This is a genomic window from Xenorhabdus japonica, from assembly GCF_900115195.1.
Classification (GTDB): Bacteria; Pseudomonadota; Gammaproteobacteria; order Enterobacterales; family Enterobacteriaceae; genus Xenorhabdus; species Xenorhabdus japonica.
Window position 1 is genome coordinate 173,015 of sequence record NZ_FOVO01000001.1, and the last position, 47,567, is coordinate 220,581.

At 39.6% G+C, this 47,567-nt stretch carries 34 protein-coding genes, 1 tRNA gene and 3 pseudogenes (1 of these 38 cut by a window edge); 21 read left to right on the plus strand and 17 right to left on the minus strand.

What is annotated here, in order from left to right; translation table 11 throughout:
- The 6 genes from BM135_RS00810 to BM135_RS00835 form a co-directional block, all read left to right on the plus strand.
- Positions 1 to 1,231, plus strand: the 3' portion of a protein-coding gene (locus BM135_RS00810) for a beta-ketoacyl-[acyl-carrier-protein] synthase family protein (RefSeq protein WP_092516944.1). The gene continues 5 nt to the left of window position 1, outside the view; only the last 1,231 of its 1,236 coding nucleotides appear in the window; its start codon lies off the left edge, out of view; it ends in the stop codon at positions 1,229 to 1,231.
- Entirely contained in the window at positions 1,228 to 1,938 is a 711-nt protein-coding gene (locus tag BM135_RS00815; RefSeq protein WP_092516946.1) for a MaoC/PaaZ C-terminal domain-containing protein, read from the plus strand. Before BM135_RS00810 ends, BM135_RS00815 begins: the two co-directional genes overlap by 4 nt.
- Positions 1,939 to 1,940: 2 nt before the next feature.
- A complete protein-coding gene (locus BM135_RS00820) occupies positions 1,941 to 2,192 on the plus strand; it encodes an acyl carrier protein (RefSeq protein WP_092516948.1) in 252 nt (83 codons plus the stop codon).
- A gap of 60 nt (positions 2,193 to 2,252) precedes the next feature.
- Entirely contained in the window at positions 2,253 to 2,774 is a 522-nt protein-coding gene (locus BM135_RS00825) for a hypothetical protein (protein ID WP_092516950.1), read from the plus strand.
- Between the two features lie 14 nt (positions 2,775 to 2,788).
- Positions 2,789 to 3,760 (plus strand): hypothetical protein, encoded by a 972-nt coding sequence (locus tag BM135_RS00830; protein ID WP_092516952.1) that lies wholly within the window; start codon positions 2,789 to 2,791, stop codon positions 3,758 to 3,760.
- Between the two features lie 177 nt (positions 3,761 to 3,937).
- Positions 3,938 to 8,842: an RHS repeat-associated core domain-containing protein gene (locus BM135_RS00835; protein WP_092516954.1), complete on the plus strand. Its 4,905-nt coding sequence runs from the start codon at positions 3,938 to 3,940 to the stop codon at positions 8,840 to 8,842.
- A gap of 250 nt (positions 8,843 to 9,092) precedes the next feature.
- Here BM135_RS00835 and argF read toward each other — a convergent pair whose 3' ends face one another.
- Complete coding sequence (gene argF, locus BM135_RS00840; protein ID WP_092516955.1) at positions 9,093 to 10,106, minus strand: ornithine carbamoyltransferase; 1,014 nt, start codon at positions 10,104 to 10,106, stop codon at positions 9,093 to 9,095.
- Positions 10,107 to 10,339: 233 nt separating this feature from the next.
- On the opposite strand from argF, the gene rraB reads away from it, so the two are divergent.
- Positions 10,340 to 10,765, plus strand: coding sequence for a ribonuclease E inhibitor RraB (rraB, locus tag BM135_RS00845; protein WP_092516957.1), 426 nt, complete (start codon positions 10,340 to 10,342; stop codon positions 10,763 to 10,765).
- 484 nt (positions 10,766 to 11,249) lie between these two features.
- Complete coding sequence (locus BM135_RS00850; protein WP_092516959.1) at positions 11,250 to 12,020, plus strand: hypothetical protein; 771 nt, start codon at positions 11,250 to 11,252, stop codon at positions 12,018 to 12,020.
- Positions 12,021 to 12,172: 152 nt separating this feature from the next.
- On the opposite strand, the gene BM135_RS00855 is transcribed toward BM135_RS00850, so the two are convergent.
- The 4 genes from BM135_RS00855 to BM135_RS00870 all read right to left on the minus strand — a co-directional run bounded on the left by BM135_RS00855 (position 12,173) and on the right by BM135_RS00870 (position 15,505).
- Positions 12,173 to 12,946 carry an amino acid ABC transporter substrate-binding protein gene (locus tag BM135_RS00855; RefSeq protein WP_175485862.1) on the minus strand — a complete coding sequence of 258 codons (774 nt, stop codon included), beginning with the start codon at positions 12,944 to 12,946 and terminating at the stop codon, positions 12,173 to 12,175.
- 49 nt (positions 12,947 to 12,995) lie between these two features.
- Positions 12,996 to 13,760: an amino acid ABC transporter ATP-binding protein gene (locus tag BM135_RS00860; protein WP_092516962.1), complete on the minus strand. Its 765-nt coding sequence runs from the start codon at positions 13,758 to 13,760 to the stop codon at positions 12,996 to 12,998.
- Complete coding sequence (locus BM135_RS00865) at positions 13,738 to 14,457, minus strand: amino acid ABC transporter permease (protein WP_092516963.1); 720 nt, start codon at positions 14,455 to 14,457, stop codon at positions 13,738 to 13,740. The genes BM135_RS00860 and BM135_RS00865 overlap by 23 nt, the downstream gene beginning before the upstream one ends.
- A 274-nt stretch (positions 14,458 to 14,731) precedes the next feature.
- Positions 14,732 to 15,505 carry an amino acid ABC transporter substrate-binding protein gene (locus BM135_RS00870; RefSeq protein WP_092516964.1) on the minus strand — a complete coding sequence of 258 codons (774 nt, stop codon included), beginning with the start codon at positions 15,503 to 15,505 and terminating at the stop codon, positions 14,732 to 14,734.
- Between the two features lie 657 nt (positions 15,506 to 16,162).
- Between BM135_RS00870 and BM135_RS00875 the strand changes: the two genes are divergently transcribed.
- Entirely contained in the window at positions 16,163 to 16,843 is a 681-nt protein-coding gene (locus BM135_RS00875; protein WP_175485864.1) for an AzlC family ABC transporter permease, read from the plus strand.
- Positions 16,840 to 17,172: a hypothetical protein gene (locus tag BM135_RS00880; RefSeq protein WP_139204062.1), complete on the plus strand. Its 333-nt coding sequence runs from the start codon at positions 16,840 to 16,842 to the stop codon at positions 17,170 to 17,172. Before BM135_RS00875 ends, BM135_RS00880 begins: the two co-directional genes overlap by 4 nt.
- Before the next feature lie 142 nt (positions 17,173 to 17,314).
- On the opposite strand, the gene BM135_RS00885 is transcribed toward BM135_RS00880, so the two are convergent.
- The 5 genes from BM135_RS00885 to argS form a co-directional block, all read right to left on the minus strand.
- Positions 17,315 to 18,550, minus strand: a complete 1,236-nt coding sequence (locus tag BM135_RS00885) for an ATP-grasp domain-containing protein (protein WP_092516967.1) — start codon at positions 18,548 to 18,550, stop codon at positions 17,315 to 17,317.
- Positions 18,551 to 18,571: 21 nt separating this feature from the next.
- A complete protein-coding gene (locus BM135_RS00890; RefSeq protein WP_092516968.1) occupies positions 18,572 to 20,026 on the minus strand; it encodes an FAD/NAD(P)-binding protein in 1,455 nt (484 codons plus the stop codon).
- 29 nt (positions 20,027 to 20,055) lie between these two features.
- Entirely contained in the window at positions 20,056 to 21,279 is a 1,224-nt protein-coding gene (locus BM135_RS00895) for an aminotransferase class V-fold PLP-dependent enzyme (RefSeq protein WP_092516969.1), read from the minus strand.
- A 245-nt stretch (positions 21,280 to 21,524) separates the two neighbouring features.
- Positions 21,525 to 22,535 (minus strand): pyridoxal-phosphate dependent enzyme, encoded by a 1,011-nt coding sequence (locus BM135_RS00900; protein ID WP_092516970.1) that lies wholly within the window; start codon positions 22,533 to 22,535, stop codon positions 21,525 to 21,527.
- Positions 22,536 to 23,012: 477 nt separating this feature from the next.
- Positions 23,013 to 24,755: an arginine--tRNA ligase gene (argS, locus tag BM135_RS00905; RefSeq protein ID WP_092516971.1), complete on the minus strand. Its 1,743-nt coding sequence runs from the start codon at positions 24,753 to 24,755 to the stop codon at positions 23,013 to 23,015.
- Positions 24,756 to 25,251: 496 nt separating this feature from the next.
- Between argS and BM135_RS00910 the strand changes: the two genes are divergently transcribed.
- Positions 25,252 to 25,866: an O-methyltransferase gene (locus tag BM135_RS00910; protein ID WP_092516972.1), complete on the plus strand. Its 615-nt coding sequence runs from the start codon at positions 25,252 to 25,254 to the stop codon at positions 25,864 to 25,866.
- A gap of 136 nt (positions 25,867 to 26,002) precedes the next feature.
- On the opposite strand, the gene BM135_RS00915 is transcribed toward BM135_RS00910, so the two are convergent.
- From BM135_RS00915 to pepA, 3 genes are all read right to left on the minus strand, one after another.
- Positions 26,003 to 28,900 (minus strand): valine--tRNA ligase, encoded by a 2,898-nt coding sequence (locus tag BM135_RS00915; RefSeq protein ID WP_092516973.1) that lies wholly within the window; start codon positions 28,898 to 28,900, stop codon positions 26,003 to 26,005.
- A 13-nt stretch (positions 28,901 to 28,913) separates the two neighbouring features.
- Entirely contained in the window at positions 28,914 to 29,390 is a 477-nt protein-coding gene (locus BM135_RS00920; protein WP_092516974.1) for a DNA polymerase III subunit chi, read from the minus strand.
- 149 nt (positions 29,391 to 29,539) lie between these two features.
- Complete coding sequence (pepA, locus tag BM135_RS00925) at positions 29,540 to 31,048, minus strand: leucyl aminopeptidase (RefSeq protein ID WP_092516975.1); 1,509 nt, start codon at positions 31,046 to 31,048, stop codon at positions 29,540 to 29,542.
- A gap of 280 nt (positions 31,049 to 31,328) precedes the next feature.
- On the opposite strand from pepA, the gene lptF reads away from it, so the two are divergent.
- Complete coding sequence (lptF, locus tag BM135_RS00930; protein WP_092516981.1) at positions 31,329 to 32,429, plus strand: LPS export ABC transporter permease LptF; 1,101 nt, start codon at positions 31,329 to 31,331, stop codon at positions 32,427 to 32,429.
- Entirely contained in the window at positions 32,429 to 33,508 is a 1,080-nt protein-coding gene (lptG, locus tag BM135_RS00935) for an LPS export ABC transporter permease LptG (protein ID WP_092516987.1), read from the plus strand. The genes lptF and lptG overlap by 1 nt, the downstream gene beginning before the upstream one ends.
- A 103-nt stretch (positions 33,509 to 33,611) precedes the next feature.
- Here the strand turns inward: lptG and BM135_RS00940 are convergent, their stop codons facing one another.
- Positions 33,612 to 34,517, minus strand: coding sequence for a serine hydrolase (locus BM135_RS00940; protein WP_092516988.1), 906 nt, complete (start codon positions 34,515 to 34,517; stop codon positions 33,612 to 33,614).
- A gap of 385 nt (positions 34,518 to 34,902) precedes the next feature.
- Between BM135_RS00940 and BM135_RS00945 the strand changes: the two genes are divergently transcribed.
- The 3 genes and pseudogenes from BM135_RS00945 to BM135_RS00955 all read left to right on the plus strand — a co-directional run bounded on the left by BM135_RS00945 (position 34,903) and on the right by BM135_RS00955 (position 38,931).
- Positions 34,903 to 34,987 (plus strand) — tRNA-Leu (locus BM135_RS00945).
- 164 nt (positions 34,988 to 35,151) lie between these two features.
- Positions 35,152 to 36,423, plus strand: a pseudogene (locus tag BM135_RS00950) (tyrosine-type recombinase/integrase).
- A gap of 138 nt (positions 36,424 to 36,561) precedes the next feature.
- Positions 36,562 to 38,931, plus strand: a complete 2,370-nt coding sequence (locus BM135_RS00955) for a DUF5906 domain-containing protein (RefSeq protein ID WP_092516989.1) — start codon at positions 36,562 to 36,564, stop codon at positions 38,929 to 38,931.
- Positions 38,932 to 39,486: 555 nt separating this feature from the next.
- Here BM135_RS00955 and BM135_RS00960 read toward each other — a convergent pair.
- Together BM135_RS00960 and BM135_RS00965 are read right to left on the minus strand one after the other, a co-directional pair.
- Positions 39,487 to 41,682: a S8 family peptidase gene (locus tag BM135_RS00960; RefSeq protein ID WP_092516990.1), complete on the minus strand. Its 2,196-nt coding sequence runs from the start codon at positions 41,680 to 41,682 to the stop codon at positions 39,487 to 39,489.
- Complete coding sequence (locus BM135_RS00965; protein ID WP_092516991.1) at positions 41,675 to 42,757, minus strand: AAA family ATPase; 1,083 nt, start codon at positions 42,755 to 42,757, stop codon at positions 41,675 to 41,677. The genes BM135_RS00960 and BM135_RS00965 overlap by 8 nt, the downstream gene beginning before the upstream one ends.
- Before the next feature lie 788 nt (positions 42,758 to 43,545).
- Between BM135_RS00965 and BM135_RS16830 the strand changes: the two genes are divergently transcribed.
- From BM135_RS16830 to BM135_RS17255, 3 genes and pseudogenes are all read left to right on the plus strand, one after another.
- A complete protein-coding gene (locus tag BM135_RS16830; protein ID WP_175485866.1) occupies positions 43,546 to 43,686 on the plus strand; it encodes a hypothetical protein in 141 nt (46 codons plus the stop codon).
- A gap of 595 nt (positions 43,687 to 44,281) precedes the next feature.
- Positions 44,282 to 44,551, plus strand: a complete 270-nt coding sequence (locus BM135_RS00970; protein WP_139204063.1) for a helix-turn-helix domain-containing protein — start codon at positions 44,282 to 44,284, stop codon at positions 44,549 to 44,551.
- A 377-nt stretch (positions 44,552 to 44,928) separates the two neighbouring features.
- Positions 44,929 to 45,161 (plus strand): annotated as a pseudogene (locus tag BM135_RS17255) (tyrosine-type recombinase/integrase); the annotation flags it as partial.
- Here BM135_RS17255 and BM135_RS17850 read toward each other — a convergent pair.
- A pseudogene (locus tag BM135_RS17850) lies at positions 45,162 to 45,274 on the minus strand (IS5/IS1182 family transposase); the annotation flags it as partial.
- Between the two features lie 140 nt (positions 45,275 to 45,414).
- Here BM135_RS17850 and BM135_RS00975 point away from each other — a divergent pair.
- Both BM135_RS00975 and BM135_RS00980 read left to right on the plus strand, forming a co-directional pair.
- Positions 45,415 to 45,642, plus strand: coding sequence for an AMP-binding protein (locus BM135_RS00975; RefSeq protein ID WP_092516993.1), 228 nt, complete (start codon positions 45,415 to 45,417; stop codon positions 45,640 to 45,642).
- Between the two features lie 142 nt (positions 45,643 to 45,784).
- Positions 45,785 to 46,321 (plus strand): hypothetical protein, encoded by a 537-nt coding sequence (locus BM135_RS00980; protein WP_245737249.1) that lies wholly within the window; start codon positions 45,785 to 45,787, stop codon positions 46,319 to 46,321.
- Positions 46,322 to 47,567 lie beyond the last annotated feature (1,246 nt).

Here is a 47,567-nt window from a genome sequence, read left to right on the forward strand (position 1 = left end):
TAAGCGCAGAGTCGTAGTAACAGGATATGGTGCGATTTCTCCTTTAGGGGAAAATAGTCATGATATTTGGCATGAGATTATTGATAAATCAATTGGATATGAATATATCGATCTTACCAAATACAATATCAAATCAAAATATTTTGGCTTAGTAAAAAATATTCCATCTATAGCGAAAAGAGAGATAGATCGCTGTTTGGGGCGGGAAGGAAAATTGTCTGTACATGCGGCATCAGAAGCCATACAGCATGCTTTTCCTGAGGGAAACCTTTCCACATATTATTCTAGTGATAAGATGGGAGTCATACTCGGTGTAGGCTGGGGAGGCTCGGATGCTTATGTGGATCTGGCAGAAAAACATCAAAAAAATAGATATGCCTATCCTTTCAGTAACTTACTGACGATGGCCAGTACACCAGCCGGGGCTTGTGCTATCTTGTTTAATCTTCAAGGTTATCAGAATACTGTGGTTGCTGCCTGTGCATCGGGTTCGCTGTCAATTGGCCAGGCTTATAGGGAGATACAACGCGGTACTGTGGATATGATGCTGGCGGGGGGAATGGAGTCTATGCGTACCCCGGCTGCAATCTGGAGTATAGATGTACTGCAGGCATTATCTAAAGAGCAGCACGATATTACAAAAGCCAGCTGTCCTTTTAGTGCTGATCGTAATGGATTTGTCCTTTCAGAAGGTGCGGCAATGTTGGTGCTTGAAGAATATGAATCAGCCAGAAGGCGCGATGCTCCTATCTTGGGTGAAATATTGGGCTATGGTTATCGGTGTGATGCTGTTGGGTTTGTCAATCTAAGTGACGATATTTCTATCCGTGCAGATACAATTACGCAAGTAATACAAGAAGCGAGGATAAGCAGTGCGGAGATCCAATATATCAATGCTCACGGGACATCCACACTCGAAAATGATCTCCATGAAACCCTGTCTCTCAAACATGCCTTGGGCAAAATGGCTTATAACATCCCCATTTCCAGCACTAAATCTTATACAGGACATCTGATAGGAGCCGCAGGAGCACTGGAATCTATTATCTGTCTCAAGGCTATAGAGACCGGAATAATGCCTGCTACTTTGAATCTGCAAAATGTATGTTCTGAATGTGATTTGGATTATTTACCGAATGAGCATCGTTTCGGTTTGGTAGAGCGTTGCTTGAATTTGAGCGCTGGTTTTGGGGGGCATAATACCGCCTTATTATTCGGGAAATATTCATGATCGTGTTCACTAAAGAGTCTATCAATTCATGGTTAATGTTATCTGGTGATACAAATCCCATTCACTATGACAGTGAATCAGCAAATCGGGCTGGTTATTCCGCTGTGGTAGTACCGGGTATGTTACTGGCTATGCCAATTAAACAAACTTTGATTATGGATGGAAAACCGGGGAACTGTATTGAGGTTTATTTCAAACATATCGCTATATTGGGAAAATCATATGAAGTTATTCAAAAAGAAAATTATGTAAATTTTACCGACTGTGATTGTGGTTCCACTGTAGCATTTGGGAGAAAAACTGATCGGCAGAAAAATGAACCTAAAGGAATAATCAAATTTGGTGAACATATACTAAAAAAGGAAGAAATATATGCTAGATTGCAAACCAATGAAGGTAAATATCATCCTATTGTTACTTTGGAATCTATGTTTTTTGCCCAAATGCTTAATTGTTTTAAATATAGTAATATATGGGGGGTGACAGGAAACGATTGGTTGTTATCCGGTAATTTATTGCAGGCTAATAGTAAATTATATTACAAAACAATGGCAATTAACTGGATAAATCAAAATTTGAAAATAGATTTTTTTATGATGTCATTTTCTGATTATCAACCTGGGAATAATAATTACATTAGTGTTTTTTATGATGCAACTGAATTAGGTATAAGAAGTAACTTTTTATTCGTAATAAAGGAATGGTGAATATGAAAGAAGAACTGTTCTATTATTTGAGGGATTTTGTTCAGAAATTAAAACAAGATATTAAAATAGAGGATATTAATTTAGAGTCAACATTTAATCAATTGAGTCTGGATAGTATGGATTTTGTGGAGTTGCATGTTTCAATGATGGAGGATTTTCAGGTAGACATTTTCAAAAATCAACATGAGGATTTAAAAAATATGTCAATTGATAGTTTTATATCGTATATATTGAAAATAGGTAATATGAAGTAATTCTTATTTAAGAAAAAAATATTTTCAATTTATTTTCATTTGATATGAAAGGATATTTATATGCTACTTTTAGATGAATCTACAATTCACGCACTATTCCGAAACCAAAATGGGGACGATTGGATTGGTGGCGTACATATGGTAAGTAAATTCTATGAATACGTCCCTTTTACTCTGCATGGAAAGAAATATATTGTATCTTTACGCTTCCCAAATTATTTGAATGATATTGGGTTTTATGAGGATATGTTATTAAAAGCGGTAGATGGAGGTTATTTTATTCCTAAACGCGATCATCGTATAATCAGTCTGCTATCTATTGATGATAATTACTCTCTTTCTCCCATGAAAGAAATTCCATATGCAGATATAAATTCATTATTAAAAATATTATTTAATGCTATATTATCTTATAACAATAGTAACTCATATGTTAATCAATATTTCTTTGAGTCTGTCAGTAATCTTGGAAATTTGTTACAAGAGCAAATTCCGTTGATGATACCTAAAGGGAATAGTGTCATGTTTCATGATGAAATTTCCCCTCCCCTTTATGGTTTTACTATTGTACGCCCGATATAAACATGGAGATATTGATGATGAGTGTTTATTTATCAACATTTGATGCTTATTTTGTTGCCGGAGCGACTACTTCAACGAATAGACTTTATGCCAATGGTAATCAACAAGTTAAAGTCGCTATTAATATCAGAAAACAAGTCGATGGTGTGGATACACCTCTAACTTCCGCAGAGAAAGATAGTGTGACGATTACTGCGCGCAGCAGTAATCCGAGCGCATCTATCTATTCAGGTTGGTCATGTGATAAATCCAAGAATCAGTATGATGAAGGGGTTAGAGGAGAGAATAGTAGAAGTATGAATGGCGTCGCTGTTCTAATGGATACGGAGGATCAAGACGGCCAGGTAAAGGCAGGGGTGGAAACCGTTTATCGTTACTTACGTACGAGTGCTAATCCTAATGAGACAATGGAATTTATGGCTGTGATTACTATAAATGGAGAAAAATTCACAACCAATATGGACCCTCATGTGCAGACTCTGACAGTAACACCACGTACACCGTATAAGATTAGAAGTTATGAGCTTGTATTAAAACGCGAGGATGCTTATACCGACGAATATTCAAAAGGCAATTACGTGGATGTTGATGTTTATTATTGGACGTTGCCTTCTTCATTGGCAATAAAAAATCAGCAGATTAATGGTAATGCTAACGTATCCGGGGGAGCACTTGCCAGCATAACGGGGGCAAAAGTTTCCCCAATCCGCACGGGTATCGTATTACACACGAGTACACAAAACTTCACTGTCAATAATTCAATGGCGACATCAAATTTACCTGGAGGTAGTAATAAAGTACGTCTTATTTCTGGGGATTCATTTATAAGGGCTTCCCGTGGGGCTTGTGATAATTATTATTATGATAGTACATCAAAATATAATTCAGGTTGCGTTGTAACGATAATTGATAATTTTGGTTGTGTTTCTAAATTTTCAGTAAGAGCTTCTGATGATTTGAATATATTAGATATTTACGATGCCTAATTATATGTAAATTGAACCGTATTTATTAAAAGTAAGGCGAGCATCAATATAAAATTTTGATGAATGCAAATTATGCTCGCCTTTAGATTATTTCATTTATTTGGCTCACAGGTTATTTTCGGTATCGAAAACCAGAATGAAGTAAAACTACCCGAATATTCTTAGAGGAGTTGTTTTATGCCGAGTGGTATTTATTCTAATGCCTTTAATTTTTCGACTTACGTTAATGGTGGCGTGGATCTCCGTACTGGACAGTATGGTGTAAATATTAATCTTGCTACTTTGGTCAGCCAGTTTAATGATGAGGTATCACGAGATATCAGCCTGTCCTTTTCCATGATGAATAACGTGAATTCGGGATTTGGTATTGGTTGGTCATTGAATAATAGTGAATATTACGATAACAAGGTTAAACCACAACCGGAAGTTCATTTCTCAAGCGGAGAAACCTATCAAGTACAGCCATTTGTCAATGCGGATGGGCGTATTGATTTTAAGGATAAAAAACTTAAAGATGCCTATATTGGAAAAATTGATGAACGTAAAATTTGTATTGTTTATAAAAGTGGTATGGTTGAAACATTGTCACGTGTTGCTGATGGTAAACCATTCCTGCTGACTCGTCTGCAATTCGAAAATGGCGAAAAATTTGATTTTCAATACAATTCAGTGAATCCAGATTTACTGGCCAATATTGTTGATGGATATGGTAAGACAATATTGCGTTTAATCAGTAATGATAATAAAAATATTCATGTGGTTTATGTCCGCATGGCAGAAGATAAAGAAGCTAAAATAGAATTTGTCTATGTCAATAATAAATTAATAACGTTGAAACTACCTTCTGATGGAATAGAGAATCCTCCTCAAACGACATTTAGTTATAATGAATTGAATGACTTGCTTGTTATTACATCTGTCGATAATCCAACTGGAAGTCGGGATAATATTTACTATCAACAGAATGGACATCGGGTTGGTAAACTTTCTAAAACCAGTTATATCCCTTACGTTTTACAATGGGATAGGTTTCCTGGTGGTGGACAGCCAATGCTCAGGATGAAGTATACGTATTCACCGGATAAAAATTTCACTGGTTACCCATTCAATGGTAATCCATCCAGTGTGGCAGATAATCTTTATTTGATGCCAGGAAATTATGAATATTGGGCTAATGAAACGATTGTTGATGCTGAAGAAAATGATATTGCCCTTCGATCCCATAAGGTGACTTATAATAAATTCCATCTGACAAAAGAAGAAGTTTATCGGGAAAAAAATTGTGAAACTAAAAAAGTTACAATTTATAATGAAATTTCAAATACCGATTTCTTTTCTCAGCCTCCTAATTTACAAATACCTAAAAGTATTACCACAGAGTATACGAATGCTAATGGAAAACGCCGTTCTGAAACACTTACTCAGGAAAGTGATGAATACGGAAATATCACAGAAACAGTAGATATTAGTGGTGTTAAAACTGTATTTGATTATTACCCTGTGCAGGGGGATTTAGAAAAATGCCCGTCAGATCCATTCGGTCAATTCAAACGTTATATTCGAATGACAAATATAATACCGTCCGGGGATATGGGAGAAACGAAAACAGTCAATTACGAATATCAATCGGTCGCTGTAAAACAAGGAATAAGTTTTCTGTCAAATTATGTTGTTATACAGAGCAAAGCTATTACAAATGATATATTAGTGGAAGAGTATGCCTATCAGGAAGATGAAGATGTAAGTCTGAATGCTCTACTTTCATCTTCAACAAGAACTTATCTGGGCGATGCACCAAAAACGACGACCAAAAATTTCTCCTACACCTTAATTGGTGGCAGTTTAACTACGGTAGAGACAACGATTGGTTTTGATGGCAAACAGATGGAAGAGTCAGAAACTATCAATTTATATACCAGTCTGATGCAAAGTCATACAGATACAGATGGTATCACTGAAAAGTGTGAATACGATATTCTGGGAAGATTGATTAAGAAGATTTCTGCGGCTGGCTCTCTTTATGAAACAATTAATATATGTCGGTATATATTACCCAGTGCTTTTGGAAAAACTTCTGCGATTGAAGTCATCGATATTTGGGGAGTTATTGGGCGGACAGAATATGATGGTTTTGGGCGGGAAGTTTTCAATTGGGTTCAGGATGACGATGGTAAGTTTGATGCTGAAGGAAATTATGACGGATCATTGAGAAAAATGGCATCTTCGACGTACGACAAACTTGGTCGCCTTACGTCAGAAACGGATTTTGATTATATCGATGGCCAACAAGTGGCAATGAATCAAAAGAATTATGTTTATGATGGTTGGGAGCAGATTGCAGAAGTACATCACAATACAGGTTTAATCGAACTTAATATTATTGATCCTGTCGCGATGACACAAACGGAAAGTCAGCGTAATCAAAATGCGCAGCAATTAGCTTCTACACGTACAACTTTCAACCTCTTTGAGCAACCGATAAAGATAGAAGAGTTGGATGGGCAAACGTTGTATAGCACAACAACAATGCAATATGACGGCTTCGGACGGCTAGTCAAAACGATTAAACCTGATGGTTCAACATCTACTGTCGAACAATACGATATTTTTGACAGACCTCTTCTTCTGACACAATTTGATGGCACAGTGAATCAGATTGATTACTCTGATTTGACGGAAGATGTAGTTCCTACTGCCATTAATGTGAAGGTTGGCGGTAATTTCGTGAATATAGGGACTCAAGGATTTGATGGACTCGGACGTCTGATCAATTTGCAGGTTAATCGGGCTCATAAGCAATACCAATATTCTGCATCTACTTCATGGCCATCGTCCATTATCAATGGGCGTAATCAACAGGTTAATGTGAATACTCTGCCCGAATTAGGGTATGTCATGGCGGTGAACGCAGAAAAATCTGAACGTGCTTTAGGTAATTTTAACTACAGTGATGCAAAAACACCAAATATGCCGGCAGGTATTCCACTGTCAGCAATCAACGCTTTTTGTCGTTATGATTACACTTATGGCCAAACTGGAAGTCTTAAAACCGTCAGACAAACTGTGGGAGCAGTAGCAAAGAACACCGCATATAATTGTGTCACTTTAGGTGGAACCGCTCTGGATATTAATATGGGTGGACGAGTCCTGAAAAAAGGACTTGATAGCTTTGGCCGAGTTATTACGACGACTGATGGCAATATTACCACTCAGTGTACCTATGATACTTTTGAGCGGATAAACTCCATCACTACCTTACAAAATGGCGTTCAGGTGCAATCTGTCAAGATAGATTATGATGTGTACAATCGGGAAACTCACCGTACTATCACCTCCCAGAATGACCAGTTCGAACAAACATCTACCTATGATACACAAGACAGATTGATAGAAAGAACCACGTTAATTCAGTCTGATAAGAGATTAAGTGAAGTATTCGCATATGATGAACGCAGCCGTTTGGTCAGTTATGTTATACGGTCTGGTTATGATGTGGCGCTTTTGCCTTGTAATGAGTTAGGCCGTCCAATCACCGAACAGCTATTCCAATATGATGGGCTCAATAATCTTGTCCAAGTCACAACGACTTTTGTGAATGGTGAGTGTGATATTGCTGCCTTTATTTATGAGATTCAGCGTATCACGAGTATTAGTCATACATTGACGACGGGAGAAAATGCTTATCCTGCCACAGTATCGATAGAATACGATGATGACGGCAATATTACTTCTATAAATGCTGATGGTGGAACAGGTCCCAAATTGGCATATTCTGCGACTTCCCAACTGATTCAATACGGTGATACTGTTTATCGTTATGATGCTTACGGCAAGCTCATTAAGCAGGGCAGGAAGGCAAATTATTACTTAGATGGAAAGATTGTCAGTGAAAGCGGCGAAGCGGGTGAACTGAAATTTATACGTCATGGTGATGTTAACATTGCTGAAACAGATACAGAATCTCGTTTCCTGATGACAGATAATCAGGGTTCTACCATTGGTGTGAAAGATGCGTCAGGTACGAATTATTTTAGTTATACGCCGTTTGGTTCTTCTGCTGATAAAAATGTGAGGAGTGGATTTAAGGGAGAATTGTTAGACACGGAAAGCGGAGGTTACCCGATGGGAAATGGTGTCCGGCTGTATTTACCGTCCCTGGCGGGATTTACTTCAATGGATAGCCTCTCTCCCTTTATATCGGGAGGATTTAACCCTTATCGTTATTGCGATGGCGATCCCATCAATCTGTCAGATCCCAGTGGTTACATGAGTACAGGGAGCATTATTGGCAGTGTTCTGGGTATTATCGGCGCAATTATTGGCATTGCCTTGGCTATTCCAACGGGTGGCGCTTCATTGACTTTGACGGCAGCTATCGAGATTGGATTAGGTGTTGCGGAGTTAACAGCAACAGGTGTCAGTTTGGGATTAGGATTGGCTGGCGATGAAAAAGGGAGTGATATAGCAGGTGCGATTGCTGGTGTTTTTGGGTTGGCATCTATGGGGATGGGGGGCGCTTCTTGGCTTATGGGGAAAGCAGGAGCCAAGGGTGGGAAAGCGGTTGTGTCTGGTGCAGAGGAACTACGAGGTACATTTAGTAAACTTCCTGGTAAGTCAGTTAAAACGAAGCCCATGAGCAAAGCCCCTAAAAAAATTTGGCACAAGGTTAAAGAACCGACTCCTACCGGCCATTCTAAATATGTTTTTGGCTCAAACAGGCCAATAAGTCATCGTCATTTGGAAGAACCTATTAAGTTCTTTGAAAGACGACACAGCGTTATGAAACGTCCTATTTATATTCTGACGGGTTCCCATGGTGCCAGAATGGGTAACAATTGGACATCTGCGGGTGTGAGACGGGCTAGTTTGATAGAAAAGCGATTTTTTAAACAAGATTTGAGATATATAGGGCGGGTTGATAATAGAATTCGTGTCAGAAATATGGATGGTATGTCAACGCCAAGTTTTAACCGATATATATCAGACCCCAACAAGCATGTTATTCTCGGATATTGTTTTGGGCGTAATGATGAAGCACTGAGATATTACCGGAATCTAAAACCTGTAACGAGTTATGTGTAGTCGTTTAGTTCTATACCCAATGGATTTCAAGATGCGTCACGGCGGCAAGGGAGCGAATCCCCGGGAGCATAGATAACTATGTGACCGGGGTGAGTGAGCACAGCCAACAAAGAGGCAACTTGAAAGACGAAGGGTATAACCTTTATTTGGTAATGGATCATGGTTTAACACTGGGCATTTACGGTATTGTAAATGTCCAGTGAGAATATTAACGAAGATATTAAGTTCAGGTTTGAACTACTACAATTAATTACAAATCCAGATTTTCCACCAACGTTGCCACCATCACCGCCTTAATGGTATGCATTCGGTTTTCAGCCTGATCAAACACAATACTGTGTTTTGATTCAAATACTTCATTAGTGACTTCCAGTCCACCATACAGACCAAATTCCTCTGCCAGTTGCTTACCAAGCGTCGTTTTTTCATCGTGAAAAGCAGGCAGACAATGCAAGAATTTTACTTCTGGATTTCCTGTCAGTTTCACGACATCCATATTGACCTGATAGGGTTTCAGCAAAGCAATCCGCTCTTGCCAGACCGACTTCGGTTCTCCCATTGATACCCAAACATCGGTATATAAAAAATCAGCTTCTTTTACACCTTGTGCAATATCTTCTGTCAGAGTGATCTGACCGCCAGTTTTCTCTGCCTGTTTTTGGCATTCTGCAACTAAGCTTTCATCAGGCCAACACGCTTTTGGTGCGATCAAATGGAGATCCATACCCACCAATGCAGCAGCTTCCAGCATTGTATTGCCCATGTTATTGCGTGCATCGCCCAAATAGGCAAATTTGATCTCAGACAGCGGTTTTGGACTGTGCTCTTGCATCGTCAGTAAATCAGCCAAAAGTTGGGTTGGGTGGAATTCATCAGTCAGGCCATTCCACACCGGAACGCCAGCGTGTTGAGCCAGCGTTTCGACAATGTGCTGACCATACCCACGGTATTGGATGCCATCATACAAACGCCCAAGTACCCGCGCGGTGTCCTTGATGGATTCTTTATGCCCGATCTGGTTGCCATTTGAGCCTAAATAGGTAACGTTAGCGCCTTGATCATAGGCTGCGACTTCAAATGCACAGCGTGTTCGGGTGGAGTCTTTTTCAAAGATCAGGGCAATATTTTTCCCCGTGAGTAAGGGAGACTCGAAACCTGATTTTTTATTCGCTTTTAATTCATGAGCCAGAGCTAAAAGAGTATTAATTTCTATTGGAGTAATATCAAGTAATCTTAGGAACGAGCGCTTAAAAAAAGGGTTCATTATGCATTGTCTCCATCAGTGCAATATTGAATTTATATTCAATATATGTCGATAAAAAATTCAATTACAAGCCCCGCGTTCAGTGTTTATAAGAGTAAAGGTATTAAGACTGGTTATGAATCAGTCGCTTACGGTTTGCATTTCCTTTTAAACAAAATTGGATAGATATATCCTTTGCAAAGAAAAGATGGGAGAATGCAAAACAAGACAGCCAACTGACGGAGGGGATTGGCATGGCAGACCCACATGCTTTAGAAGAACAACGTGAAGAAACCCGCTTGATCATCGAAGAATTATTGGAAGATGGCAGTGATCCTGAAGCGCTTTATATTATTGAACACCACTTTTCGGCAGATGACTTTGACCAATTGGAAAAAGCTGCTCTTGAAGCGTTTAAGTTAGGTTATGAAGTCACGGATGCAGAAGAGCTGGAAACAGAAGATCGTGTTGTTTTGATGTGTTGTGATGTGATCAGCGAAAGCCGTTTGGAGGCTGAACTGATCAATGTACAGGTTGAACAGCTGATGAATCTGGCTGAAAAGATCGGTATAAATTACGACGGCTGGGGAACATACTTTGAAGATCCGAATGCGTCAGATGATGAAGACGACGAAGGTGATCTCTTTCCCCCGGAAGAAGATGAACCCAAACTTCATTAAAGCTTTTTGAAGATAATGAAAGTTTTTTGAAGATAGTGTCTTTTTTGAAGATAGATTCAAAGCCAAATGCCCCACTTAATCCGTGGGGCTGGTTTATTGATGACCATTAGCGTTATAGCGTTATAGCGTTATAGCGTTATAGCGTTTTGATCATCCTGACTTCACAGTCGCTGTGGCCTGTATTGCCAAGTGATTTGCTTCGTACAGTGTATCCAGAATCGGCTCAACAACGGCAATCAGATAACTATGAGAACGTGATCCCACAGCATGTTACCGACAATGTGCCGTTTTTTATCCTATATTTGAATCACTATTATAATTGTCATTTGTACTTTAGTGATTAAAATCACCAGATGACTTTTTGGTATATCTTTCACTCATTTTATGTCACATTAAATATGCCTTAAAGAAAATTATAAAAATGAAATTTCACTTTTTTATTTAAATGAATTTATTTATTTCTTTTTATTATGAGGTGATAAAAATGAAAGATATTCATGAAATTGCTAATATATATGCGAAAAACTTAGCATCACAAAAGGGACAGAAGGTATATTCAGTTGAGACCTGGAATTATAGCAACACACCTAAACTTGCCCCTTATAAATCAGATCAGGTACGTGTAGAGGCTCATGAGGATATGCAGTGGGAATTTTATGATGTAAAAGAAGATGAATTTAAATTTACTGAATATGATTGGTATAATCATACTTCTGAGGTGATAGAAAAACGTCTGAAATATGAAAAATTGCAAATAGAGAGTGCAACTTGGTCTGTTAGATCACCGATAAAAGTGGGTATAGATTTTCAACTAAAGGTTTTATTTCCATTTGTTTCTGAAGATAGAGAAAAACTTTCCACTAGTATCAAAGTAGGTGATAACTTCTCAAAAACTGTTACTAATACATGGCGATATCAAGAAGACAGAATGCTGGAGATTAAACCACATACACATTCATGGGGCTATAAGCATTTGTTGATGAAAAGAGGAACAGCGTATTGGACTCAATCCTGCCAGTATATTGGTGCTGCCGGTATTTTGTTGCTTGATGGTAATAAAATGAGATTACATATAGTTTATCTAGGAGAAATATTTAATAGAATTAAATATGATATGCATGAAAGTTCACTTCTTGAAGGTTATAAATCAACCTCTAGAAGTGATATTATATTAGCTAACGTATCAGGGAGTCTTGATTATAATTATTTTATTAAACTTAATGAATATGCATATGAAAAACCGCTGGATGACTGAGGTTACCAATCGATTAATTCGGTTATGTACAGTCAAATTTTCATGCTCAATACGTTATGTGAAATTTTTTCCTATGAGGCGCTTGATTTATACTAAAAAGTATGTGGGATTGTGTTCCCATATACTTTTTTCAATAAGTGAGTTTTTCTGATTCACTTAGAAATATCCACGCCAAAATACTTCTCGGAGATACGGGCATAAGTGCCGTCATCTTTCATCTCTTGCAGCGCTTTATTAACTGCTTCTACCAGTTCCGGATCGCCTTTGCGCAGTAAAACGGCTGATTTACTTGCATCGGTTTCCTGGGCGACAATTTTTACTGGAGCATTAGGGCGTCGTTTTTTGAAATCAAGGAATGACAGGCGATCATTTAATGTGGCATCCGCACGTCCGGTGGCGACCAGATCAATAGCCTGGTTAAAACCATCCGTACTGACTAACGTGGCTCCATAAGATGTAGCCAGTTGGCCGTAATTACTGGTCAGAGATTGCGCTGAACGCTTTCCTTTAATATCCGCGAATGTCTTAATATCACTGTTATTGTTACGGGTGATTAACACAACTTGAGAGGTTGTGTAAGGAATGGAAAAACTGAATTTTGCTTCGCGCTCTGGGGTGATGCCCACTTGATTGATAACGGCATCAAAACGCTTGGCATCCAGTCCGGCAATCAAACCATCCCATTTAACTTCCATAAATTCAGATTTGACGTTCAAACGACGCGCAATTTCCCGTGCGATATCTACGTCAAAGCCGGTTAATTTATTGCTGGTATCATGATAGGTGAAAGGTGGATAAGTGCCTTCTGTACCAACCTTAAAAACACCAGAGGCTTTTATCGCATCGAAATCTTTGCCGGCATAACTGGGAGCAGAAATAGCAAGGGCAGTCGCGCCCGCCAGTAACAAATTCAAAATTTTTTTCATTATGCTTCTCCGAATAAATGATGTTGCTGATATTAAACGTGATTGCTTGCTAAATTTCCCAATCAGGTAAAGTTTCTGTCAGGGTTGAGATAAATTCGACAGTACGCACTTTACTTGGACGGGTGAAGATGGTTTTTGCCGAGCCTGATTCAATAATATTGCCGGCTTCCAGAAACACGACATCATGGGCAAGATTAGCCGCCAAACGTAAATCGTGCGTTGCCATTAACATGGTAGTGCCTTCTCCCGCCAGTTGCTTCAAAACGGAAACAACTTCTTTAGATAATTCAGGATCGAGTGCTGACGTTGGTTCATCACACAGCAGTACTTTTGGCGAAGGAGCCATTGCTCTGGCGATTGCTACACGCTGTTGCTGGCCTCCCGATAGTGTGTTTGGCCAAACATCTGCCTTGTGCGACAGACCGACTTTTTCCAGCAACGCCAGTGCCCGTTCTCTGGCGCGTTCGCGTGGCCATTTCTGTACCCAAATCAGCCCTTCCATAATGTTTTCAATCACCGTCAGATGCGGGAAAAGCTGGAAGTTCTGGAATACCATACCGGTTTGTAGGCTAAAGCGCTGAATTTCCCGATGTGGCAGCCGTTCTTTACCGTTAAACTTAATCTGCTCCTTGCCAATTTTCAGTTTGCCAGCCTGTGGTATTTCCAACAGATTAATACAACGCAGCAAGGTACTTTTCCCGCTACCGGAAGGGCCGATAAGTGCCGTCAGGCTGCCTTCTTTAATGGTCAGGCTAATATTTTTCAGCACCTTTTGCCCGTCGAAACTTTTTTCAATGTTGGTGAGCTGAATCATCTTTGCCTTCCTTATTGCTGTTTTGTTGGTTACTGCCGTTTTGCTGAGAGAATTTCTTTTCCAACCGGACTTGCAGAGCTGACAACACCGAGCTCAAGAGGAGATAGAGAATGGCTGCTTCGGTATACAAGATGAGTGGTTGATAGGTAACGGCGGCGATGCGCTGTGCAGCCAGAAACATTTCTGGCACAGTAATGACGGAAGCCAGAGAGGTATCTTTTACCAGCGAAATAAAAGTATTGGACAGGGGAGGGATTGAAACCCTTGCCGCCTGTGGCAGCACGATCCGGTGCATTGACTGCCACCAACTCATGCCAATAGAGTGAGAGGCTTCCCATTGCCCCTTAGGAACTGAAGTCAGTGCGGCGCGGATGACTTCTGAAGTATAGGCACCAACATTCAGGGTAAAGCCGATAACGGCAGCAGTGAAGGCTTCCAATGTAATACCTGCGCTGGGCAGGGCGTAGAAAATCAGAAAGAGTTGCACCAACAGCGGCGTACCGCGGATCAACCAAACATAAAACCGAACCACCGCAACCAGTGGCTTAGGCCCATACAGCCTGATTAAAGCAACAATAAACCCCAATGAAATTCCAAGTACGAAAGTAATCAGCGTGAGGGGAATAGTAAATGTGAGCCCTGCGTAAAGCATCGGCCAAAGGGAATCCAGCGCTAAACTGAGCCAATCTGGGGTCATAGATTCATCCTAATAGATAGATATTAAAAATACGTTTATTTTTTATAGGCTTGTTTTAATGATGATATGGCAAGAAAAGGTGAACGCTATATACAATAAAGTTATAGCTTAGAACGTTAGGATTGATTAGCTATATCGGCAAATGAGGCAAGGAATAGAGGTATCATAAACAATGATGTCATTGTGTTTTTGGATTCATATTTAAAATAAATGGTCAAGTATTCAATCTGTTGATCTAGCAATACACACATTGAATACATAACCTTTATTTTGATTATTCAACTGTTCCCTTAGAAAAATATTTATCCCAAACTTGTTGATAAGTACCATCCGCTTTTATCTCAATAATGGCTTTATCTATTGTAGTTTTTAATTCAGTATCGTTTTTACGCAGCAGTACAGCAGTTTTTGCAGCCTGAGTATCCGCAGCAACAATTTTTACCGGCGCATCAGGGCGATGTTTTTTGTAATCGAGATAAGAAAGTTTATCGTTGATTGTTGCATCTGCCCGACCTGTGCTTACCAGTTCTATTTCCTGACTGAAGCCATTAGTGCCGATGATTATCGCACCATAGTTGCGAGCAATCTGGGCAAAGTTATTAGTCAGGGTATGTGCTGATTTTTTTCCTTTTAAGTCGCTAAACGTCTTAATGTCGTTGTTGTCTTTTCGGGTAATCAATACCGCTTCTGAAACCACATAAGGCAGGGAGAAGCTGTATTTTTTTTCGCGCTCTGGTGTTATGGCGATTTGGTTCATCACTGCATCAGAACGCTCGGCATCAAGGCTGCCAATCAATCCATCCCATTTGCCTTCAATAAATTCAGGTTTTACTTTCATGCGTAATGCAATTTCACGACCGATTTCTACATCAAACCCAGTCAATTTCCCAGAGGTGTCATGATAGCTGAATGGCGCATAAGCACCCTCTGTCCCAATTCTGAATGTTCCCGTGGATTGAATATTATCAAGGGTGGATTGTGCATAAGCAAGATAAGAGATATTTAGTTGGAAAATGCTTACCAGTAGTATACTTATGATGGTTTTCATTATATCTCTGAAGGCTAAAATTAAAAGTTATGTTTACTATCATAACGGTGGTTACAAAACCTTCGTATATAAAATAAAGTTATATTCTATTCATTTATGTACTTCCATTAATAGAAGTACATATTAAATTTATTTAAATTAATTAGTTATTTAGATAACCTGTATTCAGGTCAATAAGAAATGTTTTGAATTTCCATGTTTTTGTTGTGTAAGGTATAGTGAGATTTTTATCATGCTTTTTATAAATGTTCCACTATAAAATAGCGCAATGATTTAATTAAATGGCGTTTATTAAATAAGCCAATTATAGTGGTTGATTTCTTTCAATGATTAATAATTGATTTGTGTTTTTATTATTATTTTAATGTGTTTCTATATGATTTTATTGTGGCTGGTGATGAGGTTATAATTTTTATTAGGCTACTAGTTTGAATGTTTACTACTATTAGATTAATTTATTTTTATCAATCATTGATAAATTGTTCTTATATTGAAGAATATCACGGATTTTAATAAAAATACGATTATACTAATAGGTTTATTATGTCTTTTTTCAATCAGATAACTGGTTGGATATATCGTTATTATGATGTTAGTCGATTACTCTACAATTTTAAATATAGGTGCCAAGTGTTGAATCCGTTCTTTAGAAAAGGCATGGTTGATTCTTTGCCTGTCTGTGTCTCCTTTTTTCTTATTTTTGCTTCGATTGGTGCGCTTTATCAAAGCTATGGTGTTCCATTAATTGAAACATTGGTCGGATCATTGTTGATATACGCTGCACCGTTGCAGGTGGCTGCGGTAGGTTATCTGGCGGATGGCGCGGTATTCTCTGTTATCATCTTGACATTGTTGATTAATTTCCGCTTTTTCCTGATGGCAATGGTAATGTTACAGTATTTTCATGGTATCCCAAAGCGAAAAATCCTGCTGTCGATGTTAGGGTTCAGTGCCAGTACTTATACGGTGACGCATTCACATCTCTCTGCGGAAAATATTATGGATGGAAAATCCCAATTTCATTTTTATCTAGGGGTTGCCGTCCCCTGCTTTATGATTACATTTTGTGCAACTTTGTTGGGATATATCTCAGCAGAACACCTGAATTATAAATCCGTTTCACTGTTTTTAGTGATGTTGGTTCCTATTCATTTCGCATCTCTGACAGCCAAGCGTTCCGGTAAAGATATGTCCGTATTGGCAACAGTTATGGGCGGATTGTGTGCACCGTTATTGAATGAAGTGGATATGAAAGTCATGGATCTGGTCATCCCTATTTTATGTGGAATAGGAATCGCGTTATGGGAGCGGAAAATGAGACGGGATAAAACATCATGATGCTGCTGATAGTATTAATGGGAGTGATAAGTTTTATATTAAGAACAGCACCTTTCTTTATGAATAACAATCGATTATTCAAAGGAAAGAGCTTGATGATTACTTCACTGGATTATGCCATCTGTTTTATTCTGGGTACTATTATTATCAATATATCATTAAATAATTTATCTATTAGCGAATTAATCGGACAGTTTAATATTAAATGTTCGCTTGCATTATTGACGGTTTTTTTGGCTTATTTCATTAGTAAATATACCCATTCAATATTGAAAAGTTTAGTGATTTCGTTGGCGTTTTTTATTTTAGCACAATGGCTATTAGGTTAACTCTGAGTATTATCGATTGAACAGGAAAATAATGTATTAATAAGTAGGATAAGAGTAAATTTTTCTGTTAGTCTGATTCATCCCCAGTTGCATAATTGGCTATGCTACTGGGGTCTGTCTCTTAGCTATCACTGGAAATTTATTAAGATACAATTTCGAAAATTTTATCTTCTTGTTGCAATTGCAATATATAATCAAAATCTTTTTCTACAATCGTTTTATCTTTATGTAATAAATATAAGAAGCCTGGCTCACCAATAGTATCTTTTGTTTTATATACTTTTTTGTTCATCTCAGGTAATTGATTAAAAGAATGAAAGGATGTTAAATTTATCAATGTGTTTTTTGTTGGCATACTTTTAATGATTCCATCTTTTTTGAAAACAAATGAAACTTCTGACAGATTTGCATTTTTTTGATAATTTTTATCTATATATTCTTGTTTGAATTTTTTTGGTTCTAGATACATAAATACACATAGACTTGCTTGTGTATATCCTAATGCCTCATGAAATGCTTCATTACTGATGGATGCTCCCATTAATCTGGCATTTGACTCAATTAATACCGGTCCTTCTTGAGTCATGATTATTTCATTATGTGCTGCACCATAATATAATCCAAATTCATTTAAAACATCATATATATATTTTTTTATTCCTGATTTTTCTGCAATGTTTCCGTCACATAGATGCATTCCTTCAAATATATAAGCACTATTTTTTTCTCTGGTTCTGACTTGTTCCCAAATATCACTGATGAAAGTTTTCCCTTCCCATGTTAATGTGTTTATAAAATATTGTGTGCCATCAATAAATTCCTGAGCAAGTATTTCTTTATTTATTTTTCCTAAGATATTTTTCTTACCTAGTATTTTTTTTATAGCCATTTTTACGGATTTAATGTCATCACAAATAGTAACACCTTCACTTGCAGCTCCATCGATTGGTTTGATTACTATAGGAAATTTTTGTTGTTTATTGACCCATTTTATAATTTCAATCTCTGATGAACTTTTAAATTGATTAATATGTCTCAAGTTAGATTCTTTAAGTTTTTTATGCATTTCATATTTATTCCTTCTGAGATAAGTCGTTTTATAATTATTACTATGTTTTATTCCAAGATTATTAGCGATATAATCAGTGGATTCTACTCCCATCTCTGAACCCGCAATAATATAATTTAGGTTTTTATATTTTAATATGTCTATAGTATCATTTATATTTTCATCAATAAAAATTGTTTTTTTGAATCGTACATCATCTGTATAGGGAGTGCTTGTCGTTCTTATATGATAACATTCAACTCCTTTGCTGATGAATTCTAATGCTAAATTTTTTCCAGTAGAAAATGCATCCACAATGCCTATTTTCATAAGAGTGCCTTTAAGTTTATTTTATAATGAATTAGTGAGTTCATTAGCAGATAAATAACATGTTTCTACTATCCACTGATAATTATTTGTGAATATATGAGTCCCTTCTGCATTATGGCCTACTGCAATTAAATTTTTCTTATAACTTTTATCTCCATTCTTAACGTTTCCTTCTGGATATTTTACTTTAATCCCTCCTGTTTTTATTTCCTGTAGCGATCCTGATTCACAAAGCTGATCAATTAAAACTCCTGTTTTTCCATTACATATTTTTCTGTTAGGTCCTGTTGCATTAATGATATAATCGAATGTTTCTATGCTGCCATCTGAAAAATTGACTTCGAATTTATCATCTAATGATTTTATACTAATTATGCCTTTTTTTAATTTTAGTTTCTCTTCTTCTATCATATTTAATATTTTTCTTGCATTTATTAAGGGAATGGCTCCATGTTTTTGTTGTATATAATGATAGTATTCTGACATAAGTAACTCGATATCATCCTTCTTAACATAGGGTAACGTTCTTGCTAATTCAGGGATTATTCCTAATATGATATTGAAATTTGTTGGTGAATTTTCTGCTAATTCAATTTGTTGTTTAAAATATGATATTCTTTCATTAATGTTCAGTTTGGAAAAATAATAGTCTCGCCATTTAATATCATAAATTTTTAGCTCTTTCCTTAAAAGCCTTAGAATATCTCTCAACCCTATTTTAGATTTTTCATTCATCAATTTTTCATGGGTGAAAAAAATAGGCTTGTTAGATTTTAATTTGTTCCCTTTTACTTCAGGTAGTGCTGCTGTTCTGGAGGATATAGTCAATTTTTTAGCATTTTTTATTTTATTTATTGTGATTGCACAATCGATAGAGGTTAGACCTGCACCTAATATCAATATGTTTTTTTCAGGCTCTATTTTTTCCATACTGGTTATTAATGGGAGTGGATTTAATATAAATTTTTTACTATGTCCTATGTGATAGTGATCTTCATAGTTATCCGGGGATCGGCCTGAAGCCAAAATAACTTTTCTTGTTTCAATTTGTACTCCATTGACGGCATGAATAATATATCCATTCTCTATTTCTTCTAACCTGTTAGCTTTTGAAAAAATAGGTTTTATATGATAAAGAGAATTGTTGTCATAGATTATTTCTTTTATTTTACTCTTTAAGTAATTACCGAAATTATTTCGTGATACATATCTTTCAATATTTCCATGATTAACCGATTTATGCCATGAGATATAATCATCATTGATGCCATAGACAGCAGATAGATCTTCTACCGGGGTATTCATTAACAACCACGGATAATCATTATTATATACATTGCCACAGCCAAAATTCATTTTTTCATCAAATATAACAATTGATGCTTTTTTATTTTTATTAGTCAATGACTTTACTAAAGAATCTAAGTAAGTGACTGTAGTGGCTCCCGCCCCGATAAAAGCGATATCAAATTTCATTATCTTATAATCTCTGAATTAATTTAAAGTTATTGAGCTATTTCTAATATTGTTTTGCATGCTTTTTCAACTTCTCTGGAATTATTAAGTAAACCCGGTGTGATTCGGCAGCTACTTTCTTTATAGGGAGTATAGCCAGCCATGATTTTTTTATTTTTCATAATCTCAGAAAATTCAAAAGCAGGTAGATCTTTTATATTAAAGCAGATGAGACCAGAGGATAACTCTTCATTATTAGGTGTATAGAGAGTGATTCTATTTGACTCAGATAAAATATCTTTGGCTAAGGAACATAGACTATGTATATGTTTTTCAACGTTATTTTTTCCTAATGCTATCATATTTTCAAAAGCATAAGATAATGCCCATTGGTATTCAAAACTTCGGAATCCTCCGGGACTGCATATCGTTGGTTTGCTAATGGATTTTTTGTATTCTTCAACGAACTTTTCTCCCATAAAAGCATTCCAGCATTCTGCTTCAAACGAGGGAATTAAGGGTTGTATATTTTTCCATCCTATTTCAGAAGCCCATAGAAAACCAGTTCCTCTTGGACCAAATAACCATTTATGACAACCTGATGCAATATAATCAACACCAAGATGCTCAGCAGAGGGTATATTTTCAATGCCAATACCATGAACAGCATCAAGGATAGTGAATATTCTTTTTGATTCTGGGCGTTTGGCATTAATATCACGTATGCATGAAGTTAACTTCTGTACTGGTAATTTAACTCCGAAACAAGAATTCACCCATGTGACAGAGATTAATCTTGTGTTTTCTGTGATATTTTTGATATACCGTTCAATAATAGCTTCTTCTGTAATATTTTGAAGATCTTCAAATAGATTGAATTTTTTTACCTTAACACCAAAGAGTTCTCTGGCATGTAATGTTAGTGCATCAACAGAGTAATGCTCATGTTCACTCAAGAGAATTTCATCTGATTGGTTATATTTAAAACCTAAGTAAATCAGAGAGAGACTAAGTGTTGTACTTTCTGTAAGTATAAGGTTATTTTTATGCGTACCGAGATATTGAGCTGCTAATTTTAATGTTTTATCATTGTATTTATGCCGATGACGTCTTGCATCATCAGGGTTCTTATCCAAAAATGTTCTGTGGGCATCAATTATTGAATTGAGAGTCTTAGAGTGGGGAGCCAATATACCTAATCCTAAATGTATCCAATCTTTATCTAGAGTAAAGTCTTGTCGAAAAGCATCAATAGTTATTTGATCTATCAGCATTTTTATTTACCCTTATAATTCTAGTTGTTTTTTGATACGGAAATTATTAATAATATATCCATTCTTGATTAAAATAGAATTTTTTAGATATAGTTAAAATTATTGAAATATATCTCCAATAGGTTTTGGTTTGCAGAGCAATAGCAAGGAAATAAATCTCCTAAATATGTGACTATGAGTTATTTCCTCTGTTGACGAGTAATAATGTAAAATATATTGGGTATATTACTCTATTCATATTTTATTCAAGTTATATTTAGCTTCATTACTTTTTCCCATTCGGTGTTATTCGTACAAGAAGGAAATATTGTCACTACAATATGATTATCATTCATAGATGATGAAAGTGCTGAAGCTGCCAGCCAGTTAGCCGCAGAAGAAGAGCCTACTTTCAATCCTGTCATATCATAAATTTCTTTTACTGCTACAAGAGATTCTGGATAGGAGTAATGAAAATGCCCATTTATGATATTTTCATATGATTCAATAAATCTCTGTTTAAGGCCATAACCAAGACCCCCTGAGCCTAAATATTTAGGTAAGCCATTTGGTGGACTCATTGTGCCATAGGGCATTTCAGATGGAATCACTGTATAGCATTGAGTATCACTCCATTGTTCTTTAAGTACTTTAGCAACACCAGAAAATGTACCACCAGTACCAATAGAGGCACACCAGGCCAGGCTTTTAGATGTAATATCCAGATCTATTAGCGACTGAATAATTTCTTTACCAGTTGTTAACGAATGATAATTGATATTTGAATCATGATTATGTTGATACAAAAATGTATATTTACTCTCTTTGGAAAGCTCTTTAGCTCTCTCTATTACCTTATAAAATCCATCTTCGGCTGGAACCAATATAATATTGGCATCAAGTGATTTAATCTTATCTAAATAAGAGGGGGAAGTGTTATCGGATAATACTAATGTTAGTTCTATATTTAGGTCGTGGCACAAATGGGCTAAACATACACTTAATGTACCTCCACTATATTCGAGTATATGCAATGACTGGATGTTATTTTTTGCCAAATTTGCAAGCGTAGAGTACATTATAGCGTAAACTGTACGTGATTTTACTGTACCGTAATGGTTTTCATTTTCCATTTTTGCATATATTTTAGATCCTTTTCCATATTTAGAAGGAATCTCAATTAAAGGGGTGTTAACCAAATTTTCTTTATATTCATTAAGAGCTGGATATTTTTCAAGTACATGTTTAGATGAGAAATCCTCTAATTTTATAAGCATCTTCTATCCTTTTTTAATCCACTTTTAATATTTTATTTAATTAATAAGTTTGAGTGTGTAGTGTTATTACATGTCTGTATGAGAATTTTTATGGAATATTTTTTGTAAGTGAAATTATTAATATACGAATACTCCTTATTTCTTTTTGTCTTATCTTATAATACTTTGATATTAAATAAAAGTGATAATAAAGTTATTTTTAGTATAAATTATGACGATGGACTAATAAATAATCTTTATGGGAAGATATATATCGAAATAATATGGTTTAAGTATTTAATCATATAATTATTATGATGGAAGATGTAATCTAGAAGGAGATTGGTAATTTCTGATATTATATCAATAGATTTTTAATAACAGTGTAGCGGAAAAGATATTAGGAGCTGAAGCGTGATTTCCATAAGAATTTTCCAATTGGTGTTAATGATGAAAAAACTTTATTTAATATCACGCCTATTTAGGAGAAACACTTGTTTACATTCTATCCATTACTTCAATACCAAGAAGGTTAAGGCCTTTTGCGAGAGTTTTTCCTGTCAGATTAGAGAGAAGCAATCGGCTTGTTTTTATTTCTTCTGCTACATCATTTTTTAATATTGGGCATTCTTCATAAAATCTCATATACAGGCATGAAAGCTCATATAAATAGTTACATAAAATATGTGGTGTTGCATCTTGTATAAGAGTATCCAGAACTTCTTCAAATTGGAGTAATTTGATTGCAATCGCTCTTTCTTTTTCCTCTTGCAAAATAAAGTTTATTGATTGCAGATCATTTTTACTACTTGCTTTACGTAAAATACTTTGAATTCGACTATATGCGTACTGTAAGTAAGGTGCAGTTGAACCCTCAAAACTAAGCATATCATCCCAGCTAAATATGTAGTCATTAATTCGGTTTTTGGAAAGCTCTGCATATTTCACTGCACCGATACCAATTTTTTCTGCGATGTTATCCATTTCGTCCTCAGGCCAATTATTGCCCCGGGCAAGTAGCTTGATTTTGGCTCTTTCTACCGCTTCATTGAGTAATTCACTGAGTTTAATTGTTTCGCCGGAACGTGTTTTGAATGGTTTACCATTTTCATCCAAAATATTGCCGAATGTGCAAATATCTAATGCGACGTTTTTGGCTAACAAACCGGCTTTGCGTGCGGTGATTTCTACTTGTTCAAAATGTAGTTTTTGGCGTGAGTCCACAAAGATCATTATTCTATCAGCTTTTAATTCATGGGAGCGGTAGTCGCATGCTGCAAGATCTGTGGTTGAATATAAATAACCGCCATTGGATTTCTGCACTATGAAAATTGAAGGCTCTCCTGTTTTATTTGCTAATTCATCAATGAAAACGACTTGAGCCCCTTGCTCTTCAACTGCGATATTGAGTTCTTTTAACCGTGTAATAACACCTGGCAGCATGTCGTTATAGGCACTTTCGGCCTTAATATGTTCTGGTCGCAATGTAGTATTAAGTTTTTTATACACATTCTGGGTGTGCTCAATAGAGATCTGAATAAAATTATGCCAAAGTTTACTGCAATGTTTATCGCCGTTTTGGAGTTTTACAACATAATCACGAGACTTATTAGCGAATGTCTCATCTTTGTCGAAGCGCTGCTTTGCATCACGGTAAAAGTTTTCCAGATCTTGCAAGGCGACTTTTGTATCGCCGTTTCCTGAGAGCAGTAAATCATCAAAATAGGCGAGTAACATTCCAAACTGTGTTCCCCAGTCACCGACGTGATTTTGCCGAATGACATTGATACCACGAAATTCAAGGCAGCGAGCAATAGCGTCACCGATTACTGTAGAACGTATATGCCCCACATGGAGTTCTTTGGCTAAGTTTGGGGATGAGTAATCAACAACAACATTTTTTGGATATTTTAATTGTGAGATACCTAATTTTGCATCGGAATAAGACTCTACCAATCTTTTGGCCAGATATTCGGGTTTGAGGTGTATGTTAATAAAACCAGGGCCAGCTATTTCAATTTTTTCTGCTATTTCATCCAGATCTAGATTTTCTACAATTTTGTTTGCTATTTCTCTTGGATTTATATTTAGTTTTTTTCCGGCAGCCATTGCTCCATTTAGTTGATAATCGCCAAATTGTGACCGAGTACTCTTGGTGGTTGCAGGATTAATATCCTTAGGTAAGCCAGAGGAGATAATAGCGTCTTGCGCTTTACTTGCTAAAAAATTGAGTAAATTCATAGGTAAAAGTCTCTGATGACACGAGGAGAGCCTGTCTTAATATAAAGATGTAGGCTATCACATTAAAAAAGATGTGCTAGTGATAATTTGTTATATTTTGGAGTGACTTATCGTTTTTTTTTGATAATCATCGAGTGTTTCTCTATGTTACATATCAATATGATATGTATAAAAACAATAATTACTCATTATCCTTACATTAATTTCTTAGTCGTTATAATAAACAGATTTACCATTGTTTTTTACCATGTGATAACGTAGTGAGATTAATTAAATTAATATTCAAAAAATAGTATTATTTTAATTAATGGGATAGTCACAGTAAGGTAATGATTTAATATGATTATTACCATCTATAAATGATAATCTGATCATGCATTTTTTCTGTTTCAAAAAGAGATATACTGGAGTTACTTTCTGAATTTTATGATTTTGATGAAGTTTGATATTGTCATAGAGTATTAGGGGAAGATATTTAATCGTAAAGGCTGAAGTGATGAATAAAAAACAATATGATTTTGATCTGGAATGTTTTAACCGTCCGAAAGGTAAAGCCCATCAATATATTGCAGAAAAAACCAAAGAGCTTGGATTTGATATGGCTTCAGATCATGCTTCTGGTGCGTTAATCAAGCTTTTGGTTTCTTCTAAGCCTAAAGGTAATATTTTAGAAATAGGAACAGGTACTGGAACGGCTACAGCATGGATGATTGAAGGGTTGTGCCCTGAATCAACACTTACAACGATTGAGCAAGATGAAAAGTTGTTAAATGTGGCTAAAGAGGCTTTAGGGCATGATGAGAGAGTTAATTTCGTTCTGGCTGACGGTTTAGAATATTTAAAAAAACAGCCGAAACAAGCAATTGATCTGATTTTTGCCGATACAGTGCCTGGTAAATATCATTATCTTGAAGAAACGTTGAGTTTATTGAAACCTGGGGGAATTTATATTGTTGATGATATGCATCCGCAAGAAGATTGGCCAGAGGATCATTATTCTTTCGCGATGTCAGCTTTGACGGCGTTAAAAAATATTAAAGGCTTCAATAAGGCCGGATTAAGTTATTCATCAGGTCTTATCTTAATGACTCCAGAATGTCTTGCTAATTAATAACCTCAATATTTCTATTCTTTTCATTTTTAGTTTATTTGAATCTATTGGTGAAAATGAAATAAGAAATAAGATTAAAAGCCACTGCAATTTTATTTGCAGTGGCTTTACATGAATAAATTTCAACTAAGAAAAATTACAGAGCAGCGATAGTTTCTTTCTGCGCCAGTAATTTCTCTTTCGCTGCATTGTTAGTCGCCAGACGCTCGCGCTCTTTGGCAACAACGGCTTCCGGTGCACGGCTGACAAAACCTTCGTTAGCCAGCTTGACTTCAATGTTGCTGATCTCTTTATCCAGCTTCTCGATTTCTTTATCCAGACGAACCAATTCTGCATCTTTATCGATCAGACCTGCCATTGGGATCAGCACTTCTGCCCCATTGATCAGTTTAGTGACAGAAACAGGCGCTTCTTCCCCGGCTGCCAATACGGTAACGGAAGCAAGACGGCCCATCGCCTGAATGAAGTTGAGGTTTTCAGCAACGCGGCGTTGTGCATCTTTATTGGCATCGCGCAGCAGAACTTCCAGCGGCTTGCTTGGTGCAATATTCATTTCTGCACGAATATTACGTACCGCAATGATCGCTTCCTTGATCCACTCCAGATCGTTCAGTGCCAGTTCATCAACTTTCGTCTGATCAAATTCAGGGAAAGATTGCAGCATGATGGTATCGGCATCAATGCCTTTGACTACTTTCACACGTTGCCAGATGGTTTCTGTAATGAATGGAATGATTGGATGTGCCAGACGCAGCAAACCTTCCAACACTTCAATCAGTGTATGGCGAGCCGCGCGGACTTCCGCTTCTGTTCCTTTGTTAATAGCGGGTTTTGACAGTTCTAGATACCAGTCACAGAATTGGTTCCACGTGAATTCGTAAAGAATGTTCGCAGCGATGTCGAAACGGTAAGTATCCAGCGCTTCGCGGTAGGCTTTAACTGTCTGGTTGAATTCTGCCAGAATCCAGCGATCTGCCAGTGACAGCGACATTTCACCACCGTTCTGGCCGCAATCCTGCCCTTCAGTGTTCATCAGCACGAAACGGCTGGCGTTCCATAGTTTGTTACAGAAATTGCGATAACCTTGCAGACGCTTCATGTCCCAGTTGATATCACGACCGGTAGAAGCCAGCGCTGCCAGTGTGAAACGCAGGGCATCAGTACCGTGGGCTTCAATGCCTTCCGGGAACTGTTTTTCAGTACGCTTGCGGATTTTCTCAGCCAGTTGTGGCTGCATCATATTGCCGGTACGTTTTTTCAGCAGTGATTCCAGTGAGATACCGTCGATCATGTCCAGCGGATCGATAACGTTCCCTTTGGATTTAGACATCTTCTGACCTTCGTCATCGCGGATCAGACCTGTCATGTAGACTGTCTTGAATGGCATTTGCAGCTTGCCGTTTTCATCTTTGATGAAGTGCATGGTCATCATGATCATGCGGGCAATCCAGAAGAAGATGATGTCGAAGCCACTGACCAGCACATTGGTTGGATGGAAGGTTTTCAGCGCCTCAGTTTGCTCAGGCCAGCCGAGTGTGGAGAATGTCCACAGACCAGAGGAGAACCAGGTATCCAATACGTCTTCGTCTTGGGTCAGGGTGATATCTGCGCCCAGATTGTTTTCACGGCGAACTTCTTCTTCATCGCGACCAACATAGACGTTGCCCTGTGCGTCATACCATGCCGGAATGCGATGGCCCCACCACAATTGACGAGAGATACACCAATCCTGAATATCACGCATCCAGGAGTAATACATGTTTTCGTACTGTTTTGGTACGAACTGGATATCACCGTTCTCAACTGCTTCAATCGCCACTTTTGCCAGTGGTGCGGTGCGGACGTACCATTGATCAGTCAGCATCGGCTCGATAACCACACCGCCACGGTCGCCGTAAGGCACAGTCAGGTCATGAGGTTTGATTTCAAGCAGCAGACCCTGTTTTTCGAACTCTGCCACAATCGCTTTACGGGCAGCAAAACGCACCATACCGCGATATTCAGCTGGGATATCCGACGAATACACATCAGAAGCTTCGCCATTGGTGTCGAATACTTCTGCGGCTTCGCGGATATCGCCGTCAAAGGTCAGAATGTTGATCATCGGCAGGTTGTGGCGTTTACCGACTTCATAGTCATTGAAATCGTGAGCTGGGGTGATTTTCACGCAGCCGGTGCCTTTTTCCATATCTGCGTGTTCATCGCCAACGATAGGAATACGGCGGTTCACCAATGGTAGACGGATTTCTTTGCCGATCAGATCCTTGTAACGCGGATCTTCCGGGTTAACCGCAACGCCGGTATCCCCCAGCATGGTTTCTGGGCGGGTTGTGGCAACAATCAGGTATTCTTTGCCTTCTGCGGTCTTAGCGCCGTCAGCCAGCGGATAGCGCAGATGCCACATGGAACCTTTTACTTCACGGTTTTCGACTTCCAGATCCGAAATCGCTGTGCGCAGTTTCGGATCCCAGTTAACCAGACGCTTGCCACGGTAAATCAGATCTTCTTGATACAGGCGGACGAAAGCTTCTTTAACCGCTTTGGACAGCCCCTCATCCATGGTGAAGCGCTCACGCTCCCAATCCACGGAGTTACCCAGACGGCGCATCTGGTTGGAGATATTGCCACCTGATTCTGCTTTCCATTGCCAAATTTTGTCGATAAAGGCTTCACGGCCATAATCGTGACGGGTTTTACCTTCTTCCGCCGCGATTTTACGCTCAACAACCATTTGGGTTGCGATGCCTGCGTGGTCAGTTCCCGCTTGCCACAGAGTATTTTTCCCCTGCATGCGTTGGTAACGCACCATAGTATCTATAATCGTCTGCTGGAATGCGTGCCCCATGTGCAGGCTGCCGGTGACGTTTGGTGGCGGAATGACGATGCAGAAACTTTCACGGCTGGTATCGCCATTAGGCTTGAAGTAACCACTCTGTTCCCAGTGGCTATAAAGAGGTTGCTCTATCTCTGTCGGATTGTACGTTTTATCGAGAGATGGCTCAGATTGCGTTTGATTAGCGGGTGTCTTTTCCATTGTGTCTTGATATTTAATAGGTTGGCGGGGTTGCCATGGTCAAATTAAAGCCGACGCTACGATAAGATTTATATCGTTTGCGCGCTAACTGTTTCAGATTTTCATCAATAGGAACGAAGTCTATCACTTCATGGAAAGCTGTGGCAAAGTCTGCAAAATGAGGAAGCAGTGTCACCAGCACATCGCGGGGAGCATTGCCTCTTTTTTGTGGCCAGCACAATTCTACAGGTGCGCCATAACGAGGGCCTTCTCCGGCAAGATTGTGTGGTACAAATTGACTCGGCTCCCGTTGCCATAATGCTTCGTCCAATTTTTCGGCCTGTTGCTGACTTTCACAAGCAATCAGAACCCGCTTCCCTGCACGCCATTGGTCAGCAGCAAGCTGACATGCCAGCCATTCATGTGGCTGTAAATTATCTGACGATGATTGTTCCGGTAACTGGTTTTCCAATAACTGCTTTTCCAATAAATAGAAGGTGGCGTTTTTCATAGTTTCTTGGTTGCAAGATTACGGGAAATAGTGACGGAAAAGGGTATTGCAATACCTTTCATTACAATACCCTTAATTCCATTTATTCCCTCAATACCTTTGTGCCATATTTTTATCGCGCTTATCGAATAAAATATGAGGTTGGGGCATTAATCATCAGAATTCAAACCTGAACGATTTAGCAGGAATTGTGACAGGAGCGTAACCGGACGACCTGTTGCTCCTTTCGCTTTACCTGAACGCCATGCTGTACCGGCAATATCCAGATGTGCCCAATTATATTTGGTGGTGAAGCGGGACAGGAAAGCTCCTGCGGTAATTACGCCACCAGAACGTCCGCACGAGTTTACCATATCCGCAAAATTGGATTCTAACTGTTCGGTGTATTCATCACCCAACGGCAGACGCCATGCGCGATCTCCTGCTTGCTCTGAAGCATTCAGCAGTTCATGCGCCAGCGGATTATGGTTGGACATCAGGCCTGTGTAGTGACCGCCCAGTGCGATGACACAAGCGCCTGTCAGGGTTGCCACATCAATGACTAATTCCGGTTCAAAACGCTCAACGTAAGTCAGCGCATCACACAGAACCAAACGGCCTTCCGCATCGGTGTTTGTCACTTCAACGGTCTGACCGGACATGGTGGTCAAAATATCTCCGGGACGATAAGCTCGTCCACCGGGCATGTTTTCACAGCCTGCCAGAACACCGATGATATTGATTGGCAATTCCAACTCAGCAACAACGCGCATGACGCCATAAACGGAAGCTGCGCCGCACATGTCATATTTCATCTCATCCATGCCTTCGGATGGCTTGATGGAGATACCGCCGGAATCAAAAGTCAGCCCTTTGCCCACCAGTACGATAGGTTTCGCATTGGCATCTTTGCTGCCTTTATATTCCATGATTGCCATCAAAGATTCATTCTGTGAACCCTGACCAACCGCCAGATAAGAGTTCATGCCCAACTCTTTCATCTGCTCTTCACCAATCACTTTGGTTGTCAGATTAGCTGCATTGTCAGCAAGCTGGCGCGCCTGTGATGCTAAGTACGCGGCATTACAGATATTGGGTGGCATATTGGCCAGATCTTTCGTTGCCTTGATGCCTGATGCAATGGCAAGACCGTGCTTAATGGCACGTTCACCGCTGGTCAGTTCACGGCGGGTCGGTACATTGAACACCATTTTGCGCAGTGGACGGCGCAGTTCATTTTTGTTGCTCTTGAGTTGATCGAAAACATACAGTGACTCTTTGGCTGTTTCGACCGCCTGACGTACTTTCCAATAATTGTTGCGTCCCTTCACATGCAGTTCTGTCAAGAAACAAACTGCTTCCATTGAACCGGTTTCATTGAGGGTACTGATCGTTTTCTGGATAATTTGCTTATACTGGCGTTCGTCCAGTTCACGCTCTTTTCCACAACCAACCAGTAAAATACGTTCAGACAATACATTAGGAACATGATGCAGCAACAAGGTTTGACCTACCTTGCCTTCAAGTTCACCACGGCGCAATAAGGCACTGATATAGCCGTTACTTATTTTGTCAAGTTGCTCTGCGATAGGGGAAAGGCGGCGGGGTTCGAACACGCCGACAATAATACAGGCACTACGCTGTTTTTCCGGACTACCGCTCTTTACACTAAACTCCATGAGTTCTCCTGAATCTTAAAGACAAAGACGGATACAATCGCTAAAATATCGCGTTGCGCATTAATTCATCCCAAAGAAAAGTAACTGTTATGTTAAGCTAAGCATATTATTTTTTGGTACTTAGCTAACGATAAGTATGTTCTAATTGGGAACCAATATATGGGATGCTTTGGTATCATTTTAGCTATGGGGAAGCCAAATTGATTCATACAAATGGTAGATATACGACGAAGTTAGCGACTTTCCTGCAAAAAGACAAGTTTTCACAGGCGTAATAAGCGTGATCATCATTAGATATCTAGTACGGGAAACCCTGAAAAGCCAAATCGCAATACTTTTCATCTTATTGCTGATCTTCTTCAGCCAGAAATTAGTTGAGGTATTGAGTGCGGCGGTAGAAGGAAATATTCCTGCAAATTTGGTTCTATCGTTGTTAGGTTTAGGTGTGCCAGATATGGCGCAGCTTATTTTGCCCCTGAGTTTATTTCTCGGGGTATTAATGACGTTCAGCAAACTCTATACCGAAAGTGAAATCACCGTTATGCATGCCTGTGGGTTGGGCAAAAGTGCATTGGTGAAATCAGCTCTTATTCTGGCTCTACTCACATCAGCGCTGGCGGCTGCCAACGTTATCTGGCTCACTCCGTGGTCTTCCAAATATAAAGAACAAGTAGTGGCGGATGTAAAAGCCAATCCAAGCCTGGCGGCAATTATGGAAGGGCAATTCAAGTCTTCTCGTGATGGCAACATGGTGCTTTATATCGGCAACGTGAAGGGCAATACGTTCGAAAATGTTTTTCTGGCTCAGCTCCGCCCGACGAATGACCAGCGTCCTTCCATAGTGCTTGCGGATGGTGGACATATGGAAGAGCGCCCGAACGGTAACCAAGTGGCGGTACTCCACAAGGGGACGCGTTATGAAGGTACGGCGCAGTTGCGTGATTTCCGCATTACTGAGTTCAAGAATTATCAGGCAGTAATTGGGCATCAGAGCGCAGACATCGATGGCAACAAAGTTGAACAAAAATCGATTGAGCAGCTTTGGCATGGCACTGACAATGATTCCCGTTCAGAATTTCACTGGCGCCTGACGTTGATTGTCTCGGTGCTGATCATGGCGCTGATGGTTGTTCCGTTGAGTGCCGTGAATCCGCGTCAGGGACGGGTACTCAGTATGCTGCCAGCCATGTTGCTTTACCTGATTTTCTTCCTGCTGCAAAGTTCCCTGCGTTCCAACGGGGGGAAAGGCAAACTTGATCCTATGTTCTGGATGTGGCTGGTTAACGGCGCGTATTTTGCCTTGGCTGTGGTGCTTAATCTGTGGGATACCGTACCCATGCGCAAACTGCGTTCACGCTTTAAGAGTCAAGGAGCGTCATGATGTTTGGCGTATTGGATAGGTATATTGGTCGGACAATCCTGCAAACCATCCTGATGACTTTGTTCATGCTGGTATCCCTTTCCGGCATTATCAAATTTGTCGATCAACTGCGCAAGGTCGGGCAGGGGGAATATACGGCATTTTCTGCCGGCATTTACACACTGTTGAGTATTCCCAAAGATATTCAGATCTTCTTTCCCATGGCCGCCTTGCTCGGCGCGCTATTGGGTTTGGGAGCACTGGCAACGCGCAGTGAGCTGGTGGTAATGCAGGCTTCTGGCTTTACCCGCCTGCAAGTGGCGGGTTCTGTCATGAAAACGGCGATTCCGCTGGTCTTGCTGACGATGGTCATCGGTGAATGGGTTGCTCCACAAGGAGAGCAGCTTGCCCGTAATTATCGTTCCCAAAAAATGTTCGGCGGCTCGCTGATGTCCACGACCAAAGGTTTGTGGGCGAAAGATGGGCAGGACTTTGTCTATATAAAGAGTGTGGGCAAGGATAATTCTCTGAATGGCATCAGCATCTATCATGTTGATGAAAATAAAAAATTGTTGTCCGTTAGGTATGCTGCTTCGGCGGTGTATGACAAAGATAAGCACCAATGGAAATTATCTCAGGTTGAAGAGTCTGATTTAATGCAGGATGGGAGAATTACGGGATCACAGCGTTTATCGGCAGAATGGGAAAGCCGGCTGACACCTGAAAAGCTGGGAGTGGTTTCCCTTGATCCTGAGGCGCTTTCTATTCGTGATTTGCATCAATACATCACATATCTGAAGCAGGGACAGCAAGATGCAGGACGTTACCAGCTCAATATGTGGAAAAAGGTTTTTGCACCTTTATCGGTTGCGGTGATGATGCTGATGGCACTTTCTTTTATTTTCGGGCCACTGCGCAGCGTACCAATGGGATTCAGGGTGGTTGTGGGTATCAGCATGGGCTTTGTTTTCTATGTCTTAAATGAGATATTCGGCCCACTCAGTCTGGTTTATAGCATGCCGCCGATATTGGGAGCGCTGCTGCCAAGTTTGTTATTCTTTGGGGTGAGTGTTTACTTACTGTTAAACAAGAAGACATAACAGGCTGATATTTAACTACACTTATTTTTCTATCATAACCAATCAGAGTATTCGCTGTGTAATACTCTGATTGGTATCTGGCATTACTTTAATAATAACGAAACTAAATTTGATTATGATTGCGTGCCAATGCAGCAACTAACTCATTAACCCCACTTGTCACACGGCTAAATTTACTTTGCTCCTTACGCGTCATCACCACAAATACACCAATATTTCGTTCAGGTATCATCGCCATATAGGAATTAAATCCGCCACCGCCACCAGTTTTCTGGTAAATGCCGGGAACATCGCCTTTGACCTCCATATATACCCAGCCAAGCCCGATACCATCCGCCAGACCTGCAACATCCATTCCTTTGATTGACGTCAGATCGGCACGTTTAAAGTAGATACCTTGTTCACGGCTGGCAGTCTGTTTTCTCAATTGATTATGGGAAGATAAAAATTGCTGCATCCAGCGCTGCATATCTGCGGGGGTAGAATAAATCCCGCCACTACCTGCTGCGGCAATGGTAGTATGACTAGCCAAATGATACAGCCTGATTGGCTGACCAGCGCCATAGTCTGGCACATGAACACCATAATGCGAGTACTTCTGTAACGGATCGGTAATCTTAAGGCGTTTATTCTGTGCCAATTTAATCATGACCTCACTGGTCATTAATTTGGTAATAGAAGCAATACGAATCAAAGAGTCCCGCCGTGGCCGAACGCCGCTCCCTGGATAAGTTTCCCCAAAACTGCGATGCACAACCTGATTATTGTCGATCACCACCATTGCCATTCCCAAAGGATTGCCTTCATCAAAGATGGATTGCGAATACTGATCGACCAGCGCGGTAGCCATTTTCTTGATCTTGTCGTTATCCTCGAAAACTTTCCACTTTGCCGGTTGCGCATTGAATTGCTGAAATTTGCTCTGGTGTGAATTATTAGAATCCGCACAAGCTGACATCACCCATACTAGGGCGGAAACTGTACACAGTTTATATAGCCGTTTTTTCATTTTTGGATTAACCAATCAGGGAGCATTCAAGTGGGGAAAGTAAAGCCGTTATTTGTTTTTCTTAAATATCGCGATAATGGCACCAATAACGATACCTACTAAGATACCCGTGAAAATCCAACTGATAATAGTCATGATAATTTACCTCATAGCAGTGTATTGTTTGGAATTATATAAGGAGTTTCTGGGTTGTCTATTGGTAGGACAGGATTGTGGGAGCGGAATTTTGAGATGTGGTGGTAAAAAAAGATTGTGTTTTGAGCTGTGTTGGTCAAAAAAAGTCATGAATGATTATTTTTTCAGCACTTGAGCAAAATTGAAAGGATAAGTATTGCGAACGTTCTTCTTACAGGTATAATCATTCCCGTTCTCCGAACCCTTCAGTGCCGAAGTGGCGAAATCGGTAGACGCAGTTGATTCAAAATCAACCGCCTTCGGGTGTGCCGGTTCGAGTCCGGCCTTCGGCACCATTCGTTAGTTTACTAACGTCTACCCAAGTCTACAAACTCCCAAAAAAACCCAATAAATCAAGATACTTAGTTATTTTGCCGTCTACTGTGGTCTGTTGCAATCAACATGCAGCAAGGGGCATAATTTGGGGCACCTACACTTCGATTTTAAATGTGCCCCAAAAATGAAACTAAACGCCCGACAAATCGAGACTGCAAAACCGAAAGAGAAATCCTATAAATTAGCGGATGGCGCTGGCCTATATCTCGAAATCACGCCACGCGGTTCTAAATACTGGCGCATGAAGTATCATCGCCCAGCCGATAAAAAAGAAGATCGGCTGGCCTTTGGTGTCTATCCTGTCGTTTCATTAGCTGATGCTCGTGCTAAACGGGACGAAGCTAAAAAATTACTTGCTCAAGGTATTGATCCCAAAGCAGAGAAAAAAGATGCACAAGCCGAATCAAAGGGGGCATATACTTTTGAACGGATCGCCCGTGAATGGCACGCCAGCAATAAACGGTGGAGTGAAGACCATTGAGACCGGATTATGCGAAGTTTTGAACAATACATTTTCCCTTATATTGGTACTCTCGATATTCGCGCTTTACGAACCAGTCAACTGTTGGCACCAATCCAAGCCGTTGATACTGATGGTAAACATGATATAGCCCAGAGATTACAACAGCGTGTAGCTGCCATTATGCGTTACGCAGTTCAAAATGACATTCTTGAATATAGCCCTGCCAATGATATGGCGGGCACTCTCACCATAGTAAAACCCAAACATCACCCTGCATTGCCTCATGAACGCCTGCCTGAATTTTTGGCTCGTCTTTCCTGTTATCGCGGGCGCTTGCTGACCAAAATTGCAGTAGAACTGACTTTATTAACATTTGTTCGTTCCAGTGAAATGAGATTCGCCCGTTGGGAAGAAATCGATCTTGAAAGGGCTGTCTGGCATATACCAGCAACACGAAAACCCATTGATGGCGTTAAGCATTCTCAACGTGGTATGAAAATGAAAACTGAGCACATTGTACCGTTGAGCCGTCAGGCGATTTCGCTTATCGAAACCTTGCACAGCCTGAGCGGAGAGAGTGAGGTAATGTTTCCCGGCGATCACGATCCAAAGAAAGTGATGAGTGAAAACACCGCCAATAATGCGTTACGTACAATGGGCTATGACACCAAAACAGAAGTTTGCGGGCATGGATTCCGCACAATGGCACGTGGTGCAATGGGAGACTCTGGCCTGTGGAGTGATGACGCTATCGAGCGCCAGCTAAGCCATATTGAAAGAAATAATGTCCGGGCGGCGTATATTCACACATCCAAACATTTGGATGAACGGCGGCTGATGATGCAATGGTGGGCGGATTATCTGGATGCTAACAAGGAGAAATTTGTAACTCCTTATGATTTTGCCAAACCGCTTCGTGGCAGGAAAAAATAGTAGCGCAACCAACAAAATTTTATATATAGGATAACCAGTTACGTAATACATAAAATCATGACATAAAAAACAACGCCCCGAAGTGCAGCAAACACTATCGAGGCGTCTAACCAATAACCGTTATACGAGGTAACGATGATGGCTGATATACAGCATACCCAAACTCATCCTAAATTTACATATTCAGATAAAACAGACGGACAAAAACCGCTCGACCTAATCCAATCCGTGAAAAAATCCGCTATGTATCATTGGGAAAATCTGCTACCCGCCTGTGGTATTGATATTCCCGCAAAAGGCAAACATGGGACCTGTCCTATTTGCGGCGGTACTGACCGTTTTCACTTTATTGATGATCACCACAATGGCAATTGGCATTGCCGCCAGTGTGACGCCCCAAACTATGGCGATGGGCTGGATTTAGTAGCGAAAACCAGCCGGATCTCAATTCTTGAAGCTGCAAAGATTATTGCTGATGTACTATCGCTACCTTTGCCTGAACTCAAGCTAGCCAAAGAAAGCATTCAAACAACACAGCTGATTGCCGAAAAAGTAGCGGCACTAATGGCGCTAACTGTCACAGGACAATCTCCCTATCTGACTTCAAAAGGACTGAATTGCTCTAATCAGCGATTGCTGGAAGATGCTTCGTTGTTATTGCCGCTGAGAACATTAGATAAAAAAGTAACAGGGGCGCAGATCATCAAACCGGATGGAACGAAGAAATTACTGTCTGGTAGCCAAAAGAAAAGTGCTTTTATTGCATTATCAGAGATGGAAGAATATCCAGGAATAGTGATCATTACCGAAGGTTACGCCACGGCACTGACCGTTAGCTGGTTACATCAAGGCACCGTTCTGGCTGCAATAGATGCAGGCAATCTGCTTTCTGTCGCAAAAGCCGTTCGGGAGTGTTGGCTGGATACAAAAATTATTATTGCCGCAGATAATGATTGGCATCTTCCCGATGATCTGGATAAGAACGGCAAACCGATAAAGAACATTGGCAAGATTACAGCAGAGAAAACAGCCAAATCGCTCAACGGATGGGTAACGTTACCACCAACTGAGTACAAAGCCGACTGGGACGATTATCGCCAGCAACAAGGAGTGGAAATAGCACGGCAAGCCTTTGCTCAGGGGCTTTATCAACCAACATCAATAAAGAAAAAAGCAGCCGTTAAGCTTAATAATAATACCGAATCTTCAAAACTGACATTATGCCAGATGGGAGCCAGCCAGCGCGGAGAAGTGTTACTGGCGCGGTATAACAGTGATTTGGCACTGGATGGTGCTTCGGAAAGCGTTCATCACTATGATGGCGTTGTCTGGCGTCCGGTCAGTGATCGCGATTTAAGGCGGGAAATGGTCGCCGCTTTTATGGAAGAGAAGCTACCGCACTCACCGCATGGTATTAGTTCTGCGGTGGATGCTCTGAAATTGCAGCTTCCCATGATGCAGCCGCCAGAACACCACTTAATCGGATTCAGTAACGGCGTGTTTAATCTGAAAACCTGCCAGTTCCGACCACATAGTAAAAATGACTGGTTGCTGCTTGCCAATGACGTTGAATTCAATTCCCCTGTTTCGGGGGAAACCCTGCAAAATCACGCGCCACAGTTCTGGCGCTGGCTCAATCAAGCAACTGACAACTGTGAAAATAAAGCAGACAGAGTGCTGGCAGCGCTGTTTATGGTGTTGGCGAACCGTTATGACTGGCAGCTTTTTCTGGAAGTCACCGGTGCCGGAGGCAGTGGTAAAAGCATCTTTGCTGAAATCTGTTCAATGTTGGCAGGCCCAAGCAATACTGTTTCTGCAAGTATGGCGGCACTGGAAAACCCACGGGAACGGGCGCTGATTGTCGGCTATTCGTTGATTATCCTGCCAGATCAAACTCGCTATGTGGGCGATGGTTCCGGCATCAAGGCAATTACTGGAGGCGATGAAGTCGCTATCGATCCGAAGCACAAACAACCCTATTCAATTCGTATTCCAGCGGTGGTACTGGCAGTGAACAATAACGCCATGAGTTTTAGTGATCGAAGTGGCGGTGTGTCGCGGCGTCGGGTAATTTTCAACTTTTCCGAAGTTGTGCCGGAAAATGAACGTGATCCACAAGCTGCAAGGCACTTATTGGCAGAGCAACAGAAATCAGCAGAAGCGCTGGATATTAAGCGTGGCACAGATTCACTGGTCGATTTTTGCGGATACCTGATTGCGTCCGATGAAGCTAACGGTTTGTTAATCGGCAATGCAGAAATTATGCCGTTCAATCCTAGTAAGTATCTCTATCTTGCTTATCTTGCTTATATGAAAGGTAATAACCTAAACAAACCTGTTTCCGTGACTCGTTTCGGAATGGATATGTCAGGCGCACTGGCAGAGTACAGCCAGCAATATTTACGCAAGAAAAGCAAACAAGGTATTCGTAGCAACCTGAGCCTAGATATTGATACTGCTATCGAATGGATGCCGAAACTGACAAGGGATAGCCTGCCAGAAAAATAATTTTTCAAAGAAATATAAAAAAGTGTTCACTACTATTCACCCTATAATTTAAACCAGATATATCAAAATATTACAGGGTGAACAGTTATTCTAAAACTATTCACAACTATTCATCACTGTTCACCTTATTTTCCGGTTCAAGGTGAACGGTTGGGTGAAGAGTGGTGATGAGTTTAATTTCAAGTCATCACCACTTAATAGTATGAATTTAAATAAAAATATTTAAAGGTGAATAGTGTGAACAGTTTTATTACTAATTCTTTAATAAGGGGGTAGACAAAAATTTTTTCTCTGGCAGGTATTTTTTTCGGATCTCTGAGTTAGCGGGTTAATGTATTAGCCCGGTAACTCGGAGAAGACAAGCGTAGCGCGTCAGTGTGGTTTTAATTTTTTGTATTTTCTTTTATGGCGAGCATGGTGATTTTTAATAAAAATATATCGATGAAATTATTATAATAAACCTAATTTCACTCATTGATGGAATACTGATCATAGTTATTGCTTTTATTTCTACTGAATATATGGATAACCAAAGAGTTATCCATATATCTTTTATTAAGCATGTAGAATGACTTGCTGCTGTACCTGTATAGGCTGTAATGTCTGATATTTTTGTCGTATATTATTATATAAATCTGGCATTTCCCCAGCAGATAAAGTAACAATTAAAACATAAGGTAAGTCGTCAAGTTCAGAAACATCGATTGGCATCCCACAGTCGCGACCATGATAAATAATATCAAAGCATGGTGTAGTAAGTTCATCTTGTTTGAATGTGTGCTCACTTCTTAATGTTGTTTCCCACTTATGACCGTCATTTCTTTGTTCATTTTCGTCTGCATAAATATTTTTTAAGTTAAAAAGCGGGAATGTTAAGCCTTTTGTCGTATCAGATATCCCCTTCCTCATAGTAATTTCTAAACCACTTCGAGTGTAATTTAATGGGTGTTCTGCGTCCACTGGGCTAGAAAAGCAAAATGTTGCTCGAAGATTGACACAACCTGTAGTTGGTTCATCTGGATAAGGAATGAATGCTCGCATATGTTGAGAAGGTTTGAGCACACCTTGATAAATGACTTTTACTTCATTATCGTCACAATAAATAATATCTGAAATATTATGCGGAAATCTACCCCAGCCAACTTCTGAACGTTCATGAGTGCTGTTTTCAGCATGATGAATTAAAAGAGCTTTAGCAGTTAGAGGTGTAATATTATATTGTAAAGATGAACTTAAAGCGATTGCTTGTCTTAATGCTAGTGGAGCAGCAAAGCTAGTGCCTGCGGTACTTGCCAATCCATTATTCATGGGGCTGAATACCTTGAAAGGTTCTTCTGAATTTCCGCCAAAAGCAACACCATCTGGTTTCACGAATCCAGGACTTCTACCGGGGCCAATACAGCTATAATGGCACCTTTCCCAGTTTTCTGAAAGAGATGTTGCTGCACCTACAGATAAACCATTGACCAAATCGGCAGGTGGTTGAATCCTATTAAGACCTGCTGGCAAATGGCCATCATTTCCAACAGCAACTGTGCATAAAGTATTCCCTGCTGAGAGGGCTTCCTCAAGTGTTGAAGTCCAGACATGAACATCATCATCATCAACAGGTAGCCTCGGCCCCAAGCTTAAATTAATATAATCGTAGTGTTGTGTGCCAAGCACACTCTTTATTCTGATTAGCACATCAAAAAGGTCAATGTCGGCATTATTTATGTTCGAATCTAAGACTCTGTAATGATCAATATTACAGTAAGGAACATTTAGTTTTACAGCACCTGAATCCATAACGCCAAAGAGAAGCGTAGAGGTCACATCTTGTCCATGTGAGAGAAGTTGGGCACTTGTTTTTCCATCTTTGTTAAAGGTGTACTCAGTTACCCACTGACTAAAATCATCAGTACTTATTCCTCCGTCAAATATTGCTACCTTTAAATTTGGATTGATTGCTCCTTCTGATGGTAATTTAAAACTAGAAGGGGAATTCACAGAACGTCTAATTACTGGCTCACTAACTCTTAACTCTGGAAGATCTCTAAGCGTCCTTAAAAAAGAAAATTTTGCTATTTCATAAGCCGTTTTTTTATTGGCTTTAATAGGCATAAAGGTCAATCCTTTGACTTTTATGCATCTTTCTTTATCAACGGAGGCACCTTGTTGTAAAGCAAATATAATAAAAGAGTCAACTATAGCTGAATTTTCATCTGGGGTATGTAAGGCTACTTCAATACTTCTTTCATCATCACCTTTTAAAGACTTAATTTTATCGGAGGGGTTAAACATTGAAACACTTTCAAGTGTGATGAAATCATCTTTTTGGCTTTTATTTAAAGTATCATCGTTTAATGCACGCAAAAACGATTGAAAATTTTCAGTTTTCCCTGAAACATAGATACAAGCCGTTGTATACTCATCTTTTCTACCTTTTTTCTTTATGTCTTTACGAGGCTTAATTCTGACAGATTTACTACCTACACTTGTAAGAGAGAATTTGTTAAATAATCCTACCGGAAAATAACTTTTAGCTAGAAAAGCTGGATGAAGCACGAATTTTGCTACTGCTTTACCATCTGGTAGTGCGGAGGCTGGTACGTTTTCAATTTCACTGATTAGTGATGCTAAGTCACTCATTATTACTAGCTTATTTTCATTATAGCTATAGGGTTTATTTTTCCCTCCACCACCTTTTTTTATTTTTACATTACCCGTCAGTGTTTCTCCGTAACCCAAAAGCATATTCTTATCATTCATTACCTTCATCCTCTATTTTAATGATTTTTCTAATTTGCGATCTTGGTATTCCTAAGTCTGACGATATTTTTCTTTGGGAAACACCCTCATCAAGCATCGTTTTTATGACATTTTCCAATGCTGTATTGTTCAGTAATTCATCAATTAGAGCTGAGCTTAAAGGTATCTGCTCTATAATAGAATTCCGCTTCGCTTGATTGATGGATTTTTCAATCACAGCATAAGATATTTCACCTAATCTTGATGAAATATAGTGCGCTAAACTTTCTGCAATTTCTTTCGATATAAGATAACGTTGAATTAAATCATTAGTAGGATATTCAAAGTTTATAACTCTATCAAATCTTCTCCATGCAGCAGTATCCAAAAGTTCAGAATGATTAGTTGCTGCTATGAGAATAGATGTGTTGGGCCATTCATCGATAGATTGTAAAAGAACGGTAACAAGTCTTTTAAGTTCACCGACATCTGTAGCGTCATCTCTTTTTTTGGCAATGGCATCGAACTCGTCAAGTAGTAATATACATGGAAAAGATGAGGCGTAGTTAAGTACGGATCTTATGTTATTTCCTGTCTTACCAAGATAGCTGCTCATCACACTAGCAAGATCAAGAGTCAATAAGGGCATATTTAGTTTGCTGGCTAACCATTTTGCAGCCAAAGTTTTACCTACTCCAGGAGGCCCGCCCATTAAAAGGGAGCGGGACGGATGTAGGCCCTCTTTGTGCAAGAGCTCTTTCATTTCCCATTCGATTACAAAACGATTTAGAGCTAACGATGTGCTTGTTGGCCAAACAGGTTCAACATCTAGAATTACAGGATATGTTTCAACTAACAATTTTTGCCTTGTATCTGCATCTACGGGGGTTGCTCTAGGGGTAATCGGTTGAGCTCTTTCTACAGCATATGCTCCACTAGTTTGCATAAGTAGGCTTTCTAATTTTGTTGCTAATTCTGGTGACTCTTTTTTGAGCTTTTTTGTCACCATGCGTAGTCGCATGACAAGACTGTCTCGCTTGCCAGACAGAGCATCACTGACGACGTCAATGAATATATCATTAGTTAAGTTAATCACTCTACCACCTCATGATAAAATTAAACCAATTTTTTGGTAATGATACACCAATAACGATGTAATTAGTTAAAAAAAACATAAATCCATGCATTATTAGCCCAGATTTAAATATTTTTGTACCACCTTTGAGTTTGCTAGTATTTTTAATTTTAGTTTGAACAGCTAGCATCTAAATATTGTATGCTTCATCACCCTTACCGATCTTTGCCTACTAAATGCGGTGTTTTTTGCGAATCAGTTAAGAAAGTACTAATAGTTCCCAATATTAGGGGGATGACTCTTTATTTATCGCATGGTTTGGTGTGAAGAATAGATATAGTTTTTATTGTTCAAACTACCCGTTTCTTGTTGCCATAACTGAAAAAAACGTCTAGTCTGAATTGGTTTACTCGCCATCATAGATGGCCATATAGCTGTAATGGCAACAAAAACTCCCGTAGCCTGAAAGGGAGAGCAAGAATTGTGGTACATCTGCACACCTTTGGAAGCAGATATTGTCAGACACTTAAACCACCGTCTGGCGATGAAGGTTTCTTAAACGAAAAATACACCCAAAAGGTGTTTTTATATAGCCAATCAAGTGTAGTGAACATTAGATCATGCACTTATCTTTCATATAAATACAAAGCATATTTTCCTTTATTTTCAATAAATAACAGGATTCATTTTGTACATCCGATTTATATTTCTCACCTATCTCTGTTTGAATTATTCATCAGATAAATTTTTTACACCGAAACATTTTACTAATTACTACCATTTGGCACTTAACCTTGCGGCGTTTTGCTGTGCCCGCGAGCATTCCAACGTTCGCACAGCTTTTACTGACTGTTTACGGAACTCAAGGCGTCACTTTTCGCAGGTTTACCGCTGAAAGTGACGCCGCAGCCAAAGAACATCACAATCCTGACAGGCTCACGCCTGCTTAACCACACAGTGAATTTGACACTGCATTTTATAGATTGAAAAAGTATCAAAAGGAGAACTTGACGATATCAAGGCTGGCTTTTTGCCGGTGGGGATGACCTGTTTATACAGGCGGCAGTACCGCGTACTCAACCGATACCCCGCAATACCTCAACTTGCGTTCACTCTGGCGCACAGATATCCGTCAAGGGCAAAGCAGATATTTTCTGTTTTGTCCGAACTGTCGCGCGCCAGAGATCGCATGTTTTAGGTATAAGTAAGGAAATTGATGAGCTGGTTGATTAAAGAATTGACCATATTCGAAACGCTGGGCGTTATGTCGAACGTGTTTATAACCGTTAAACTTAGTCGTTCGGTTATTGAGTCCAATAATACAATCAGTTAAAGTATTCCCGCCATTGGCTCAATCCAATGGTCAAGGTTTAGCAGCCTTGTGTTCACTGACACTGGTAGGATGTTTCTGCCAGTGCGCCTGCGTTCACCCTTTCAATGGTGATTCAGGTAGGGGAGGCTTCGGCCTCGCTGGTGTGAACCCAGTCTGCTAACCCTGCCTTGAATCACCACCATCAATATTAATTAATGGAAGGGGTAACAGGAATGAATAACAACAATGTTCAAAATGACTGGCATCAGGCCGATATCATCGCAGCATTACGTAAACGTGGTACAACCTTAGCGGCTATTTCTCGTGAAGCAGGACTCAGCTCATCAACATTAGCAAACGCACTCAGTAGGCAATGGCCTAAAGGTGAGTGGATAATCGCTAACTATCTCGGTATTCACCCCTCAGAAATCTGGCCTAGCCGTTATTTTGATAAGCAGGGTCGATTGATTGAATGTAAGGTTCGAGACAAACCACAGGAATAACCAGCTTCAACTTGTGATCTACTTTGTGAAAATGATAAATTTTTATACAAAGCCCTGAGAGTGAGATGACAAACTAATTTAAACCTCATGGCTTTTTAACTTTACTCTTATACCAATATATCAAGCAGTTCATAAAGTATGTTAAAATCAAATACATGAACAAGTAAAGGGAGTAAAATAAATATGGGGCACAAAATGGGGCATTTTGAAAATTTATCTTTAATAATTTATTTAATTTCAATTAATTATATTCTTTTGCGAGTCCGGCCTTCACCATTTACATTTCTATAGTCGTATCCTAACGTCTGCTACCAGAAAAAAATCCCTTAAAGATCAATAAAAGTAGACCACTCTAGGTCTAGTTACGTCCATTGCAATCTGACATGACTGGCGCTCTCGCCACAGTAAAATCTAAACATCACTCTGCATTATCCCATGAACGTTTACCCATCTTTCTTGTTAGCGTGGACGCTTAATTACCTGAGTCGCTGTAAGACTGGCGTTATTAACGTTTACTCGTTCCAGTGAGATGAGATTTGCCCGTTGGAAAGAAATAGATCTTGAAAGAGCTATTTGGTACATACCTGCAACAAGAAAACCTATTGAAGGGTAAGATCCAAAACACTGCATGGATAAATACCCGATTGTCTTAGGCTTCCCGCCCCGTGCGCCTTTACGCCCCGGTAAATGTGGCTCCAATAAGTGCCAAACATGATCTGAAATATCATGACGATATTATCTAACAAGGGGACTTGTATTCGAAATTTATATAGTTAATTATTAAATAATAAGATTAAAAGATAGTTTAGTAACATATAATAATTTATTGGTATTATAATCCTATTGTCTTATAGGAGGCTTGAATGTTGTCTCATTTCCTGAAACAGATCCGTAGTTATCCGGACAAGATCGCTATCCTCACACTTGAAAAAGAACTTAATTACCGCACACTCAAACAGCAAGCGGCTACCGTTGCGGACTCGTTACGGTCACTTGGAATAAAACATGAAGAGCCTATTGCGATCCTTCTGTCGCCGGGCATTGAACAAATCACGAGTCAGCTTGCCATTCTTATGGCTGGCGGAAGCTGAGTGCCTCTCGACCCGAATGTACCTCCTGCACGCCTAATGATGCACTCCACGACGAATTGGCCAACACAAGTGATGTCATTTTTCATCTGGGCAGGCGCGGGAACTCGGTATCCCGTTGTCCGTCTACCGGCCGGGCTTCATTATGGGTGACAGCGTTAGCGGAGTCGGCAATCCGAATGACTTCGTCGCCTGCCTGATGAAGGGGTGCATTACTATCGGTGCCTATCCAGAACTGCCGCGTCAGTGGAAGGAGTTCGTCTCAGTTGACTATGTCAGTGCGGCGCTTTTGGCTATCGCAACTGACATACGGAACCTGGGTCAAGCTTACCACCTCGTCCCGGAGAGAGAGCAGTCCATTGACATTGATGAGTTCTTCCGTCTTTTAGAGGAATGTCATGGATATCCATTGGAGTCACTCCCTTACAACGAATGGCTCTCCAGGCTGACCGCCGATCCTCATTTAGACGAAAATGCATTGTTGCCCTTGCTACCAATGCTTGCTGAGCGCGTCTACCAGCAGAGAAGCCGATGGGAGGTCAATGAAAACATGCCGATCTATGATATCCAGAATACGAATTCAGCATTGGCTAATGCAGCAAATCCAGTGCATTTCACTCCAATGGGGAAAGAACTACTCTCAAAGTACCTCGCCTATTACCTTCCCAAAAGCGGTCAATAGCACTCTCGGCTACCTGACAATAGTCAGGTAGTTTTTTCATAACGGCTGTTCGATCTCTGATCTGGCATGCGCTTCTACCCCGTGGCATCGGATAGCATTGTGGTTTGTTGCCACGTGTAGGATTACTTTGGGGAACATCGCGAGGAAGTCGATTTATCTATGACGATGCGTTTTTCCTGAAGAGGCAGGAACAAGACTCTCCCCACATAATGCCGCAAATCCTGATTATGAGATGTGGTTCACAACTAAATTAAATTCACGATTTTTACGTGCCTTACATGTGAAAAATTTAGTGCTTCATTAATTCAGTGGACTTATGCTCCCATGCTGATAACAGAGGTGAATCTATAACTACTGGAGGTTGTTATGAAATTTTCGGATTTAGGAAATAGAATTTGTATTATGGGGCCTTCAAATAGCGGTAAATCTACGCTTGCTAATGCCATCTCCATAAAATGTAATTTAAAAGTAGTTCACCTGGATCAGCTTTTTCATCTACCAAAATACAAACTGGCAGGAACGTCCTGTAGATGAATTCATCTCATTGCATGATATGGTAATAAAAGAGGAAAGCTGGGTTATAGATGGAAACTATAGAAAATGTCTACCACAGCGCTGATCCAGAGCGACAGGTGTTATTTTATTAGATATCTCAACGCCAGCAAGCCTGCTGCGTTATGCAAACAGAACTCTTTTCCAACATAACCGTTATGGTGGTCTGGAAGGCAATAAAGACAGCATCAAATGGAAAATGATTCATCATATTACTGTCGTCACACCAAAAAAGCAGAAAACGTTATACTGCATTGTTTGAGCAATTAACGATACCTAAGGTTAAATTGACTTCTATTAAAGAAATTAAGGAACAGTTTGATGAATGAGGGCTTATTCAGTAGCTATTTCTGTAAATTGTCTTTCGCTATATTTAAATAATAATTTTTTCACAATATATATCTAAATACATTTTTATGGACTTTTATTGAATATGAATAAAAATATAATTTTATAATCGCGCTAATTCAACACAAATTCCAGTTTCTATACAGATTAAAACCTCATCTCGTTTTAAGAGAGTGCTAACAATAGGGAAAAGTATATTAAGTTAATCAGATAAATTATCTGCATAATTGCTATAATCGATATACGATAATCGAATTTTCCACTGTTCTGATGAAATCGACGATAACACTTTCTGAGCCTGAACGAATTACATTGCAACAACTGGCTTTGAATCATCCCCACCGGG

Coding starts and splice junctions, on each gene's coding strand:
- BM135_RS00815 (WP_092516946.1), top strand. CDS start 1,228: ATGATCGTGTTCACTAAAGAGTCTATCAATTCATGGTTAATGTTATCT.
- BM135_RS00820 (WP_092516948.1), top strand. CDS start 1,941: ATGAAAGAAGAACTGTTCTATTATTTGAGGGATTTTGTTCAGAAATTA.
- BM135_RS00825 (WP_092516950.1), top strand. CDS start 2,253: ATGCTACTTTTAGATGAATCTACAATTCACGCACTATTCCGAAACCAA.
- BM135_RS00830 (WP_092516952.1), top strand. CDS start 2,789: ATGATGAGTGTTTATTTATCAACATTTGATGCTTATTTTGTTGCCGGA.
- BM135_RS00835 (WP_092516954.1), top strand. CDS start 3,938: ATGCCGAGTGGTATTTATTCTAATGCCTTTAATTTTTCGACTTACGTT.
- argF (WP_092516955.1), bottom strand. CDS start 10,106: ATGAACCCTTTTTTTAAGCGCTCGTTCCTAAGATTACTTGATATTACT.
- rraB (WP_092516957.1), top strand. CDS start 10,340: ATGGCAGACCCACATGCTTTAGAAGAACAACGTGAAGAAACCCGCTTG.
- BM135_RS00850 (WP_092516959.1), top strand. CDS start 11,250: ATGAAAGATATTCATGAAATTGCTAATATATATGCGAAAAACTTAGCA.
- BM135_RS00855 (WP_175485862.1), bottom strand. CDS start 12,946: ATGAAAAAAATTTTGAATTTGTTACTGGCGGGCGCGACTGCCCTTGCT.
- BM135_RS00860 (WP_092516962.1), bottom strand. CDS start 13,760: ATGATTCAGCTCACCAACATTGAAAAAAGTTTCGACGGGCAAAAGGTG.
- BM135_RS00865 (WP_092516963.1), bottom strand. CDS start 14,457: ATGACCCCAGATTGGCTCAGTTTAGCGCTGGATTCCCTTTGGCCGATG.
- BM135_RS00870 (WP_092516964.1), bottom strand. CDS start 15,505: ATGAAAACCATCATAAGTATACTACTGGTAAGCATTTTCCAACTAAAT.
- BM135_RS00875 (WP_175485864.1), top strand. CDS start 16,163: ATGGTTGATTCTTTGCCTGTCTGTGTCTCCTTTTTTCTTATTTTTGCT.
- BM135_RS00880 (WP_139204062.1), top strand. CDS start 16,840: ATGATGCTGCTGATAGTATTAATGGGAGTGATAAGTTTTATATTAAGA.
- BM135_RS00885 (WP_092516967.1), bottom strand. CDS start 18,550: ATGAAAATAGGCATTGTGGATGCATTTTCTACTGGAAAAAATTTAGCA.
- BM135_RS00890 (WP_092516968.1), bottom strand. CDS start 20,026: ATGAAATTTGATATCGCTTTTATCGGGGCGGGAGCCACTACAGTCACT.
- BM135_RS00895 (WP_092516969.1), bottom strand. CDS start 21,279: ATGCTGATAGATCAAATAACTATTGATGCTTTTCGACAAGACTTTACT.
- BM135_RS00900 (WP_092516970.1), bottom strand. CDS start 22,535: ATGCTTATAAAATTAGAGGATTTCTCATCTAAACATGTACTTGAAAAA.
- argS (WP_092516971.1), bottom strand. CDS start 24,755: ATGAATTTACTCAATTTTTTAGCAAGTAAAGCGCAAGACGCTATTATC.
- BM135_RS00910 (WP_092516972.1), top strand. CDS start 25,252: ATGAATAAAAAACAATATGATTTTGATCTGGAATGTTTTAACCGTCCG.
- BM135_RS00915 (WP_092516973.1), bottom strand. CDS start 28,900: ATGGAAAAGACACCCGCTAATCAAACGCAATCTGAGCCATCTCTCGAT.
- BM135_RS00920 (WP_092516974.1), bottom strand. CDS start 29,390: ATGAAAAACGCCACCTTCTATTTATTGGAAAAGCAGTTATTGGAAAAC.
- pepA (WP_092516975.1), bottom strand. CDS start 31,048: ATGGAGTTTAGTGTAAAGAGCGGTAGTCCGGAAAAACAGCGTAGTGCC.
- lptG (WP_092516987.1), top strand. CDS start 32,429: ATGTTTGGCGTATTGGATAGGTATATTGGTCGGACAATCCTGCAAACC.
- BM135_RS00940 (WP_092516988.1), bottom strand. CDS start 34,517: ATGAAAAAACGGCTATATAAACTGTGTACAGTTTCCGCCCTAGTATGG.
- BM135_RS00955 (WP_092516989.1), top strand. CDS start 36,562: ATGGCTGATATACAGCATACCCAAACTCATCCTAAATTTACATATTCA.
- BM135_RS00960 (WP_092516990.1), bottom strand. CDS start 41,682: ATGAATGATAAGAATATGCTTTTGGGTTACGGAGAAACACTGACGGGT.
- BM135_RS00970 (WP_139204063.1), top strand. CDS start 44,282: ATGAATAACAACAATGTTCAAAATGACTGGCATCAGGCCGATATCATC.
- BM135_RS00975 (WP_092516993.1), top strand. CDS start 45,415: ATGTTGTCTCATTTCCTGAAACAGATCCGTAGTTATCCGGACAAGATC.
- BM135_RS00980 (WP_245737249.1), top strand. CDS start 45,785: ATGGGTGACAGCGTTAGCGGAGTCGGCAATCCGAATGACTTCGTCGCC.